57 protein-coding genes and 3 tRNA genes (2 of these 60 running past the window's edge) are annotated in these 56,565 nt (G+C 67.3%); 44 read left to right on the forward strand and 16 right to left on the reverse strand.

Annotated features, from left to right (window positions below; all coding sequences use genetic code 11):
• Positions 1–744: the 3' portion of a YibE/F family protein gene (locus tag LDO22_RS20815; protein ID WP_224027294.1), read on the forward strand. Its footprint begins 666 nt before the window's first position; 744 of the gene's 1,410 nt are visible here — the last part of the coding sequence; its start codon lies beyond the left edge, outside the window; its stop codon occupies positions 742–744.
• A 78-nt stretch (positions 745–822) separates the two neighbouring features.
• Here the strand turns inward: LDO22_RS20815 and LDO22_RS20820 are convergent, their stop codons facing one another.
• On the reverse strand, positions 823–2,034 hold the full coding sequence (locus LDO22_RS20820) for a globin domain-containing protein (protein ID WP_224025547.1): 1,212 nt from the start codon (positions 2,032–2,034) through the stop codon (positions 823–825).
• Positions 2,035–2,166: 132 nt separating this feature from the next.
• Here LDO22_RS20820 and dusB point away from each other — a divergent pair, with 132 nt between their 5' ends.
• From dusB to LDO22_RS20870, 10 genes are all read left to right on the forward strand, one after another.
• On the forward strand, positions 2,167–3,345 hold the full coding sequence (gene dusB / locus LDO22_RS20825) for a tRNA dihydrouridine synthase DusB (protein WP_224025548.1): 1,179 nt from the start codon (positions 2,167–2,169) through the stop codon (positions 3,343–3,345).
• 46 nt (positions 3,346–3,391) lie between these two features.
• Positions 3,392–4,657 (forward strand): deoxyguanosinetriphosphate triphosphohydrolase, encoded by a 1,266-nt coding sequence (locus LDO22_RS20830; protein ID WP_224027295.1) that lies wholly within the window; start codon positions 3,392–3,394, stop codon positions 4,655–4,657.
• A gap of 116 nt (positions 4,658–4,773) precedes the next feature.
• Complete coding sequence (locus tag LDO22_RS20835) at positions 4,774–5,097, forward strand: hypothetical protein (protein ID WP_224025549.1); 324 nt, start codon at positions 4,774–4,776, stop codon at positions 5,095–5,097.
• Position 5,098: 1 nt separating this feature from the next.
• Complete coding sequence (locus LDO22_RS20840; protein ID WP_224025550.1) at positions 5,099–6,199, forward strand: FAD:protein FMN transferase; 1,101 nt, start codon at positions 5,099–5,101, stop codon at positions 6,197–6,199.
• On the forward strand, positions 6,192–6,749 hold the full coding sequence (locus LDO22_RS20845; protein WP_224027296.1) for a ferric reductase-like transmembrane domain-containing protein: 558 nt from the start codon (positions 6,192–6,194) through the stop codon (positions 6,747–6,749). The genes LDO22_RS20840 and LDO22_RS20845 overlap by 8 nt, the downstream gene beginning before the upstream one ends.
• Positions 6,746–8,014: an NADH-ubiquinone oxidoreductase-F iron-sulfur binding region domain-containing protein gene (locus tag LDO22_RS20850; protein WP_224025551.1), complete on the forward strand. Its 1,269-nt coding sequence runs from the start codon at positions 6,746–6,748 to the stop codon at positions 8,012–8,014. Before LDO22_RS20845 ends, LDO22_RS20850 begins: the two co-directional genes overlap by 4 nt.
• A complete protein-coding gene (locus tag LDO22_RS20855) occupies positions 8,011–8,271 on the forward strand; it encodes a ferredoxin (protein ID WP_224025552.1) in 261 nt (86 codons plus the stop codon). The genes LDO22_RS20850 and LDO22_RS20855 overlap by 4 nt, the downstream gene beginning before the upstream one ends.
• 29 nt (positions 8,272–8,300) lie before the next feature.
• Positions 8,301–10,244, forward strand: coding sequence for a DNA primase (gene dnaG / locus LDO22_RS20860; RefSeq protein WP_159632400.1), 1,944 nt, complete (start codon positions 8,301–8,303; stop codon positions 10,242–10,244).
• 95 nt (positions 10,245–10,339) lie between these two features.
• Positions 10,340–10,412 (forward strand) — tRNA-Asn (locus LDO22_RS20865).
• Between the two features lie 122 nt (positions 10,413–10,534).
• Positions 10,535–10,607 (forward strand) — tRNA-Asn (locus tag LDO22_RS20870).
• Between the two features lie 70 nt (positions 10,608–10,677).
• On the opposite strand, the gene LDO22_RS20875 is transcribed toward LDO22_RS20870, so the two are convergent.
• The 3 genes from LDO22_RS20875 to LDO22_RS20885 form a co-directional block, all read right to left on the reverse strand.
• Complete coding sequence (locus tag LDO22_RS20875; protein WP_224025553.1) at positions 10,678–11,085, reverse strand: hypothetical protein; 408 nt, start codon at positions 11,083–11,085, stop codon at positions 10,678–10,680.
• 80 nt (positions 11,086–11,165) lie between these two features.
• On the reverse strand, positions 11,166–11,345 hold the full coding sequence (locus tag LDO22_RS20880; protein ID WP_224025554.1) for a glycine zipper 2TM domain-containing protein: 180 nt from the start codon (positions 11,343–11,345) through the stop codon (positions 11,166–11,168).
• A 72-nt stretch (positions 11,346–11,417) separates the two neighbouring features.
• The gene (locus LDO22_RS20885; RefSeq protein ID WP_159632397.1) at positions 11,418–12,641 is read right to left on the reverse strand and encodes a multidrug effflux MFS transporter; all 1,224 of its coding nucleotides are present in this window, start codon (positions 12,639–12,641) and stop codon (positions 11,418–11,420) included.
• Between the two features lie 179 nt (positions 12,642–12,820).
• Between LDO22_RS20885 and LDO22_RS20890 the strand changes: the two genes are divergently transcribed.
• The 6 genes from LDO22_RS20890 to LDO22_RS20915 all read left to right on the forward strand — a co-directional run bounded on the left by LDO22_RS20890 (position 12,821) and on the right by LDO22_RS20915 (position 18,092).
• A complete protein-coding gene (locus LDO22_RS20890) occupies positions 12,821–13,672 on the forward strand; it encodes a phage holin family protein (protein WP_224025555.1) in 852 nt (283 codons plus the stop codon).
• 102 nt (positions 13,673–13,774) lie between these two features.
• Entirely contained in the window at positions 13,775–14,398 is a 624-nt protein-coding gene (locus LDO22_RS20895) for a CDP-alcohol phosphatidyltransferase family protein (RefSeq protein ID WP_224025556.1), read from the forward strand.
• Complete coding sequence (locus LDO22_RS20900) at positions 14,398–15,306, forward strand: DMT family transporter (RefSeq protein WP_224025557.1); 909 nt, start codon at positions 14,398–14,400, stop codon at positions 15,304–15,306. The genes LDO22_RS20895 and LDO22_RS20900 overlap by 1 nt, the downstream gene beginning before the upstream one ends.
• A 111-nt stretch (positions 15,307–15,417) precedes the next feature.
• Complete coding sequence (locus LDO22_RS20905) at positions 15,418–16,614, forward strand: glycosyltransferase (protein ID WP_224025558.1); 1,197 nt, start codon at positions 15,418–15,420, stop codon at positions 16,612–16,614.
• Between the two features lie 75 nt (positions 16,615–16,689).
• Positions 16,690–16,763 (forward strand) — tRNA-Ile (locus LDO22_RS20910).
• Positions 16,764–16,901: 138 nt separating this feature from the next.
• Positions 16,902–18,092, forward strand: a complete 1,191-nt coding sequence (locus tag LDO22_RS20915; RefSeq protein ID WP_224025559.1) for an acyl-CoA dehydrogenase family protein — start codon at positions 16,902–16,904, stop codon at positions 18,090–18,092.
• 68 nt (positions 18,093–18,160) lie between these two features.
• On the opposite strand, the gene LDO22_RS20920 is transcribed toward LDO22_RS20915, so the two are convergent.
• Positions 18,161–18,838 (reverse strand): M23 family metallopeptidase, encoded by a 678-nt coding sequence (locus LDO22_RS20920; protein WP_224025560.1) that lies wholly within the window; start codon positions 18,836–18,838, stop codon positions 18,161–18,163.
• 446 nt (positions 18,839–19,284) lie between these two features.
• Here LDO22_RS20920 and rpsB point away from each other — a divergent pair, with 446 nt between their 5' ends.
• The 6 genes from rpsB to LDO22_RS20950 all read left to right on the forward strand — a co-directional run bounded on the left by rpsB (position 19,285) and on the right by LDO22_RS20950 (position 24,312).
• Positions 19,285–20,148 (forward strand): 30S ribosomal protein S2, encoded by an 864-nt coding sequence (gene rpsB, locus LDO22_RS20925; RefSeq protein ID WP_110544706.1) that lies wholly within the window; start codon positions 19,285–19,287, stop codon positions 20,146–20,148.
• 129 nt (positions 20,149–20,277) lie between these two features.
• Entirely contained in the window at positions 20,278–21,114 is an 837-nt protein-coding gene (gene tsf, locus LDO22_RS20930; RefSeq protein WP_141161028.1) for a translation elongation factor Ts, read from the forward strand.
• A gap of 150 nt (positions 21,115–21,264) precedes the next feature.
• Entirely contained in the window at positions 21,265–22,002 is a 738-nt protein-coding gene (pyrH, locus tag LDO22_RS20935) for a UMP kinase (RefSeq protein WP_159632390.1), read from the forward strand.
• A gap of 129 nt (positions 22,003–22,131) precedes the next feature.
• Positions 22,132–22,689: a ribosome recycling factor gene (gene frr / locus LDO22_RS20940; RefSeq protein WP_141161026.1), complete on the forward strand. Its 558-nt coding sequence runs from the start codon at positions 22,132–22,134 to the stop codon at positions 22,687–22,689.
• Positions 22,689–23,609: a phosphatidate cytidylyltransferase gene (locus tag LDO22_RS20945; protein ID WP_159632389.1), complete on the forward strand. Its 921-nt coding sequence runs from the start codon at positions 22,689–22,691 to the stop codon at positions 23,607–23,609. Before frr ends, LDO22_RS20945 begins: the two co-directional genes overlap by 1 nt.
• Positions 23,610–23,727: 118 nt before the next feature.
• Complete coding sequence (locus tag LDO22_RS20950) at positions 23,728–24,312, forward strand: DivIVA domain-containing protein (RefSeq protein WP_224025561.1); 585 nt, start codon at positions 23,728–23,730, stop codon at positions 24,310–24,312.
• A gap of 22 nt (positions 24,313–24,334) precedes the next feature.
• On the opposite strand, the gene LDO22_RS20955 is transcribed toward LDO22_RS20950, so the two are convergent.
• The 5 genes from LDO22_RS20955 to LDO22_RS20975 are packed head-to-tail and all read right to left on the reverse strand — an operon-like array spanning position 24,335 to position 28,817.
• Positions 24,335–25,024 (reverse strand): hypothetical protein, encoded by a 690-nt coding sequence (locus LDO22_RS20955; RefSeq protein ID WP_224025562.1) that lies wholly within the window; start codon positions 25,022–25,024, stop codon positions 24,335–24,337.
• A 19-nt stretch (positions 25,025–25,043) separates the two neighbouring features.
• Entirely contained in the window at positions 25,044–26,510 is a 1,467-nt protein-coding gene (locus LDO22_RS20960) for a cation acetate symporter (RefSeq protein ID WP_159635633.1), read from the reverse strand.
• Between the two features lie 7 nt (positions 26,511–26,517).
• Positions 26,518–26,889 (reverse strand): hypothetical protein, encoded by a 372-nt coding sequence (locus LDO22_RS20965; RefSeq protein ID WP_159632386.1) that lies wholly within the window; start codon positions 26,887–26,889, stop codon positions 26,518–26,520.
• Entirely contained in the window at positions 26,886–27,602 is a 717-nt protein-coding gene (locus LDO22_RS20970; protein WP_159632385.1) for a LytTR family DNA-binding domain-containing protein, read from the reverse strand. The genes LDO22_RS20965 and LDO22_RS20970 overlap by 4 nt, the downstream gene beginning before the upstream one ends.
• Before the next feature lie 33 nt (positions 27,603–27,635).
• Positions 27,636–28,817 (reverse strand): histidine kinase, encoded by a 1,182-nt coding sequence (locus tag LDO22_RS20975; RefSeq protein ID WP_224025563.1) that lies wholly within the window; start codon positions 28,815–28,817, stop codon positions 27,636–27,638.
• 214 nt (positions 28,818–29,031) lie between these two features.
• On the opposite strand from LDO22_RS20975, the gene LDO22_RS20980 reads away from it, so the two are divergent.
• Positions 29,032–29,412, forward strand: a complete 381-nt coding sequence (locus tag LDO22_RS20980) for a DUF485 domain-containing protein (RefSeq protein ID WP_159632383.1) — start codon at positions 29,032–29,034, stop codon at positions 29,410–29,412.
• A complete protein-coding gene (locus LDO22_RS20985) occupies positions 29,409–31,025 on the forward strand; it encodes a sodium/solute symporter (protein ID WP_159632382.1) in 1,617 nt (538 codons plus the stop codon). Before LDO22_RS20980 ends, LDO22_RS20985 begins: the two co-directional genes overlap by 4 nt.
• A 172-nt stretch (positions 31,026–31,197) precedes the next feature.
• Here the strand turns inward: LDO22_RS20985 and LDO22_RS20990 are convergent, their stop codons facing one another.
• The 4 genes from LDO22_RS20990 to LDO22_RS21005 all read right to left on the reverse strand — a co-directional run bounded on the left by LDO22_RS20990 (position 31,198) and on the right by LDO22_RS21005 (position 33,546).
• Positions 31,198–31,818, reverse strand: coding sequence for a hypothetical protein (locus tag LDO22_RS20990; RefSeq protein ID WP_224025564.1), 621 nt, complete (start codon positions 31,816–31,818; stop codon positions 31,198–31,200).
• 16 nt (positions 31,819–31,834) lie between these two features.
• The gene (locus tag LDO22_RS20995) at positions 31,835–32,239 is read right to left on the reverse strand and encodes a DUF4383 domain-containing protein (RefSeq protein WP_159632381.1); all 405 of its coding nucleotides are present in this window, start codon (positions 32,237–32,239) and stop codon (positions 31,835–31,837) included.
• 146 nt (positions 32,240–32,385) lie between these two features.
• Positions 32,386–32,931: a hypothetical protein gene (locus LDO22_RS21000; protein ID WP_224025565.1), complete on the reverse strand. Its 546-nt coding sequence runs from the start codon at positions 32,929–32,931 to the stop codon at positions 32,386–32,388.
• 141 nt (positions 32,932–33,072) lie between these two features.
• Positions 33,073–33,546, reverse strand: coding sequence for an Lrp/AsnC family transcriptional regulator (locus LDO22_RS21005; RefSeq protein WP_224025566.1), 474 nt, complete (start codon positions 33,544–33,546; stop codon positions 33,073–33,075).
• A 193-nt stretch (positions 33,547–33,739) separates the two neighbouring features.
• Here LDO22_RS21005 and pdhA point away from each other — a divergent pair, with 193 nt between their 5' ends.
• From pdhA to LDO22_RS21020, 3 genes are read left to right on the forward strand one after another with little or no spacing between them, the layout of a single operon-like run.
• Entirely contained in the window at positions 33,740–34,909 is a 1,170-nt protein-coding gene (pdhA, locus tag LDO22_RS21010; RefSeq protein WP_224025567.1) for a pyruvate dehydrogenase (acetyl-transferring) E1 component subunit alpha, read from the forward strand.
• Complete coding sequence (locus LDO22_RS21015) at positions 34,909–35,919, forward strand: alpha-ketoacid dehydrogenase subunit beta (RefSeq protein WP_224025568.1); 1,011 nt, start codon at positions 34,909–34,911, stop codon at positions 35,917–35,919. The genes pdhA and LDO22_RS21015 overlap by 1 nt, the downstream gene beginning before the upstream one ends.
• Positions 35,916–37,307: a dihydrolipoamide acetyltransferase family protein gene (locus LDO22_RS21020; protein WP_224025569.1), complete on the forward strand. Its 1,392-nt coding sequence runs from the start codon at positions 35,916–35,918 to the stop codon at positions 37,305–37,307. Before LDO22_RS21015 ends, LDO22_RS21020 begins: the two co-directional genes overlap by 4 nt.
• 105 nt (positions 37,308–37,412) lie before the next feature.
• Here the strand turns inward: LDO22_RS21020 and LDO22_RS21025 are convergent, their stop codons facing one another.
• Positions 37,413–38,096, reverse strand: coding sequence for a TetR/AcrR family transcriptional regulator (locus tag LDO22_RS21025; protein ID WP_275966929.1), 684 nt, complete (start codon positions 38,094–38,096; stop codon positions 37,413–37,415).
• Between the two features lie 146 nt (positions 38,097–38,242).
• Here LDO22_RS21025 and LDO22_RS21030 point away from each other — a divergent pair, with 146 nt between their 5' ends.
• Genes LDO22_RS21030 through LDO22_RS21060 form a run of 7 tightly spaced genes read left to right on the forward strand, consistent with a single transcriptional unit; the run spans position 38,243 to position 46,199 of the window.
• On the forward strand, positions 38,243–39,850 hold the full coding sequence (locus tag LDO22_RS21030) for a carboxyl transferase domain-containing protein (protein WP_224025570.1): 1,608 nt from the start codon (positions 38,243–38,245) through the stop codon (positions 39,848–39,850).
• Between the two features lie 31 nt (positions 39,851–39,881).
• On the forward strand, positions 39,882–42,065 hold the full coding sequence (locus LDO22_RS21035; protein WP_224027298.1) for a biotin carboxylase N-terminal domain-containing protein: 2,184 nt from the start codon (positions 39,882–39,884) through the stop codon (positions 42,063–42,065).
• A gap of 2 nt (positions 42,066–42,067) precedes the next feature.
• Entirely contained in the window at positions 42,068–43,231 is a 1,164-nt protein-coding gene (locus tag LDO22_RS21040; protein WP_224025571.1) for an acyl-CoA dehydrogenase family protein, read from the forward strand.
• A gap of 20 nt (positions 43,232–43,251) precedes the next feature.
• Complete coding sequence (locus tag LDO22_RS21045; RefSeq protein WP_224027299.1) at positions 43,252–44,016, forward strand: CoA transferase subunit A; 765 nt, start codon at positions 43,252–43,254, stop codon at positions 44,014–44,016.
• Between the two features lie 2 nt (positions 44,017–44,018).
• Positions 44,019–44,792 (forward strand): CoA transferase subunit B, encoded by a 774-nt coding sequence (locus LDO22_RS21050; protein WP_224025572.1) that lies wholly within the window; start codon positions 44,019–44,021, stop codon positions 44,790–44,792.
• Positions 44,789–45,355, forward strand: a complete 567-nt coding sequence (locus tag LDO22_RS21055) for a MaoC family dehydratase (RefSeq protein ID WP_224025573.1) — start codon at positions 44,789–44,791, stop codon at positions 45,353–45,355. Before LDO22_RS21050 ends, LDO22_RS21055 begins: the two co-directional genes overlap by 4 nt.
• A 4-nt stretch (positions 45,356–45,359) precedes the next feature.
• Positions 45,360–46,199, forward strand: coding sequence for a CoA ester lyase (locus LDO22_RS21060; protein WP_159632372.1), 840 nt, complete (start codon positions 45,360–45,362; stop codon positions 46,197–46,199).
• Here the strand turns inward: LDO22_RS21060 and LDO22_RS21065 are convergent, their stop codons facing one another.
• On the reverse strand, positions 46,200–47,669 hold the full coding sequence (locus tag LDO22_RS21065; RefSeq protein WP_224027300.1) for a lipase maturation factor family protein: 1,470 nt from the start codon (positions 47,667–47,669) through the stop codon (positions 46,200–46,202).
• A gap of 110 nt (positions 47,670–47,779) precedes the next feature.
• On the opposite strand from LDO22_RS21065, the gene dxr reads away from it, so the two are divergent.
• The 9 genes from dxr to LDO22_RS21110 form a co-directional block, all read left to right on the forward strand.
• The gene (gene dxr, locus LDO22_RS21070) at positions 47,780–48,964 is read left to right on the forward strand and encodes a 1-deoxy-D-xylulose-5-phosphate reductoisomerase (protein WP_224025574.1); all 1,185 of its coding nucleotides are present in this window, start codon (positions 47,780–47,782) and stop codon (positions 48,962–48,964) included.
• 17 nt (positions 48,965–48,981) lie between these two features.
• Positions 48,982–50,313 carry a site-2 protease family protein gene (locus LDO22_RS21075; protein ID WP_224025575.1) on the forward strand — a complete coding sequence of 444 codons (1,332 nt, stop codon included), beginning with the start codon at positions 48,982–48,984 and terminating at the stop codon, positions 50,311–50,313.
• 77 nt (positions 50,314–50,390) lie between these two features.
• Positions 50,391–51,173, forward strand: a complete 783-nt coding sequence (locus LDO22_RS21080; RefSeq protein WP_224025576.1) for a MarR family transcriptional regulator — start codon at positions 50,391–50,393, stop codon at positions 51,171–51,173.
• A complete protein-coding gene (locus tag LDO22_RS21085; protein ID WP_224025577.1) occupies positions 51,170–51,775 on the forward strand; it encodes a hypothetical protein in 606 nt (201 codons plus the stop codon). Before LDO22_RS21080 ends, LDO22_RS21085 begins: the two co-directional genes overlap by 4 nt.
• Before the next feature lie 98 nt (positions 51,776–51,873).
• Entirely contained in the window at positions 51,874–52,167 is a 294-nt protein-coding gene (locus LDO22_RS21090; protein ID WP_224025578.1) for a YciI family protein, read from the forward strand.
• A gap of 34 nt (positions 52,168–52,201) precedes the next feature.
• On the forward strand, positions 52,202–53,368 hold the full coding sequence (gene ispG / locus LDO22_RS21095; RefSeq protein WP_224025579.1) for a flavodoxin-dependent (E)-4-hydroxy-3-methylbut-2-enyl-diphosphate synthase: 1,167 nt from the start codon (positions 52,202–52,204) through the stop codon (positions 53,366–53,368).
• Positions 53,331–54,221 carry a GNAT family N-acetyltransferase gene (locus LDO22_RS21100; protein ID WP_224027301.1) on the forward strand — a complete coding sequence of 297 codons (891 nt, stop codon included), beginning with the start codon at positions 53,331–53,333 and terminating at the stop codon, positions 54,219–54,221. The genes ispG and LDO22_RS21100 overlap by 38 nt, the downstream gene beginning before the upstream one ends.
• 39 nt (positions 54,222–54,260) lie before the next feature.
• Positions 54,261–55,022: a hypothetical protein gene (locus LDO22_RS21105; protein WP_224025580.1), complete on the forward strand. Its 762-nt coding sequence runs from the start codon at positions 54,261–54,263 to the stop codon at positions 55,020–55,022.
• Between the two features lie 354 nt (positions 55,023–55,376).
• On the forward strand, positions 55,377–56,565 hold the 5' portion of the coding sequence (locus LDO22_RS21110) for a proline--tRNA ligase (RefSeq protein ID WP_224025581.1). Its footprint extends 623 nt past the window's final position; the window shows 1,189 of its 1,812 coding nt (coding positions 1–1,189); it begins with the start codon at positions 55,377–55,379; its stop codon lies beyond the right edge, outside the window.

The following is a 56,565-nucleotide window of genomic DNA, read 5'->3' on the forward strand; positions in this document are numbered from 1 at the left end:
TTCGCCCACGGATTCTCCGCCCGCACGTCCACGGCACTCCTGGGCACCATCTTCGGGCTGGCCATCACCGCCCTGCTGGCGGCCTGGGCCACCCACGCCGCCAACCTGGCCGGCGTGGGCAGCCACGACGCCGCCACCCTGGTGAACACGTCCTCCAACATCTCCATCTCCGGCGTGATCCTCTGCGGACTCATCATCTCCGGCCTGGGCGTCCTCAACGACGTCACCATCACCCAGTCCTCGGCCGTATGGGAGCTGTACGAACTGGCACCCGCCAGCAGCGCCCGGAAGCTGTTCACCTCCGCCATGCGGATCGGCCGCGACCACATCGCCTCCACGGTGTACACCATCGCCTTCGCCTACGCGGGCGCGGCGCTGCCGATCCTGATCATCGTCATGCTTTACGACCGGCCCCTGATGGACACCCTCACCAGCGCCGAACTGTCCGAGGAAGTCATCCGGACGCTCGTGGGTTCCATCGGGCTGGTCCTGGCCATCCCGGTCACCACCCTCATCGCCGTGCTTGTGGTCAAGGCGACAGGCATCAGCGCGGCACGAGCCGGCGCGTTGGGTCCCAGCGTGGCGGACGACGGCGGGCACAGCCACGCGGACGACGTCGCGGACAACGGGGCGCTCGCCGCAGCCGCCCTTGAAGAACGCAGCCGGCGCACCGCCGCCGAACCCGGAGTCCTGCCCACGGAAGAGGCCGCCACCCGCCGGGGCCGGCGGGCGGACCGCGGCTGAGCTGCTTCCAAACCCAAGGCTGGACGGTATAACCGGCGTCCAAACGAGGCTGGATCTGCGCTCACTGCCTCCGGTGGGTTACTGGTAATCGGCCAGCCAAAGGTCCGGGCCGAAGACTTCGTACTGGATGTCCTTCGCCCGCACTCCTGCGCCCACCAGGGCGGTCCGCACCGCCTGCATGAAGGGCATGGGGCCGCAGAGGTAATACTCGCCGTCGGACGGCAACTGGACGTCCTTGATGTTCATGAATCCGGAATGCACGCTGCCGTCGGCCGAAGAACCCCCGCCGTCCGGGTTGAGGAACCAGGTATGGAGGGAAGCATCAGGGAGCGCGGCGAGGTCGGCCGTCACCTGGTTCCGCAATGCAAAGGAGGCAGGGGAGTCGTCCGCGTGCAGGAACAGGACCTTCCGCTGCGAACCGGACTTGACCAGGTGGGACAGCATGCCGGCCATGGGCGTGACTCCGATGCCCGCGCTTGCCAGCACCACGGGCCGGTCAGTGTATTCCAGCACCACATCGCCAAAGGGCGCGGAGAGGGTGACCTCGTCGCCCACATTGACGTGGTCGTGCAGGAGGCTGGACATCTCACCGTCCGGCGCACCCTCGGTGCGCACGCGCTTGACGGCGAACCGCCGGTGCTGGCCGTCGTCGGCCTGGGTGAGGCTGTACTGGCGTGGCTGCAGGACGCCGTCGGGCATCTGCATGCGGATGGTGACGTACTGTCCCGGCAGCGACGGCTTGACCTCCCTCTCGTCGGTCCGCTCCACCACGAAACTGACAACGTCGTCGGTTTCCTGGATCTTTTCGGCCACCCGCCAGGTGCGCCAGACAGTTTCCGGGCTCAGCCGGACTGCGTCATAGAGCCCGCGTTCCTTGTTGATGAGCATGTTGGCCATGAGCCAGTAGACCTCGTCCCAGGCCGCGGCCACCTCAGGGGTCACGGCGTCGCCCAGGACATCCACAATGGCCCACATTAGGTTGTCGTGCACCACCTGGTACTGCTCAGGACTCAGGCCCAGGGAGACGTGCTTGTGCGAAATACGGGACAGCAGGTGGCCCGGCAGGTGGGTGGGGTCGTTGACCAGGAATCCGGCGAACGCGGCAACGGAACCGGCCAGCGCCTGCTGCTGCCGGCCATCGGCCTGGTTGCCGCGGTTGAACAGGCCGTTGAGCAGTTCGGGGTGTTCGCCGAACATGTGCTTGTAGAAACGGGAGGCGATCTCCTGGATATGTTCGCCGACGACGGGAAGGGTCGCCTGGATCACGGGGTATGCGGTGTCGGAAAGCATGGGCAAGTCTCCTTCAAACTTCCTGGCTGGTTGTCCGTCCCCGCGCCACGCTTACAGCCGTCCGAAACCGGGGACAGGTACTTTGGCACTGGACGGGATCACCGATTTGCCCGGCTTTGCAACAATGGACAGGTGACTGTTGCTGCAACTCCTCCCGCCCCCAAGCTGGAACTCCCGCCCCTGAAGCTGGGACCCATCACGGTGGACACCCCCGTGATCCTGGCTCCCATGGCCGGCATCACCAACTCCGCCTTCCGCAGGCTCTGCCGTGAGTACGGCGGCGGCATGTATGTGGCGGAGATGGTCACGTCCCGCGCGCTGGTGGAGCGGACCACCGAGTCCCTCCGCATCATTTCGCACGACGACGACGAAAAGGTCCGCTCCGTCCAGCTGTACGGCGTGGACCCCGGCACGGTCGGCGCTGCCGTGCGGATGCTCGTGGAGGAGGACAGGGCCGACCACATCGACCTCAACTTCGGCTGCCCCGTCCCCAAGGTGACCCGGCGCGGCGGCGGCTCGGCCCTGCCCTGGAAGATCGATCTCTTCACCTCGATCGTGCAGACCGCCGTCAAGGAAGCCTCCAAGGGCAACATTCCGCTGACCATCAAGATGCGCAAGGGGATCGACGACGACCACCTCACGTACCTCGACGCCGGCCGGATCGCCCGCGACGCCGGTGTCGCCGCCGTCGCGCTCCACGGCCGGACGGCCGCGCAGTTCTATTCGGGCAAGGCCGACTGGTCCGCCATCGCCCGCCTCCGCGAAGCCCTTCCGGACATTCCGGTGCTGGGCAATGGCGATATCTGGTCCGCTGAGGACGCCGTCCGGATGGTCCGCGAAACCGGCGTGGACGGCGTGGTGGTGGGCCGCGGCTGCCAGGGGAGGCCCTGGCTGTTCGGCGACCTGCAGGCCGCGTTCGAAGGCAGCGACGTCCGGCACCGCCCCAACCTCCGCCAGGTGGCTGAAGGCGTGTACCGCCACGCTGAACTGATGGTGGAAACCTTCGGCGACGAAGGCAAGGCACTGCGGGAGATCCGCAAGCACATCGCCTGGTACTTCAAGGGCTACGTGGTGGGAGGGGAACTGCGCACCCGGCTGGCGCTGGTGACCAGCCTGGAGGTGCTCCGGGACACGCTGGCCGAGCTGGACCTGGACTCGCCCTACCCCGGAGTGGACGCCGAGGGCCCCCGCGGCCGCGCCGGCTCGCCGAAAAGGCCCGCCCTGCCCAAGGACTGGCTGGACTCCCGGGCACTCAACGAGGACCAGTCCAAGGACATCGCGGCCGCAGAGCTGGACGTTTCCGGTGGCTGAGGCATCCCTGGCCGGACACCCGCCCGCGGGCACCCCCACCGCAGCCCTGGCGCTGCCGGGCTACGACACGCACGATTCCGCCCGCTGGGTGGAGGAACCGCCCAAGAGCACCTACCGCTCCGACTTCGAACGCGACCGCGCCCGCGTGCTGCACTCCTCTGCGCTGCGCCGGCTGGGCGCCAAAACCCAGGTGGTGGCACCGGACACCGACGACTTTGTCCGCACCCGCCTCACCCACAGCCTGGAAGTGGCACAGGTGGGCCGCGAGCTGGGCCGGGCCCTGGGCTGCGATCCGGATGTCGTGGACACCGCCTGCCTCAGCCACGACCTCGGCCACCCGCCCTTCGGCCACAACGGCGAATCGGCACTGAACGAGGTGGCCCACGCCATCGGCGGCTTCGAAGGCAACGCCCAGACCCTCCGGCTGCTCACCCGGCTCGAACCCAAGGTGCTCACCGCCGACGGACAGCCCGCCGGACTGAACCTCACCCGCGCAAGCCTTGACGCGGCGTCGAAATACCCATGGTCAGCGCTGGAAGCACCGGTGATCCACGGGCAGCGGACCAGCAAGTTCGGCGCCTACGAGGATGATCTCCCCATCTTCAACTGGCTCCGCGAAGGTGCTCCGGAACGCCGGACCTGCCTCGAAGCCCAGGTCATGGACCTGGCGGACGACATCTCCTACTCCGTCCATGACGTGGAGGACGCGATCGTCGCCGGCCACTTCCAGCTGCGTTGGATGGACAACCCGGACCACCGCGCACGCGTGGTGGGCTACGCCAAGCAGTGGTACCTGCCGCACAACGACCCCGCCGCCATTGACGCCGCCCTCGCCCGGCTGGAGGCCACCGACGTCTGGGTGCGCGAGGCCGACGGCAGCCGCAAATCCATGGCGGCGCTGAAGAACATGACCAGCCAGCTGATCGGCCGGTTCTGCCAGAGTGCCCTGGAAACCACCCGCGCCGTCTACGGGCCGGAAAACCTGACCCGCTACAGCGCCGAACTGATGGTTCCCGACGAAACCGTCATGGAGATCGCGGTGATGAAGGGCCTGGCCACCACCTTCGTGATGACCACGGAGCACCGGCAACCCATCTACGAGCGGCAGAGGGAAGTGCTCCATGCCCTGGTGACCGCCCTCAGCGCCACGGGTGACCGGCACCTGGAGCCGATGTTCGCGGCGGACTGGCGGACGGCGGACGACGACGGCGCGCGCCTTCGCGTGGTCATCGACCAGGTGGCCTCACTCACAGATGGATCGGCCTTGGCCATGTACGAGCGCCTGGTGGGGAGCCTGCCCTCGCTCTGGTGACCCGCCGTTGGCTCCCGCCCGGACGTCCGCCCGATCAACAGCTTCCTTAAAGCATCTACACAGGAACGAAGCGCACCATGGGAGGAAAGACAGGCCGCTAGGAACGGGAGCTGGTCATGAGTACTCGCAGCAGGGGCAAGCGCCTGGCCACCGGGATCACCGCGGCCGTGGGTGTGGGCAGCTTCGCCGCTGCCGGGGTCGCGGCAGCTGCCGTGTACGCCGCAACGCCGTCCGTCATCGCCAGGACCACTCCCGCCACGGACACCAGCACGCAGGGAAGCACCTCTAAAACCGGTCCTGCCCGCTCCGACGACGATGACTACGGGACCCGCCAGGACAGCAGCCCCCGCCGCTCCAAGAGCTACGGCAATTACGGCAGCACCACGCCGGTCCAGCCAGGCAACGGCGGTACCGTCCCCGGCCGGTCCTCGGGGTCTTGACGTGGCACGTTCCGCAATGGCAGGTCCCGGTGCCCCGGCTGCCAGGACCGCCGAACACACGGCACCCCCGCACGGCACAGCATCTCCGCACGGCACAGCGCAAACCAGTTGGACTGTCTGGGGGCTTGAGGCCTCGGTCACGGTCACGGAACCGGCACTGCTTGCCGCGGCCGGGGACATTGTCCGGGATGCCGTGGCGGAGGTTGACCTCGCCTGCAGCCGCTTCCGCGAAGATTCGGAACTGATGAGGCTCCAGCCCCGCATGGCGCGGGGTGTAAGCATCAGCCCCATGTTCCGGCTGCTCCTTGAACGTGCCCTGGACGCTGCCCGGATGACCGGCGGCGACGTTGACCCCACTCTCGGAGCCGACCTGGCCGCGTTGGGCCACGGCCCGGGAATGCAGGGCAGGCCGGGGCTTACCAGTGTGCCGGTACCGCAGCAGGCTGTGCCATCCCAGCCGGTACCGCAGCATCGATCGACGCCCCGGGCCCCCGGCTGGTCCCGCCTCCAGCTCGGGGCAGGGACCCTCACCGTGCCGGACGACCTCCGCCTGGACCTGGGGGCGTCAGCAAAGGCAGTCGCGGCCGATCTTGCGGCCGCAGCTGTCTGCCGGGAGCTGGGCTGCGGGGTGCTCGTGGGCCTGGGCGGTGACCTGGCCAGCGCCGGGCCCGGACCGCAGGAGGACGGCAAGCCCGGCCACTGGCAGATCATGGTGCAGGACCTTCCCGCCGACCCTGTCCAGTACATCTCCCTGGCCCCGGGGTTCGCCGTGGCCACGTCCAGTACGCAGAAACGCCGCTGGCAGCACCAGGGGATGCAGGTCCACCACATCCTTGACCCCCGCTTTGGCCTCCCCGCCGAGCCGGTCTGGCGCTCGGTGAGTGTCGCAGCGCCCACCTGCCTGGAAGCGAACGCCTTCAGTACCGCGGCCATTGTCCGCGGCTTCGCTGCCCTGGACTGGTTGCGGACCGAAGGCATTGCTGCCCGGCTGGTTGACAGCCGGGGCAGGGTCGCCACCACCGGCGGCTGGCCGGCGGAAACCTGCAACCCCGTGGGGAACACCGGAGAAAGCAATACTCCCGGGGGTGGCGGCCATGGATGAGGCCATGTGGGCGTTCGGCCGGGTCAGCGGGTTCGTGTCCCTGGCACTGTTCACCGCGTCGGTGCTGCTGGGCATCCTCAACCGGTCCGGCCGGCCCCTGTTGGTGCTGCCCCGGTTCTCCATCAGCCTCCTGCACCGGAACATCGCCCTGCTCGCCACAGTGTTCCTCGGACTGCATGTGGGGTCCCTGCTCCTTGACTCCTTTGCCAAGCTCAACCCGGTGGACATCGTGGTGCCGTTCCTGGGCTCCTTCCAGCCGTTCTGGCAGGGGCTGGGAACCGTGGCGCTGGACCTTGTCCTGGCCGTGGTGGCGACGGGCCTGCTGCGGCACCGGATCGGGCAGCGCAGCTTCAAGGCCGTGCACTGGCTCAGCTACGGCGTCTGGCCGGTGGCGATGGCCCACGCGTTGGGCAACGGCACCGACGTCTCCAGCGGCTGGTTCCTCCTGCTGGCCGCGGCGTCCGCGGTGGCCGTAGCTGCGGCCCTGCTGTGGCGGCTGAGCCCCTCCTTCCTCGAAACCTCCCACGCCCGGCAAGGAAACCTCCCGTGAGCCCCGCCAAGGACACCTACCCGACCGCGCCCCTCCACGCCATACAGGACAACAGAGGGCAGGAACCGCGGCTCCTGGCAGCAGGCCCTGACGCAGGCTTGGAACAGCACCTCGACACCTTCGGACCCTGGGAGCCGAACGCCGCCGGAGCCGGCCTGCTGGAGGCGCTCGGGGAGGCTGGACTGACCGGGCGGGGCGGAGCCGCGTTCGAAACCTGGCGCAAGGCCACTGCCGCTGCCGGGTCCGGCAGGAAGGGCCTGTTTGCGGCCCGGCCGGTGGTGATCGCCAACGGCGCCGAGGGCGAACCGCTCAGCTTCAAAGACCGCACCCTCCTTGCCCACGCGCCCCACCTCGTCATCGACGGGCTGGCCGCCCTGGCCGCGGCCCTTGGCGGCGCAAGCATGTACGTCTACGCACCGGCGGCCGGCCTGCCCCGCGTGCAGCAGGCCATCGGCGAACGCCCCCGGGGCAACCGGATCCGGGTAGTGCAGGCACCCGAAACCTTCATCTCCGGCGAGTCGAGCGCCGTCGTCAATATGATCGGCAACGGCAACGCTGTCCCCACCGACCAACGCCGGCGCCTCAGCGAATCCGGCCTCAACGGCCGGCCCACACTGGTGGTCAACGTCGAAACCCTCGCCCAGGTTGCCCTGATCGCCCGCTACGGGGCGCAATGGTTCCGCCAGGCGGGCACCGCGGCGGACCCGGGTACCCGGCTGGTGTCCGTTTCCGGGCCTGCCCCGGTACGGGATGTGGTGCTGGAGGTGCCCGGCGGTGCGCAGCTTTCGGCTGTCCTGCAGGAAGCGGGCATGGACCCTGCCGCCTTGTCCGCCGTCCTGGTGGGCGGCTACCACGGCCGCTGGGTGCGGCCCGCGGCGCACGCGCTCTCACCCGTGGGGCCGCCGGACCGGACCGCCCGGCCGGGCGCAGGAGTGATCCACGCCCTGGATCTGCAGACCTGCGGCATCCAGGCGACGGCGCGGATCGTCAGCTACCTTGCCGACCAGTCCGCCAGGCAGTGCGGGCCCTGCATGTTCGGGCTGCCGGCCATGGCGTCCGTCCTCAACCGGATCGCCGGAGGGGAAACAAATCCCCGCCTTGCCTCCGAACTGGACCGGCTGGGGCGGCTGGTCTCCGGGCGGGGCGCGTGCAGGCACCCGGAAGGGACCACCGGGCTGGTCAGCAGTGCCCTGGAGGTCTTTGCCGCAGACTTCCGCGCCCACCTTTCCGGATACTGCACGGGCCCGGGAGGCGCAGCGGCATGAAAACCCACCTGCATATCGACTGGACCAGCTGCGACGGCCGCGGCCTGTGCGCCGAACTGCTTCCCGGGGTGCTGGACCGGGACGACTGGGGGTACCCCGTGGCGCGCGGGAAGACAGGCCGCGACAGGACCGACGTTCCGCTGCGTGACGCCGACCGTGAAGCCGCACAGGAGGCCGTCTTCCTCTGCCCCAAGCTGGCCCTCAGCCTGCTCGACGGGAGGACACCGGAACCCGGGACGCGGGTGCCCGGGCGGTGACCCCGGGCCGGTGACACTAAGATTGCTGTGTGGCTGGGCTGATTAAACGTGAAGATATTGACGAAGTACGCCAGCGCACGGACATCAAGGAAGTGGTTGACGGCTACGTCACGCTCAAGGGCGCCGGGCTGGGAACCTTCAAGGGCCTGTGCCCCTTCCATGACGAGCGCTCGCCGTCCTTCACCGTCCGTCCCCAGGTAGGCCGTTACCACTGCTTCGGCTGCGGCGAGGACGGCGATGTCATTGCCTTTGTCCAAAAGCAGGACCACAGCTCCTTCCAGGAAGCCGTGGAGAAGCTCGCGTCCAGGATCGGCTACGAGCTCCGCTACGAAGACGGTGGAACCGGCCCCAACCGCGAGGAAGTGGGCCGCCGCCAGCGGCTGCTGGACGCACACAAGATCGCGGACGAATTCTTCCGTGCCCAGATGCTCACGCCCGGCGCCGCAACGGCCCGCAACTTCCTGTTTGGCCGCGGCTTCGACCGGGCCGCCGCGGAACACTTTGGCTGCGGCTACGCCCCCCAGGGGTGGGACGCCCTCCTGAAGCACCTGCGCGGCCGCGGCTTCACCGACGCCGAACTCAAGCTCACCGGAATGTTCAGCGAAGGAAACCGGGGCATCTACGACCGTTTCCGCGGCCGCCTCATCTGGCCCATCAAGGACATGGCCGGTGACACCATCGGCTTCGGCGCGCGCAAGCTGTATGAGGACGACCAAGGCCCCAAGTACCTCAACACCCCGGAGACCACCCTCTACAAGAAGTCCCAGGTCCTGTACGGCATCGACCTCGCCAAGAAGAGCATCGCCAAGGACAGGCAGCTGGTGGTGGTGGAGGGCTACACGGACGTCATGGCCTGCCACCTTGCAGGGATTACGACGGCGGTAGCCACCTGCGGCACCGCCTTCGGTACCGAGCACATCAAGATCGCCCGCCGGCTTTTGTCAGACGACGGCACCGGGGGAGAAGTGGTGTTCACCTTCGACGGCGACGCCGCCGGGCAGAAGGCAGCCCTGCGCGCCTTTGAAGAGGACCAGCGCTTCACCGCCCAGACGTATGTGGCCGTGGAACCCACAGGCGCGGACCCGTGCGATCTCCGCCTCAGCCGCGGGGACGAGGCGGTGCACGCCCTGATCCAGTCCCGGCGGCCGCTGTTCGAGTTCGCCATCCGCAGCACGCTCAAGCAGTTCAACCTGGACACCGTTGAAGGCCGCGTCCAGGGCCTCAAGGCATCCGTGCCCGTGGTGGCGGCCATCCGCGACGCCTCCACCCGGACGGGCTACTGCCAGGCCCTGACCGGCTGGCTGGGGATGCCGGACCCCAATGAGGTCTTGCGGATGGTCAACGCCGAAGTGAAGAACGCCGGAAAGCGCGGCGAGACCGGACGCCCCCCGGCCCCGGGCCAGCCGCAGCCAGGCGGCCCCTCCAGCCCGGCCCCTGCCCAAGCGGGGGCACCCGGCCTAGCTGCCGCGCCGTCGTCGGGCGTTGTCCCCTCCTTCCACCGCCCGGACCCGCGCGATCCCGTGGCTTCCATGGAGCGGCAGGCGCTCGAGGTGGCGCTGCAGCAGCCCTCCCTGCTGGCCGGCGGGGTGTGGGACCGCTTTGCCGCTGCCCGGTTCGCCATCCCTGCCTTCCAGGCCGTCCATGACGCCATGCGCGCTACTGGTCCCGGCCTGACCGTCGATCCGGTGCGGTGGGTGGAGCACGTCATGCACGAGGTGCCGGAACCCCTCCGGCCGCTGGTATCCGAGCTCGCCGTCGTGCCGCTGCCGGCCCACACCGAGGAAGCGGTGCTGAAGTACTGCCGCGACATCCTGTCCCGGCTTTTCGAACTCCAGATCACCCGGGTCAAAGCGGACAAGATGGGCCAGTTGCAGCGCCTTGACGCGGCGGCGGACCCGGAGACCTACCAGCGGCTCAACCGCGAGCTGATGATGCTGGAAATGGAACGCCGGGCCCTGCGCGCTGAGTCGTAGGGGTGGCCCGGTCTGCGGACGCGGAGGTGGGCCAGGTCACGGCCCTCCGATTTCGTTTCCGTGCCAAGAGTTTGCTAGGCTAATACCCGCTTCATTCCTCCTTAGCTCAATTGGCAGAGCATTCGACTGTTAATCGAAGGGTTGCTGGTTCAAGTCCAGCAGGAGGAGCTTCCATCCCCGTTCCGGCCTCCGGAACGGGGATTTTTGTTTCCCGGCGGGGCCGCCCGGACCCGGAAAACCGCCGATTTCCCTTCGGCCGGAATCCTTTGCTAATGTCATACCTGCTTCATTCCTCCTTAGCTCAATTGGCAGAGCATTCGACTGTTAATCGAAGGGTTGCTGGTTCAAGTCCAGCAGGAGGAGCGCAACGAAAAATCCCCGTTCCTCCACATGGAGGAACGGGGATTTTTCTTTCCGCGGGGTGGGAGTCTGTTCAGACGAAATCCATTTCCACCTGCAGGAACCTTTCCGCCTCGGCGATGGCCGCCTGGAAGGCTTCCTGCTCCGTGGGCGACTTCCGGGGTTCACGCGGGCTCCACTCGTGCGGCGCGGAGTGGATCCTCACAAAGCCTGAGTCCGGGGGAGCGTAGAAAATCCCGAAGCGCTGCACCGGCCATTCCGGCGAGGTTTCCGGGGCCACCAGCAGGGCCGCATTGAAGGCCGGATTGAACCATTGGGCGATGGGCCGGCGGCGGTCTTCCGTGAACAACCCCGCCGCGTACAGCGCCGCGGACTGCTGTCCGGCCTGCGCACACAGCCGATCCCACCACAGTGGCAGGATCCGGGCGTCGCACCGTTGCCATGTGGCCGGAAGTGGCGGTTGGTTCTGCCAGTTGGGCACGGCATCATTTTATCGCGGGAGCGGGCCTGGCGGCAGGGAATGCCGCACCGGCCTGCCACAACAAAATCGCGGCACGTCCTTCAGCGGCGGCCGCGGGACCCCGGATTCACCCGATACAGGATCGCCGCGCCTGCCAGCGTCCCCAGGATGATGCCCCAGGCGGGGTTGCCCAGGGCGCGGCCGGCGAAATAACCCACGACGGCGCCAAGCACCGCCCCGAGGAAAAGTCCCCGGCCATTCCGGTGCGGTGTGCGGCTCACAGGCTGCCTTTCGAGGGGGAGTGGGGACAGGGCCACGCAGGCCGAAATCACGGACCACAGTGGAGGTGGGTCTCAGTGGATCGAGGGTACCGTGCGCGGCCGCACCACAAGCCACAGTGCTGCGATCGCCAGCAGGATGCAGGCCGCCTGCACGGCTCCCATGGGAGCGGCGCTGGTGATGCCGAGCCAGCCCACCACGGGCGAGATGAGCCCGGCCATGAGGAACGTGGCCGCGCCCAGCAGCGAGGCTGCCGTTCCCGCCTGGGCCGCGTGCCCGGCCAGGGCCAGCACCTGGACGCAGGGGAACATGAAGCCGGTGCCCATGATGTAGAACCAGAGCGGGACCATCACGCCCCACAGCCCCAGGCCTGCCCGGTCGAAGACCACGATCAGCATGGCCATCAGGAACATCCAGGCCGTGGCGCCCGCCAGGATCCACTGCGGAGGCACAATCCTGATAAGCCGCGAACTGGTCTGCACGCCGGCCACGATGCCCAGGGAGTTGATGCCAAAGAGAAGTCCGTACTGCTGGGCGGAGAACCCGAACACATCCTGGAACAGGAACGGCGAGGCCGACAGGTAGGTGAAGAGGCCACCGAAGTTGAAGCCCGCCACCATCAGCAGCCCCACGAAGATCCGGTCCGTAAACAGCGCCCGGTAGCGTTGCCGGGCGGTCATTCCGCTCCGGCCCCGCTTTTCCGGCGGAAGCGTCTCGCGGACCAGGAGCAGGGCGGCCACGATGACCAAAGTCCCGTAGGCAGCCAGGAACACGAAGATGCCCGGCCACGGCATCACCAGGAGCAGCTGTGAACCGATGACGGGGGCAAGGATGGGCGCAAGCCCGTTGACCAGTGACATCCGGGAGAACATCCGCACCATGGCGTAGCCGGAAAACAGGTCCCGCACCATGGCCATGGCCACCACGCCGCCGCCGGCCGCGCCCACCCCCATCAGTACACGGAAGATCCCCAATGTGGTGATGTCCGTGGACAAGGCCGCGCCCAGGGATGCTGCGATGTGCAGCGCCGTGGCCAGGATCAGCGGAGTCCGGCGGCCGAACTTGTCGCTGAACGGACCCACCACCAGCTGCCCGAACGCGAAACCGACCGTGGTGCCCGCCAGGGTGAGCTGGACCTGGGCCTCGGTCACCCCCAGGCTTGCCTCCAGCGCCGGGAAGGCGGGCAGGTACAGGTCGATGGTGAACGGACCGAGGGCCGTCAAAGCGCCCAGGAGGAGGATGTACAGAAGCTTTCGGCGGCGGGTCAGCAGGTCGCCCGGATTGGGGGGATTGGTCACGGAGAACAATCCTAGGCCCGGCCATGGCGGTTTTTGCAGCGTTGTAGGCCGCGCCGTCCGGCAAGCCCCCAAGTCCGCCCTGAACCTGAATGGTAGTTTTGGTGGCGTGGACTGTGCGGCTGCACATTTCCGCACTAAACGGATGCAGTATGGACCCATGAACCAGTAAGGCGGAACCGATGAGCGGACGTCACAGCGGGCGTACCAGCCCGGGATTGCGTATCACTGCGCTGCCCGGGACGGCAAGACTCCTTTTCCGGTTGGCCCCCCGCCAGCTCAACGACGAGATCGCCTTCGCCAAGATTGAACTCAAGCGCAAGGGCGTCCAGGTGGGGGTGGCCGCGGCCTTCTTCGCCGTGGCGCTCCTCTTCCTGGCGCTGCTGGTGGTCGGCCTGATCGTCGCTGCCATCATGGGGCTGGCCACCATCATGCCCGCGTGGCTGGCAGCCCTGCTGGTTTCCGCCGCTTTCCTGCTGATAGCCCTCGTCGGAGGCCTGGTGGGCCTGGCCCGGTTCAAGAAGGCCATGCCGCTGATGCCGGAGGAAACCATCCGTGGCATCAGGCACGATATCGGGGTCGCCCGCGAAGGCTCGGCCTTCAACCCGGCCATCCTGGATCCGGAGAGCCCGGAAGCCAAGGCTGCGAAGGCGGCCAAGGCCGAGGCAGCCGCCAAGGCAAAAGCCGAGAAGGAAGCCAAGGCCGCCCGGCACGACCAGGAGTTCCCGCACGCATCCGAACCCGAGCTGGTGCGCCGCCTGAGCCAGCGCCGCCACCACCTCACCGAGGTCCGCGACGAACTCGGAACGGAACTGGACGTCAAGACCCAGGCGCGCTACGTGCTTGCCGCGGCCCAGGTCAAGGCACGCGAAGGCCAGGTGCTGGCGCAGCGCGGTATGGACGAGGCGGGGCAGCGGTTTGCGGCCCTGTCCGCCTCCGCTGACCTGCCCAGGCGCTGGAAGCCGCTGACGGCCTTCGTTGCCGCCGGTACGGTCCTGGTGGTCCTCCTGCGCAGGCTCCTGCGCGCCAGCTAGGTCCCTGTTTCCGCCACGCAACACCAGGCGGACGCTGTTTCCGCCTGTGAAGGCACAACCGAAAGACCGCGCCGCGGCGCAGCAGGAAGGAGAGGGGGACGGGTGAAGTTCATAGGTGCAGGCGCCCGCCCCGGCCGTCCCCAGGTGGACCATGACCGCGTGGCCACCATTCCCAACCTGCTCACCGTGGTGCGGTTCATGGGTGTTCCGCTCTTCATCTGGCTGGTCCTGGCCCAAAAGGAATACGGCGCCGGCGTGATCGTCCTGGCTGTCATGGCTGGGACGGACTGGATTGATGGCTACATCGCCCGCCGGTTCGACCAGGCCTCCAAGCTGGGCAGGGTCCTTGACCCCATCGCCGACCGCCTTGCCCTGCTGGCGGTGGCCTTCACCCTGGTGATTGCCGGCGTCGTGCATTGGCTGTACCTGGCCGCGCTGGTGGTTCCCGATGCCGTCCTGCTGGTACTGACTCTCTCCCTCTTCCGCGGCCACCCGGACCTCCCGGTCAGCGTGGTCGGCAAGGTGCGGACCGGGCTGCTGCTTTTGGGCACGCCGCTGCTGGTCCTTTCCCGGCTGGACACCGGGTTCTCCGACCAGCTCTTCGCCACCGCCTGGGTGGTGCTGGGCCTGGGCCTGGTGGGTCACTGGATTGCCGCGTACAACTATTTCCGGGCCATGCTGCGCAAGGGCCGGGCATTGAAACAGCACGACGGCGGGAACGGCTGATGGTGTGGTTTGCCGTCGGCCTGGCGGTGCTTGGCGCCTTCTGCCTTGCGTTGGGTGCGCAGCGCCAGGGCAGTGCCGTCAAAGCCGATACCGGCGGCCTGGCCCTGAGCTCCAATGGCTTCCTGCGCCTCCTGCGCAATCCGCGGTGGATGCTTGGACTCCTGCTGCTGTGCACCGGCATGGCGATGAATGCCGTCGCCCTGGTCTCCGCACCGCTCACGGTCATCCAGCCCATCGGCGCAATTGCCCTGGTGATCACCACTGTGGTCAATGCCCGGGACCAGGACCTGACCATCAACCGCGCCACGGCGGTGTCCATTGCCGCGTGCGTCACCGGATCGGCGCTCTTCGTCCTCCTGGCGGTCAACGTCACCCAGGAGAACCACCATGTCAGCCCGGAGGATGAGCTCACCATCGTCCTGCTGCTGGCCCTGGCGGTGGGACTGTTCGGCACGCTGGCCGTGACGTTCAAGCACCGGATGAATGCGTTCATCTATATCCTCGGCGCCGGCATCCTGTTCGGCTTTGTGGCAGTCCTCACCCGGATCATCGGCAAGCACCTCCTGGATCCGAATGGCCTCTTCCTGCTGAATGTCCAGTGGTATTCGGTGGTGGCCATCATCGCGGCCGGCGGCCTGGGGTCCTGGTTCGTGCAGAGTGCGTACTCCACCGGTCCGCCGGACCTGGTGATCGCCGGACTCACGGTGGTGGACCCCATGGTGGGCATTGCCATTGGCGTCATCATCCTGGGCGAACTGCGCCCCGACGTCCATGCCGTCATGGCCATTGCGATGGGAACGGCTGCCGCCCTTGCTATCGTTGGGGTTATCGCCCTTTCCCGGCACCACCCGGAGGTCACCAAGCGCAAGAAGGACGCGCGGAAGGCCGCCGGCAGGCCGTCCCACTAGTCCATTCCCGTCCGTAACCAGCAATCCCACGAAGCCCGGCGCCTTGCGCCAGTGGCCAACCGTGCTGTCAGTTCCACGCTGTCCGCACCGTGACCATCAGGAGTACTCCCCATGACCACGCCCGCCGACCAGCGCCCCCTGACCATCCTCATCGCCGCAGACACCTATCCGCCGGACGTCAACGGCGCGGCCCAGTTTGGCTACCGGCTGGCCAAGGGAATGACTGCCCGGGGCCACAACGTCCATGTCCTGGCGTCCCGCGACAGCAAGGGAAAGAGCTTCACCGAGTTCCGCGAGGAAGCAACCGTGCACCGGCTCCGCTCGCACAAGGCGTTCACCCACGAGAGCTTCCGCCTCTGCTTCCCCTGGGAAATCAAGAAGGAAATCAGCCTCCTCTTCGACCGGGTGAAGCCCGACGTCGTGCATATCCAAAGCCACTACATGATCGGCGAGCACGTTCTCTATGAGGCTGTGAAGCGCGGCGTCCGCATCATTGCCACCAACCACTTCATGCCCGAAAACCTCAACCCCTTCCTGCCGTTCCCGCAGTGGTTCAAGGACATCATTGGGCGGGTTTCCTGGAAGGACATGGGCAAGGTCATGGGCCAGGCGGACGTGGTGACAACGCCCACGCCGCTTGCCGCCCGCGCCATGCACGAGCACGCCTTCCTCCGCAAGGTTTTGCCGCTGTCCAACGGCATCGACTCCGCCGCCTATGAACTGCAGCCCGGTGAGCACATCGAGCCGCACGCCCACCCCACTGTCCTGTTCGCCGGCCGCCTCGCCGAGGAAAAGCACGTGGACGTGCTGATCGAGGCCATCGGCAAAACGCCGCCGGAGCTGAACGTACACCTGGAGATCGTGGGCGGCGGCGAAGTGCGCTCCGCCCTGGAGGATTTGGTGCGGCGGCTCGGCCTCACCAGCCGGGTCAAATTCCTGGGCCTGGCCAGCGACGAGGAACTGCGTACCGCCTACATCCGGGCCGACCTGTTCTGCATGCCCGGAACGGCGGAACTGCAGTCGCTGGTGACACTGGAAGCGATGTCCGCCTCCACCCCCGTGGTCCTGGCGGACGCCATGGCGCTGCCGCACCTGGTCCGCGACGGCGAGAACGGGTACCTCTTCACTCCCAACGACAGTGATGACCTGGCCAAGAAGATCACCCAGGTGCTGGAACTGCCCAAGGACGAACAGCAGGCCATGGGCCGCGCCAGCCGGCAGCTGGTGGAGCCGCACAGCATCCAGGGGACGCTGCAGACCTTCGAGGACCTGTACCGCGGCGCCTCCTACGAGGACAAAGTGGTCTGAACCCTTTCCCGGGTTTGCTAGAGTGTTTTTGCCCTGCCGGAGCATGGCGTCCGAACACCTGCTCCCGGGGCTTGGGGGGCTATAGCTCAGCTGGTTAGAGCGCGGGACTCATAATCCTAAGGTCCTCGGTTCAAGTCCGAGTAGCCCTACCTCAACCGCGGCCAACGAGTTTTTCGTTGGCCGCGGTTTTCTTGGTTAACCCAGCACCCTGCGGTATGTTACTCACCAGTAACATACCGTGCTCCGCTCCGCGGCATGGTCAGCGCTGATCATCAAAGAAGGTAACCATGGCCACCTCCGCAGCCGATTTCCCAGAGCTTCCCTACGCCGACGGCGACTTCTTCGCCTTCGAGCAGCTTCTCTCCGGCAAGGAGCAGGACCGGCTGGCCGAAGTCCGCGACTTCCTGGCGCGTGAGGTCAAGCCCATTGCGGTGGACTGCTGGAACCGCGGAGAGTTCCCCATGGACCTGGTACCGAAGCTTGCCGGGCTGGACCTGGTCAGTCCGGTGCGGAGGCAGGGGTATTCCAACCTCTTCGCCGGCATGCTGCACGCCGAAGCCACCCGCGCGGACGCCTCCATCGCCACCTTCCTGGGCGTGCACGACGGACTGTTCACCGGCTCCATTGAGTTGCTGGCGTCCAAGGAGCAGCAGGACGAATGGCTTCCTGATATCTACGCGCTGAAGAAGATCGGGGCCTTTGGCCTGACCGAGCCGCTGGGCGGCAGCGACGTGGCCGGCGGAACGCGCACCACGGCGCGCAGGGACGGGGACAACTGGATCCTCAACGGCGCAAAGCGCTGGATCGGCAATGCCACGTTCTCCGACTGGGTGGTGGTGTACGCCCGCGACGTGGCGGACAACCAGGTCAAGGGCTTCCTGGTGGACACCACGCTGCCTGGATACAGCGCAACAAAGATCGAGAACAAAATCTCCTTGCGGACTGTCCAGAATGCCGACATCGTCCTGACGGACGTCGTGGTGCCGGACCACTTCAAGCTCGCCAACGCCAACAGCTTCCGCGACGTCAACAAGGTGCTCAAAGTCACCCGCCTGTCAGTTGCCTGGCAGGCCGTGGGCCTCCAGATGGCCGCCTTCGATGTTGCCCGCCGCTATGCCGTGGAGCGCCGGCAGTTCGGCCGTCCCCTGGCCTCCTTCCAGCTCATCCAGGACCAGCTGGTCCGGATCCTGGGCAACACGGTCAGCTCCATGGGCATGATGGTCCGGCTCTCCCAGCTGGAGGACGCCGGGGAGGCGAAGGACGAACAATCCGCACTGGCCAAGGCCTTCGCCACCGACCGCATGAGGGAGAGTGTGGCGCTGGGCCGCAGCATCCTGGGCGGCAACGGCATCGTGACCGACTACGGGATGGCCAAAATCTTCGCCGACGCGGAGGCCATCTACTCCTACGAGGGCACGGCTGAAATCAACACCCTGGTGACAGGGCGCGCCATCACCGGGATCTCGGCCATCGTCTAGGCGGGACGCCCGCACGGGCAGTTGTCTGGCTGACTGATGCTCCGGGGCCATGCCTGCGTTCTCCGTGGCTATGGGCCACCGGCCAGCGGCAGCAGGATGGACGGGCGGAGGTCCAGGACGAACTGCAGGGGATTGACGTAGTCCTCTCCTTCCCGCACGCCCCAGTGCAGGCACTGCGCCGCCGGACAGTGCCCCGGCAGCACAGTGCCGATGACCTCGCCCCGGGCCACGGCGGCGCCCACGGCCAACGTGCTTTCCACGGGTTCGAAACTGCTCCGCAGGCCGCCGCCATGGTCGATGGTGATCACGGGACGGTCCACCACCACGCCCGCGAAACTCACCGTTCCGGCTGCGGGTGACAAGACCTGCGTGCCTGCGGCGAAGTCAAGGTCTACGCCCCGGTGCCCGCTCAGCCATGGCTTGGGCGGGGGATCGAAAGGGCGCAGCACCGGCGGGCGCGGTGCCAGGGGCCACTGCCAGGAAGGGGCGGCACCCGCCCGGGCGGCCGTCGTCGTACTTCCCTGCCGGGCGGCGGCCGCGTGGCTGAAGCCGGCTGCGCTGTTGGGAATGGGCGCGCTGTTCGGGATGGCGGCACTGTTCGGGATGGCGGCACTGTTCGGGAGGGCTGCGCTGTTCGGAATGGCTGCGCTGTAGGGGAGGGCCGCGCTGTTCGGAAGGCCCGCGCCCGGGGTGGCAATCGAGGCCGGCAGCAGCAGGAAGGCGGCCAGCAGGACTGATGTCTTCATGCGACCAGCCTGCCCGCCTGCACCGCGCGCCGGCAGGGCCGGTTCCGGCTATGTGGACAACGGCCGGGCAGGCACGGACTGTCCGGCGGGCGGGGGTGCCTGTAGTACACTTGATGGAGCAGTTTGCTGCGCCCTCAACGCGTTACGTCCCAGTGGTCCACCCCCGCGGTGCATCCCCCTGTCCGGATCGCGTCGGCACATCTCATTCAGGAGTGTGGGGGAGCAGCGGCTGACTACGCGCATCCAGCCCTCCGGCAGCCAACGCCCCGGCGTCGTCCATGGAGGATCGCGCTTCCTGCGGTCAGGCTTTCGTCCTGATGGGAAGGGCGGGGGATGCCAGGAGCACGGCCCGTCCGGGCCACGCTGATCAACCGTCAACTATTGGCAGGGTAAGAAGCCTCCGGGTTTTCTCATGAATGACCTGCCGGAAAATAAGGAGCGCCGGAATGCCCGTCGTAACCATGCGCCAGCTGCTTGACAGCGGCGTCCACTTTGGACACCAGACCCGCCGTTGGAACCCGAAGATGAAGCGCTTCATCTTCACCGAGCGCAACGGCATCTACATCATCGACCTGCAGCAGTCGCTGTCCTACATCGACCGCGCCTACGAGTTCGTCAAGGCCACTGTTGCCCACGGCGGCACCGTGCTCTTCGTCGGCACCAAGAAGCAGGCCCAGGAAGCAATTGCCGAGCAGGCAACCCGCGTGGGCCAGCCCTACGTCAACCAGCGTTGGCTCGGCGGTATGCTGACCAACTTCCAGACGGTTGCCAAGCGTATCCAGCGCATGAAGGAACTCGAAGAGATCGACTTCGACGACGTCGCCGGTTCCGCTTACACCAAGAAGGAACTTCTGCTCCTCAAGCGTGAGCTCACCAAGCTGGAGTCCAACCTGGGCGGTATCCGCAACCTGACCAAGGCTCCGTCCCTGCTGTGGGTTGTTGACACCAAGAAGGAACACCTCGCCGTTGACGAGGCCAAGAAGCTGAACATCCCGGTTGTGGCCATCCTGGACACCAACTGCGATCCGGACGAAGTCGACTTCCCGATCCCGGGCAACGACGACGCCATCCGCTCCGTGAACCTCCTGACCCGCGTTGTTGCCGACGCTGTTGCAGAGGGCCTGATCGCCCGCAACAACCGCGGCACGGGCGCCACCGAAGCTCCGGAAGAGCCGCTGGCCGAGTGGGAGCGCGAGCTCCTCGAAGGCAGCAAGGCAGAAGCTGCTGCCGCTCCGGCTGAGAACGCTGAAGCCCCGGCCGCCGAGGAAGCTCCGGCTGCCGCCGAGGCTCCCGCCGAAGACGCCAAGTAACACACGCAAAAATCCGGATTCTCCGCGCTGTCAGCAGCCGGAGCTGCTGACAGGATGGCAGCCCACCTCCGTGGGCTGCCGTCCTGTCGGTCCGTACACCACCACACATTTCTAGACAGAGGGGTTCACATGGCGAACTACACTGCCGCGGACATCAAGGCCCTGCGCGAGCGCACCGGCGCCGGCATGATGGACGTCAAGAAGGCTCTTGACGAAGCCAACGGTGACGCCGAGAAGGCCATCGAGATCATCCGCATCAAGGGCCTCAAGGGCGCTACCAAGCGCGAAGGCCGCTCCACCGCTGAAGGCCTCGTGGCCGCCAAGGTCAGCAACGGGGTCGGCGTCATGATCGAGGTCAACTGCGAGACCGACTTCGTCGCCAAGGCTGACAAGTTCATCCAGCTGGCCGACAAGGTCCTGGCCGTGGCCGTCGAGTCCGGCGCTGCCGACCTCGAGACCCTGCTGGCCACCGACGTTGACGGCAAGCCGCTCTCCGAGGTTGTCGTCGAAGAAGGCGCCATCCTGGGCGAGAAGGTTGTTGTCCGCCGTATCTCCCGCGTTGAGGGTGCAACGGTTGACGCCTACCTGCACAAGACGTCCAAGGACCTCCCGGCCCAGGTCGGCGTTCTGTTCGCTGTCGACGGTGAAGGCGAAGCCGCCACCGCCGCTGCCCACGACGTCGCCGTGCACATCGCCGCCATGGCCCCGAACTACCTCACCCGTGAGGACGTTCCGGCCGAGCTCGTCGAGTCCGAGCGCCGCATCGCCGAAGAGACCGCCAAGGCCGAGGGCAAGCCTGAAGCTGCCCTCACCAAGATTGTGGAAGGCCGCGTGACGGGCTTCTACAAGGGCGAGGTCCTGGTTGACCAGGCATTCGCCAAGGACGCCAAGAAGTCCGTGGCACAGGTCCTCGAAGAGGCCGGTGTCAAGGGAACCGCCTTCACGCGTTTCCGCGTCGGCTCCTAGCCGAAACTGCAAGGGGGTGGCCACTTCGGTGGCCGCCCCTTTTGCATGCGCCCAAACGGCTGGCAGTCCAGTCCATTTGGACCGCGGCCGGTTCCGGGCACCGGATCCGGCAGGATACCCTTTTTTCAGAGTCACCAACGGGAAGGCATCATGGAAGCCGTCAACACTGTCACGCATTCGGAAAAGAGCCGGCGGCGGGTCCTCCTGAAGCTCTCCGGCGAGGTCTTCGGCGGTGGGAAGCTCGGTGTCGACCCCGAGACCGTCCGCAACGTCGCCAAGCAGATCGCAGCAGCCGTCCCCGAGGTGGAGGTGGCCATTGTGGTGGGCGGCGGAAACTTCTTCCGCGGCGCCGAACTGTCCCAGAGCGGCATGGACCGCTCCCGCGCCGACTACATGGGCATGCTGGGAACGGTCATGAACTGCCTGGCGCTGCAGGATTTCCTGGAGCAGGCGGGCGTGGAAACCCGCGTCCAGAGCGCCATCACCATGGGCCAGGTGGCCGAGGCCTACATTCCCCGCCGCGCCATCCGCCACATGGAAAAGGGCCGAGTGGTCATCTTCGGCGCCGGCGCAGGCCTGCCCTACTTCTCCACCGACACCGTGGCCGCCCAGCGCGCGCTGGAAGTCCACGCCGACGTGGTCCTCATGGCCAAGAGCGGGGTGGATGCCGTGTACACCGCGGACCCCAAGAAGGACCCCACCGCGGAGCGGCTGGAGACCCTCAGCTACGACGATGCCCTGCGCCGCGACATCCGCGTCATGGACCAGACGGCCATGACCATGTGCAAGGACAACGACCTCTCCATGGTGGTTTTCGGCATGGAGGGTGAAGGCAACGTCACCCGCGCCATCCTTGGCGAAAAGCTGGGCACGCTGGTCACCGCCTAGCTGCGGCTAGGATGATTTCAGGACAGTTCCGTCCCCGCCCTTCCGGGCGGGGACGGAACCAGCAACAAAGAACCACGTGAGTGCATGGATCCGGCGCCCCGGACTGCACCAGAACCGTCAGGAGAGACCGTGATCGAAGAAACCTTGCTCGAAGCCGAAGAAAAGATGGACAAGGCGGTAGAGGTAGCCAAGGAAGACTTCGCCGCCGTCCGCACCGGCCGCGCCAACCCGGGCCTCTACAACAAGGTCCTGGTGGACTACTACGGCTCGCCCACGCCGCTGCAGCAGCTGGCCTCCTTCGCCATCCCGGACGCCCGCACCATCCTGATCACCCCGTTCGACAAGACCGCCATGCGGGACATCGAACGCGCCCTGAGCGATTCCGAGGTCGGAGCCAACCCGTCCAACGACGGCAACGTCATCAGGATCACTATTCCTGAACTGACCAAGGAACGCCGCAAGGAATACGTGAAGATCGTCAAGACCAAGGGCGAGGACGCCAAGATCTCCATCCGCAACATCCGCCGCAAGGCCAAGGAAACCCTGGACCGCCTGGTCAAGGACGGCGAGGCGGGCGAAGACGAAGGCAACCGCGCCGAAAAGGAACTGGACAGCCTCACAAAGGCACACGTGGACGGCATCGACGAACTGCTCAAGCGCAAGGAAGCAGAGCTGCTCGAAGTCTGATGGGCCAGGCAGATCAGGCCCCCGCACCACGGGCGCGCACACGGGGGAAGCAGCCCAGGAGCAACCCGACGCCGAAGGCCGGAAGGAACCTGCCCGCCGCCGTCGTGGTGGGCCTGGCCATGCTTATCGCCGTACTCGGAGGGCTGCTGTTTCTCCCGCTGGCGTTCGTAGCCATCGTCACGGCCTTCGCCGTCTTTGGCGTGTGGGAGATCTACCGGGCGCTGGAAGCCAACGGCACCAGGATGCCCATCGTGCCGGTCATGACCGGCACGCTGGCCATGCCTTTCGCCGCCTACTTTGGCGGCATCGAAAGCCAGCTGTTCGCGCTCCTGCTCAGTGCGGTGGCCGTCCTGCTGTGGCGCTCGATCGAAAGCGCAGCGGGATCGGCCAACAGCATCTTCGCCGGTGTCTTCACCCTGGGGTGGGTTCCCTTCTTCATCAGCTTCGCCGCGCTGCCGCTGCACGCCGCAGGCACCACCCCGCTGGGGCTTTGGCCCGGCGGCATGGCCCCCATCGGCGCGTGGGAGATCGCCGTCATGCTCCTGCTGGTGGTCTCCAATGACACCTTCGGCTACCTGGTGGGCGCGTCGCTGGGAAAGCACCCCATGGCACCGAAGATCAGCCCCAAGAAGTCCTGGGAAGGCTTCGCCGGGTCGGTGGCAGGCGCCATGCTGATCGGCGTGCTGGCAGCCCTCTTCGTGCTGGACAAACCGTGGTGGGTGGGCGCCGTGCTCGCTGTCGGAACCGTGGCCGCGTCCACCGCCGGCGACCTCGCCGAGTCCATGGTCAAGCGTGAACTGGGCGTCAAGGACATGAGCAGCATCCTGCCCGGGCACGGGGGAGTGATGGACCGGCTGGACTCCATCGTCTTCGCCTCGCCGGTGGCGTTCATCCTGTACGGCCTGGTGGCCGGCGCCTGACCCTCCAGCCCGGCGCGCCGGGCCCCCGACACAAACATGGTCCCGGGCGGCCGCACCAATCGCGGCCCCCTAAACTGGTGCGGAAGCACTACCGCTGAAGAGCATTGAAGGAAACGAAGTGGCATTGGACATTCATCGGCAGATCCCTGCGTCCTTTGAGCGCGTGCAGCGCAGCGAGTACGGGTACAACGCCAGGCAGGTTGACCAGTTCCTGCAGCGGGCACGGATCTCCCTGGAAACACCCCAGGCCGCAACCGACCCCGTCAACAGCGCCGACGTGAGGGCCGTGTCCTTCGATCCCGTCAAAGGCGGCTACTCCGCCACGGTCGTGGACGCCGCCTTGGACCGGCTTGAGGACGCCTTCGCCCGCCGGGAGCGGGATGAACTGATCGCGGCCCGGGGCGAGGAAGCCTGGCTGCGCGAAATCGGGAGCCTCTCCGGAATCCTCCGGGGCCGCCTGCACCGGCCCGACGGAGACCGCTTCCGGCGGCCCACCAAGAAGAAGGCTCGCAGCTACAACACCGACGACGTCGACCGGCTGTGCCGCGAGCTCGTCGCCTACCTCGAACAGGACAAGCCGTTGAGCGTGGACAGCGTGCGCCGCGCTGTCTTCCGTCCCACAGTGGGCCGCGACGGCTACGAGGAATCACAGGTGGATGCCTTCCTGGACCGCGTTGTCGAGCTGATGGCGGCCATCGACTGACACGTCTCTGCTGCCGGGGCTTTCAGTCCCCGGCCGGCGGGGTGGGGGAAAGCGGCGTGAAGCGGCGCCACACGTCCCGGTAGCTCCGGTACCCGCGCGCCGCGGACACCGCCAGGAACGCCACGCCGCAGAGGGCCCCCAGGATAAGGCCGCCCGCTGTCCCTGCCCCGGCGAGGGTTACCAGCAGCCCGGCAACAATGGCAATCAAGGCAGCGTTCGCCGTCGTCATGAAGATCATGCTGCTGCCCGCCACATGGCTGAAAGAACCGCGGTTGCCGAAGAAATAGTAGGTCTGCACCGAACCGGCCTCATCGTCGTGGTGCGCGGCCATCAGGTACGGCGCCACGCCCGGATCGAGGTCCACGTACGCGGCCCGCAGCCTGTTCATGGCCGTGACGTACATCAGGTCCTCATGGGCCACGTTCATCACCCGGAGCTGGGTCAGCAGCCCGATCGCGGTATCGATGAACAGGACAACCACTGCCAGCAGGACGAAGGCATCCGAAAAGCCGGTGGCCTGGCCCACCAGTGCCACGCTGACAATGCTGGCCGAAGTGAACGTCAGGAACATGCTGATGCGGGTCAGGACCTCGCCCTGGGCGGTACTGCGTGATGCCAGCAGGCCCCAGTGCTCCGTGGCGAGCAGCTGGGCCCGCACGGAGGCAGGGACCCCGCCGTGCTGGTGGGACGTGCCGCCGTCCTCGATGGACATGGCGTTATTGTCCTCCCGATCACCGTTCCGTTGCCAGCGGCCGTTCCGGGGTGTGCAGGCGGGTCATGATCCGCGGCATGGTGCCCGGGATCCGGTGGGAAGTGGCCCGGGACACGATGACCATCACCGCGAACGCGGCAGGCACGCTCCACGCCGCCGGCTGCGCGAGCCAGGGCGGCGTCAGGCCCGAACCCGATACTGCGCCTGCAATCATTGCCCCGCCGCACAGCACCCCGCCGGTTACCATGCCGGCGATGGCCCCGGCATCGGTCAGGCCGCGCCACCAGATGCCCAGCAGCAGGACCGGGCAGACCGTGGAAGCGGTGAACGCGAAAACCAGGCCAACGCTGCCGGCAAGTGCCAGGGAACCGGTCATGAACGCAAAGCCGAGCGGGACCAGGGCGGAGACGACGGCGGCGAGCCGGAACCCGCGGACGCTTCCGCCCAGGACGTCCTGGCTGATCACGCCGGCCAGGGAGACCACCAGGCCGGAGGTGGTGGACAGGAACGCCGCGAACGCCCCGGCCACCACCAGGGCGCTGAGCAGGTCGCCCGGTACCCCGCCCACGAGTTCGCCGGGCAGCCGCAGGACCATGGCGTCCGGCTGCCCCGAGCGGGCCAGGTCGGGGGCAAACATCCGGGCCACCAGCCCGTACGCCGTGGGGAAGAGGTAGAACACGGAGAGCAGGCCCAGGACGATCAGCGTGGTCCGCCGGGCCGAGTGCCCGTCCGGGTTGGTGTAGAAACGCACCAGCACGTGCGGCAGTCCCAAGGTGCCGAACAGCAGCGCCACGAGCAGGGACACGTTCTGATACAGCCCGGCAGGTGCCACGCCCGTGGGGTTGACCGCGGGCAGGGACTGGGGCTCCGCCCCCTGGCCGGCCAGCACGAAGACGATGAACAGGATGGGCACGGCCAGGGCCGTCAGCTTCAGCCAGTACTGGAACGCCTGGACAAAGGTGATGGACCGCATCCCGCCTGCCACCACCGTGAGGCACACCACCACCACGACGGCAACGGAACCCACCCAGGACGGCAGGCCCGTGGCGATATGGATGGTCAGTGCCGCCCCGTGCAGCTGCGGCACGATGTACAGCCACCCCACCATCACCACCACCAGGCTGGTGACGCGCCGGACCGTCCGGGAGGCGAGCCGGGACTCGGTGAAGTCCGGAATCGTGTAGGCGCCGGACCGGCGCAGCGGGGCGGCAACGAAGAGCAGCAGCATCAGGTAGCCGGCGGTGTACCCCACCGGGAACCAGAGTGCATCCGTCCCGGACAGCAGGATGAGGCCTGCCACACCCAGGAAACTGGCTGCGGACAGGTATTCCCCGCCGATCGCCGACGCGTTCCACCAGGGGCGCACGGTCCGGGATGCAACGTAGAAGTCGCCGGTGGTGCGTGAGATCCGGAGCCCGTAAAACCCGATGATGGCCGTGGCGAGGGACACCACCGCGACCGCTGTGATGGCGACGCCGGCATTCACCTGCGCATCACTGTTCCCCTGCCAGGTCCCGGTACCGCGCCTCATTGCGTGCCGCCGTCCTGACGTACAGCCATGCGCTCAAGCCGATCACCGGGTAAATTCCCGCGCCCAGCAGCAGCCAGCCGAACGGGATGCCGGCGATCCGGGTATCGGCCAGGCCCGGAACCACCACCAGGGTCAGCGGGAATGCGGCCAGGATCAGCAGGAAGCCGCCCGCCACCACCAGGGCCAGCCGCAGCTGGGACCTGATCAGCGACCGGACAAACACCTGCCCCACCTCGGAGTCCTGCGCCGCTTCCCGCGACTCGAGCGCGCGGGGTGTGCCCCGCACCGCCGTGCGCGCAGACGCGCGCGGGGCCGTAACCCGGACCCGCGTCATGCGTGCGGCCTGATCCTGGTTGCCTCCAGCTTCTCCCGCACGATGGGCAGGTGCCGGCGGCTGATGGGCAGGCCGGCACCGGCCACCGTCACGCGCGGCCCGTCGGCCGCCAGCTTCATCGAGGACACATGCTTCAGCGCCACCAGGTAGGAGCGGTGCGTACGGATGAACCCGGCATCCGCCCACTGCTGTTCAAGGTCCGCCAGGGGCACCCGGATGAGGTAACTGGCGTCGGCGGTATGCAGCCGCGCGTAGTCGCCCTGTGCCTGGACGTACGTGACGTCGTCGCGCCGGATCATCCTGGTGGTCCCGCCCTGGTCCACCGTGATCATCTCCGGTGCCGCCCCGCCGTCGCGCAATTCGCTGATCCGCCCCACGGAACGTGCCAGGCGCTCGGCGCGCACCGGCTTGAGCAGGTAGTCCACGGCGGCGAGTTCGAACGCAGCCAGGGCATGGTCCTCATCGGCAGTGACAAAAACAACGGCCGGCGGATTGCTGCTGCGGGCGATGGCCCCGGCGATGTCCAGGCCTGACACCGCAGGCATATGGATGTCCAGGAAAACGGCGTCGATGCCGCCGGCGGACAGGGCCGCAAGCGCTTCAGCGCCGGACGTGGCACGCAGCACCTTCCCAATGCGCTCGTCCCTGCCCAGCAGGAAAGCCAGCTCCTCAACGGCGGGCAGCTCATCATCAACGACGAGGACGTTAATCATTCTCCTAGGGTACTTCCAGCGGAACAGCGCTCCTCACGCATCATGCCCGGGCTGGGACTTCGGCACCCGCATGGTGATCAGCGTTCCCTCGCCCGGCGCCGTTTCCACCACCAGTCCGTGATCGTTGCCGTACACCTGGCGGAGGCGCGCATCCACATTCCGCAGCCCCACATGGTCCCCGTCCGTATGGCCCGCCAGCACGGACCGGAGATGCTCCGGATCCATCCCCACGCCGTCGTCCTCGATGGTGACCTCGGCGAAGGCCCCGGCGTCCTCCGCCGTGATGCTGATGTGCCCGGGACCCGCCTTGGCCTCGAGCCCGTGCCGGACGGCATTCTCCACCAGCGGCTGCAGGCTGAGGAAGGGGATGACGGTGCCCAGCACCTCCGGGGCGATCCGCAGGCTAACCTGGACGCGCTCGCCGAACCGGGCACGCTCCAGGAGCAGGTAGCGGTCAATGCAGCGGAGCTCCTCGGCAAGGGTGGTGAAGTCCCCGTGCCGCCGGAATGAGTAGCGGGTGAAGTCCGCGAACTCGACCACCAGCTCCCTGGCCCGCTCCGGATCGGTGTTGATGAAGGATGCGATGGCGTTGAGCGAGTTGTAGATGAAATGCGGGCTGATCTGGGCGCGCAGCGCCCGGACTTCCGCTTCCATCAGCAGCGTGCGGGAGGCGTCCAGCTCGGCAAGTTCCACCTGGACCGCGACCCAGTCGGCCACTTCCCCCGTTGCCCTGACCAGGCCTGCCCCCGCGGAAGGGGCGAAAGCTGCCACCGCGCCCACCACCCGGGTGCCCGAGCGCACCGGGGCGATGACCCCGGCAAGGTGGCCGCCGGTTCCGTCTGCACCGGCGGAGAGAACTGCTGTCCGGCCGGACGCCAGGACATCCGCTGCGAGTTCCATCAGGCGTGGCCTGATGTCCTCGGCACCGCCGTCCCAGGCCAGGACACCGTTGGTATCCGTGATGGCCAGGGCATCGCAGGCCAGCAGGGCCCGCAGCTGGCGGCTGGCTTTCGCGGCGCCCGCCGGGTTCAGCCCGCGGCGCAGGTGCTGCCCGGCCTGGGAGGCAGCGTGGAGCGTGTGGTACGTGGCGCGTTCTGCGTCAGTGCCCAGCTCACGGAAGGAGCGGAGCACCTTCAGGCCCACGCCGACGACGACGGTAATGGCCATGGCGATCACCGCAACGGCCGCGGCGGTGAGGAGGGGGGAGTCCGGCATGGTGCCCAGCGTAGCGGCGGGTGCCGCTTGCCGCAGCATCGCAACCGTTGAGCGACAGTGGGCGGTGAAGTGCTGGAACACAGCGGCGCGCGGGCGGCAAAGTGATTGGTGTCACATCTGCGGTGCCCCTGCGTGGTGCTGTCGGCCAGGCCCCCTGTCCAGCAGTCCGGGGCCCTCCGCCCGGTGTGTTCCGGCAACTCAATGAGGAGGAACGATGGGTAATGATGCCCATACTCCGGACGCAGCGGCGTCCGTGGACTTTGAACAAGTCCAGTCGACCGGGCAGTTCCAGGAATTGCGCAAGCGTCACCGCAGCTTTGTCTTCCCCATGGCAGTGGCCTTCCTGCTGTGGTACTTCGCCTATGTGCTGCTCGCCGACTACGCGGTGGGATTCATGTCCACCAAAGTCTGGGGCAACATCAACATCGGCCTGATCCTGGGCCTGCTCCAGTTCGTCTCGACCTTCGCCATCACCGGCTGGTACGTGCACTACTCCAACAAGCGGCTGGACCCCATCGCCACCGAGATCAGGCACGAAATCGAGGGGCACGAATTCGATAAGAACGGAAACCGAGTGGGCGGAGCCAACAAATGATCGCAATTCCCGCCGCGGTGGATGTCGCCGCCCTCAAGGACACCACCCTTCTGAACATGGGCATCTTCGGCCTGTTCGTGGCCGTGACCATGGTGATCGTGTTCCGCGCCAGCCGCAACAACAAGACCGCCGCCGACTACTACGCCGCCGGACGCTCCTTCACGGGCTCGCAGAACGGCACCGCCATCGCCGGCGACTACCTGTCCGCCGCCTCCTTCCTGGGAATTACCGGGGCCATCGCCATCAACGGCTACGACGGATTCATGTACTCCATCGGCTTCCTGGTGGCCTGGCTCGTGGCGCTGCTGCTGGTGGCTGAACTGCTGCGCAACACCGGCAAGTTCACCATGGCGGACGTGCTGTCCTTCCGGCTGAAGCAGCGGCCGGTCCGGATCGCCGCCGCCATCTCCACCCTCGCGGTCTGCTTCTTCTACCTGCTGGCCCAGATGGCTGGGGCGGGAAGCCTGATCTCCCTCCTGCTGGGCATCAGCGACTGGGGCGGACAGGCCCTGGTGATCATCGTCGTCGGCGCCCTCATGATCATGTACGTCCTGATCGGCGGCATGAAGGGCACCACCTGGGTCCAGATCATCAAGGCCATGCTGCTGATCGCCGGCGCCGCCGTAATGACCCTCTGGGTCCTGGCCATCTACGGCTTCAACCTCTCGGCCCTGCTGGGCGGCGCCGTGGAGACCGCCAAGAACCCGGCCGTCCTCAATCCGGGCCTGCAGTACGGCAAGTCGGACACCTCCAAGCTGGACTTCATGTCCCTCGGCCTGGCGCTGGTGCTGGGCACCGCCGCCCTGCCACACGTGCTGATGCGCTTCTACACGGTCCCGACCGCCAAGGAAGCCCGCAAATCGGTCGTCTGGTCCATCTGGCTGATCGGTATCTTCTACCTGTTCACCCTGGTGCTGGGCTACGGCGCCGCAGCGCTGGTCGGAGCGGACACGATCAAGGGCGCCCCCGGCGGCGTCAACTCGGCAGCTCCGCTGCTGGCATTCCACCTGGGCGGGCCACTGCTGCTCGGCTTCATCTCCGCGGTGGCGTTCGCCACCATCCTGGCGGTGGTGGCCGGCCTCACCATCACGGCCGCAGCATCGTTCGCGCATGACATCTACGCCAATGTCATCGCCAAGGGCAAGGCCGACGCCGCCACAGAAGTCCGGGTTGCCCGGCGAACCGTGGTGGTCATCGGCATCCTGGCCATCCTGGGCGGCATCTTCGCCAACGGCCAGAACGTGGCCTTCCTGGTGGCACTGGCCTTCGCCGTCGCCGCATCGGCGAACCTGCCCACCATCATCTACTCCCTGTTCTGGCGGAAGTTCACCACGCAGGGCGCGCTGTGGAGCATGTACGGCGGCCTCGCTTCGGCGATCCTGCTCATCATCTTCTCCCCGGTGGTCTCGGGACTGAAGACCTCCATGATCCCCGGGGCAAACTTCGCCCTCTTCCCGCTCAGCAACCCGGGCATCGTCTCGATCCCGCTGGCCTTCTTCCTGGGCTGGCTGGGCACCACCCTGGACAAGAGGCGGGAGGACGTGACGAAGCAGGCCGAGATGGAAGTCCGCTCGCTGACCGGCATCGGTGCCGAAAAGGCGGTGGACCACTAAAACCGGGAAACTCCACGAACCGGGACACGCCGGAACGGGGAGGGCCTGAAACAGGGACCACACCCACCAGCGCCGAACCTGTTCCGGCGCAACGTGAAGAGCCTCCTGCCGCGGACTGCGGCACGGAGGCTCTTTCGTTGGGGACGGACCCGGTGGGTTTTCCTGCGGGCGGTCAGCGCTGGTGGTGGCCGCCCGGTGCCAGGTTCCCGTGTTCACCATGCGGCACGGCGTACTGGCCGGCCGTCGAGGCGGCGAGGCCCGGCGTCGTAATTCCGGCCACCAGCACCGCGCCGGCGAACGCTGCCAGCAACAGCCTCCCCGGGCGCATGCCGGCCCCTGCCGGCTGCCGCGCGCTGTCCTGCTGGCCACTGTGCCGCTGGAGCCACCCGAGCGAGGCGATGATCATCAGCGTCAGCAGGAGCGCCGAAAGCTGCGTCAGGCTGAGCCCGGAGGTGGTGGACGTGGGGAACGCGATGGCGGCCAGGTGGGCCGCCGCCGCGCCTGCGAGGGCGTACCGCGCCCACCGGTTGCCGGCCAGCCGGTCCTTGGCCAGGAAGGCCACGGCTCCGGCCAGCAGAGCGGCTCCCCACAGGCCAGCCGCCACACCCGCAAGAAGCCCTGCCGGTCCAGGGGAGCCCGCTGCAAGGAAGCTGGAGGAGATGGCCAGGTTGACCGAGCCCGCACCGAAGCCGGCGAACCCGGTGACCAGGCGAACCGAAGAGTCCGCCTGGGGCGCCGTGGACTGTACCGTCACCGGGTGGGCCGGCGGTGCCGTGGGCCGGAGCGAAACCATGCCGGACCTTGGCATGCTAGGCGCGGGCAGCGGCCGGGGACTTGTCCAGGGACAGGCCCACGCCGAGGAGGAGCACGGCGCTGGCGAGGTGGAGGACGTTGTCGGCACCGTTCAGGGCGATGATGTTCAGCGGCGAATTCAGCAGGAACAGCCCCACGATGCCCACCAGGAGGTAGACGGCGCCGACGGAGGAGTTCACGGTGCGTGCGCTGTCAGTCCCGCGGAGGCCGGCGAAGAGCAGCGCGGCGCCGATGGCCAGGTGGATGACGTTGTGCAGCGGGTTGACCTCGAAGATGATGAGGTTCGCGCCTTCCGTGGCGACGAAACCGACGCCTGACGTTACGGCGAAGCCCAGGAGGCCGACCAGCAGGTAGACGGCTCCGAAAATGGTGGCGACGAGGCGGTTGGGTGAGTTGCGCATGGTCCGAATCCTTCCTTCAGGGCGGGTGGGTTGTCCCGCCGGATGTGGGCCCCGGACGGGGCCCTCGGAAGCGATTCGGATCATTGCCGGGGTCGGATGGGTGAAAAGGTCAGTACCCTTTGCATTTTCCGTCCGGCTGGTCCCGGCTAGGCCGCGGGGCGCAGCTTGATGTTGGTCATCAGCAGCTTGTCGGTGCCCTGGAAGCGGTAGGCCAGGTCAACCTTCTTTCCGGTGCAGCTGATCTGGCCCACCACCTCGGCGGACTTCACGCTGTTATCGGTGGCAACCTTGAGGTTGTTGTATGCCGGCTGGCAGGAACTGTCCATTTCCAGGCTCTTAACGCCGGAGATGAAGGCCTCCTTGGAAAGCTGCTTCTTCAAGTCCGGGTCAAGGTATTCGTCGTAGGCGCCGGACGAATCCCCGGCAATCACCTTCTTGGTGAAATCATCCGCAAGGCCACGTGCCTGGTTGGTGGCGCTTCCCACCACGTTCACCAGGATCACGATGCCGAGGATCACCAGGAGCAGCACCCCGCCAATGCTGCCAAGGATGATCCACAGCTTCCGACGGCTCCGCTGGCGTGGCGGCTCCCCGGGAAGGCCGAACGGCGCGGGCTGCTCCGGCAGCCGGCCAAACTGCTGTGGCGTGAAGCCCGCCTGGCCCTGCCGGTACGGATCCTGGGGACTGCTCAAGGGTGGGCCTTTCGTGGAACAGGCGCTCTGGCGCCGGCGGACTGCCCCGGACCGTCCCGGCCCGGCAGATGACTGGAACAAGCCTATAACCCAGGCCGCCGCCGTCGTGCCTGAAGTGCCGCACCGGGGGTTCCGCTGCTGCTAGCTGCCTTCGGAGCCGCGGTCCAGCAGGGGCTGCAACCGGAAGGGGATCAGCTCGCCCATTGCCAGGGCCGTGTCTGCCCGCTCCACGCCGTCGCACGCCAGGATCTTGCCGTTGATGCGGAAAAGGTCCTCGGCGTCCCTGGCCACCACGCGCAGCAGCAGGTCTGCCGACCCCGTCAGCCCGTAACCCTCCAGGACCTCGGGGATGGCGGCGATTTCCCCGGCAAGCCGCCCGAGTTTCTGCTGCTGGACGTGGACGGAGATGAACGCCATCAGCGGATAGCCCAGTGCCACCGGGTTGAGGCGCCGCTCGAAGGACAGGAAGACGTGCTTCTTTTCCAGTTGGGCCATGCGCGCCTGGACGGTATTGCGGGACAGGCCAAGCTTCTGCGCGAGGGCCACCACGGTACGGCGCGGATCCTGCGCCAACGCCGACAGCAGGCGGGTGTCAGTGCCATCCAAAGCTCGCATAATGCGCAACGCTAGCACGGTGCCGGGGCGCGGGACAGGGCACTTTGCTCAGAAACAGCGGTGGTGGTTGTACCCTCTGGGCATTGTGAGTAGGGTCACAGTATCTGGGGCAATGACGCCCGGAAGGCCGGTGGCGGCAGGGGCCAAAAGCCCGCAAACCACGGGTCAACGACGTTCGAAGGTTGCGGCAATCGTGTCTACAGACCAAACGGGCCATGACGGCGCTAACACCCCCCAAAGCGCAGGGAATCCAGGAGAAACCGGGCCGGAATTCCTTCAGCTGATTACCCCGGCCGGTGAACGGATCAGCCACCCAGAGTTCGATTTCTGGGTCCGGGACATCACCGATGACCAGTTGTGCTCCCTCTTTGAGGACATGACCGTCATCCGGCGGATTGATGTTGAGGCCACAGCCCTGCAGCGGCAGGGGGAGCTGGCCCTCTGGCCCCCGCTCCTGGGCCAGGAGGCGGCCCAGATCGGGTCCGGACGGTCACTGCGCGCAGACGACTTTGTGTTCTCCAGCTACCGCGAGAACGGCGTGGCCTACTGCCGCGGCGTGGACCTGACGGACCTCCTGCGGGTCTGGCGCGGAAACGCCTCCGGCGGCTGGGACCCGTACAGCATCAACATGGCCACCCCGCAGATCATCATTGGCGCCCAGACCCTGCATGCCACCGGCTACGCCATGGGCATCCAGAACGATGGTGCCGATGCCGTGGCCGTCACCTACTTTGGCGACGGTGCCACCAGTGAGGGCGACGTGAACGAGGCCATGGTGTTCGCGGCCAGCTTCCAGGTCCCGGTGGTGTTCTTCTGCACCAACAACCACTGGGCCATCTCCGAGCCCGTGCGCCTGCAGTCCCACATCCAGCTCGCGGACCGCGCCACCGGTTTCGGAATCCCCAGCCTGCGGGTGGACGGCAACGATGTCCTGGCGGTCATGGCCGCCACCAGGCTGGCCCTTGACCGCGCACGGCGCGGCGGCGGCCCCACCTTCATCGAAGCCGTCAGCTACCGCATGGGGCCGCACACCACCGCCGACGACCCCACCCGGTACCGGGACGCCAATGAGCTGGAGGACTGGGCCGCCAAGGACCCCATCAGCAGGCTGGCCGGCCTCCTGGAGCGCAAGGGACTGCTGACCGGGGAGCTGCAGCAGCACGTCAAGGACAAGGCCGACACCGTGGCCGCGCAGATGCGCCGCGGCTGCACCACCATGCCGGAGCCTCAGCCCATGGACATCTTCAAGCATGTCTACAGCACGCCCAATTCCTGGCTGGAACGCCAGCAGGACCACTATGCACGGTATTTGGCCTCCTTCGGCGATCCCGCAGGTGCCGTTTCAGAGGAAGGTGCACGCTGATGACCCAGTTGACCTTTGCCCGCGCCATCAACGCCGGGCTCCGGAAGTCGCTGGAAAACGACTCCAAGGTGGTTCTCCTCGGCGAGGACATCGGCGCCCTGGGCGGTGTGTTCCGCGTGACGGACGGCCTGCAAAAGGACTTCGGAACCCACCGCGTGGTGGATACCCCGCTGGCGGAGTCCGCCATCGTGGGAACCGCCGTCGGCCTGGCTTACCGCGGCTACCGGCCCGTCGTGGAAATACAGTTCGACGGGTTCATCTATCCGGCCTTCGACCAGATCGTCAGCCAGGTTGCCAAGCTGCACTACCGCACCCGTGGGGCCGTCAAAATGCCCATCACCATCAGGGTCCCGTTCGGCGGCGGCATTGGCTCACCGGAGCACCATTCCGAATCCCCGGAAGCCTACTTCACCCATACCTCGGGGCTGCGGGTGGTCACCGTGGCCAACCCCCAGGACGCCTATACGGTCATCCAGCAGGCCATCGCCTGTGACGATCCCGTTCTGTACTTCGAGCCCAAGCGCCGCTACCACGACAAAGGCGAGGTGGACGAGAACGCAGATCCTGCCTCGGCCCTCCCCATGGACAAGGCCCGGGTGCTGACCACCGGCAACGACGTCACGCTCGTTGCCTACGGGCCACTGGTCAAGACCGCCCTGGACGCAGCCTCCGCCGCCGCGGACGAGGGCATCTCCATTGAAGTCATCGACCTGCGCTCGCTGGCCCCCGTGGACTACGAACCGGTGGTGGCCTCGGTGCGCAAGACCGGGCGCCTGGTGGTCACGCACGAGGCTGCCCAGTCCGGCGGGCTGGGAGCGGAAGTGGCGGCCAGCATCACCGAACGGTGCTTCTACCACCTCGAGGCCGCTCCGGTCCGGGTGACGGGGTTCGACATTCCCTACCCCTACTCCAAGCTGGAAATGCACCACCTCCCGGGCCTGGACCGCATCCTGGACGGCGTGGACCGTGCCCTTGGCCGCCCCAATTCCCTGAGTGGACTGGAAGGATGAGCGCCACCATGATCAAGGAATTCCGTCTCCCGGACCTGGGGGAGGGACTTACCGAGTCAGAAATCCTCAGCTGGAAGGTGGACGTTGGCGACACCGTCAGCCTGAACCAGGTCATCGCCGAAGTTGAAACCGCCAAGGCCGTGGTGGAACTGCCGTCACCGTTCGCCGGGGTCATCAAGGAACTTCACGAACAGCCCGGTTCCGTAGTGGAGGTGGGCAAGCCGATCGTCTCCTTCGAAGTTCCGGACGACGCCGGGTCCGCACCTTTGGCGCCGTCGGGCGCCGCGGGCGCGGGGTCCGGGGAGGCTGCGGTGGAAACCCCGAAAAGGGAACCGAACCTTGTGGGGTACGGCGCCGTCGTCGAAGGTTCCGGGCGCCCCACGCGCCGGGCGCGGAACTTTGCCCCGGTGATTGAGGCGGGGGGAACCATGGCCCCGGAGGCCGGCCTGGTCGCGCCTGCAGCTGTCCAACCAGCACCTGTGGAGGGCAAGGCCGCCGAACGTCCCCGGTCCACGCCCCCGGTCCGCAAGCTGGCCAAGGACCTTGGCCTGGACCTCGCCCAGGTTCCCGGGACCGGTCCCGGTGGCCTGATCACGCGGGAGGACGTGCAGGAGTTTTCCGGGCACGCCGCGGAACCTGCCCTGCAGGCGCAGGGGGCCGCGTCCCCAGGTGGAGCCAGGTCGGGGGAGCGGGAGACCCGGACCCCTATTAAGGGGGTACGCAAGCACACCGCTGCCGCGATGGTGCAGAGCGCCTTCACCGCGCCGCATGCCACCGAATTCCTGACCGTGGATGTCACGCCGAGCCTGGAGCTGCTGGCCAAACTCAAGACCAGCAGGGAATTCGCGGGTATCAAGCTCACCCCATTGACGCTCGCCGCCAAAGCCCTCCTGATCGCCCTGCGCCGCAACCCGGCACTGAACTCCCGCTGGGACGAAGAAAACCAGGAGATCGTCACCTTCAATTACGTGAACCTGGGCATCGCCGCCGCTACGCCGCGCGGACTCACGGTTCCGAACATCAAGGACGCCGAGGCCCTCCCGCTCCCGCAGCTGGCCCAGGCGCTCACGGCGCTCGCCGAAACCGCGCGGGCGGGCAAGACCACGCCGGCGGACCTCTCCGGCGGCACCATCTCCATTACCAACATCGGCGTCTTCGGCATCGACGCAGGCACCCCAATCCTCAATCCGGGGGAGGCGGCGATCCTCGGACTGGGGGCGGTCCGGACCATGCCATGGGAATACCGGGGCGAGGTGGCGCTGCGCCAGGTGCTGACGCTGAGCCTGTCCTTCGACCACCGCCTGGTGGACGGGGAGCAAGGCTCCCGGTTCCTGGCGGACGTGGGGGCCATCCTGGCCGAGCCGGGCATGGTGCTCACCATGGTGTAGCGGCTCCTGGCCTGCACATCACCGGCCCCGGCCCGCATAAGCGGTGCTGCCAGGGGCCGGTTGTGCGGGCCGGGGCCGTTCGTGTGGTGACCGGTGCCGGGCGGGTCAGGCCGAGGGTACGGTCAGGGCGGCGAGCGCCATCCGTTCCAGCAAGGGACGCGCGACGCCGGCAGCCATGCGCCTGCCATGGCTGCGGACCGAGTGCGGGGTGGAGTTGATCAGGCCGAATGTGGCATGGGCGCGCATCCGCAGCTCAGCGTGGTCGGTCGCGGGATGGACCTTGGCCAGGACGTCCACCCACACCTCCACGTAGCTGCGCTGCAGTGTGCGTACGGCCAGCTGGTCCTGCTCGGACAGGTTGGTGAAGTCCCGGTCCTGCACCCGGATCACGTCCGGTTTGCCGAGGGCGAAATCCACCTGGAACTCCACCAGCTGACGGAGTGCGGCCTGGGGGTCGGCAGTACGCTCCACCACCTGGCGGCCGCCGTCAAGCAGTTCCTGGCTCACCGTGACCAGCAAGTCAGCCAGGACTGCCTGCTTGCCCGGAAAGTGGCGGTACACCGCAGGTCCGCTGACGCCTGCCGCCGCGCCCAGGTCCTCCAGCGAGACCCGGTTGAAGCCGTTGGCCGCGAACAGCGAGGCAGCAGCGGACAGCAAAGCCTGCCGCCGGTTCTCCTTGGCCCTCCCGCGCTGGGTTGTTGGCGTGGGGGGAGTGGCGGCCTGGGCTGTGGTGGCTTGGACTGCAGGGGCTTGGGCGGCAGGGGCCGGCTGCGCTGTATTGCTGGACACTTTTCCTCCTTGAGCCAGCCCAGAGTCTAGCAACGCGGCGATGTGTTGGACATCACAGTTAATCGAGACTAACCTGAATTTCAGTTATTAGTCACTAACCGAGTTGGCCTGGCGGCCGCCCGGACCCACACAAGGACGGAACGTCGATGGAGACCCTGGCCACCCGGCTCGACCCGGCAAGCGAGTCCTTCCGCACCAACCGGGAAGAGCAGCTCTCGCTCGCCGGGGAGCTGCGGAAGAAGCTGGCGGATGCGGCGCTGGGCGGGCCCCAAAAGTCGCGGGACCGCCACGTGGCCCGGGGCAAGCTCCTGCCGCGGGACCGGATCGACCAACTGCTGGATGACGGCAGCCCCTTCCTGGAAATTGCGCCCCTTGCGGCCAACGGGATGTACGGTGACGACGCACCCGGCGCAGGAGTGATCGCCGGAATCGGCCTGGTGCATGGCCGCCACGTCCTGGTGATCTCCAACGACGCAACCGTCAAGGGCGGAACCTATTACCCCATGACGGTGAAGAAGCACCTCCGCGCCCAGGAGATCGCGTTGGAAAACCGGCTGCCCTGCATCTACCTGGTGGACTCGGGAGGCGCCTTCCTGCCCAAGCAGGACGAGGTGTTCCCGGACAAGGAGCACTTCGGCCGGATCTTCTACAACCAGGCGCGACTCTCGGCGGCCAAGATCCCGCAGCTCGCCGCCGTCATGGGCTCCTGCACGGCGGGCGGAGCCTACGTCCCCGCGATGAGTGACGAGACCGTCATTGTCCGGAACCAGGGCACCATCTTCCTGGGCGGCCCGCCGCTGGTAAAGGCAGCCATCGGGGAAATCGTCACCGCCGAGGAACTGGGCGGCGGAGAGGTGCACTCCCGGGTCTCCGGAGTGACGGACCACCTGGCCGAAAACGACGAACATGCCCTCCAGATCATCAGGGACATCGTTGCCACGCTGCCGCCTCCCGCCGCGCCGGCCTGGCAGGTGGAACCCGCCGTCGAACCGGCAGCGGACCCGGAAGGGCTCTACGGCGCCGTGCCCACGGACGTCAACGCACCTTACGACGTCCACGAAGTCATCGCCCGCCTGGTGGACGGCAGTAAATTCCACGAGTTCAAAAAGGACTACGGCACCACCCTGGTCACGGGATTCGCCCGGATCGATGGACACCCCGTGGGCATCGTGGCCAACAACGGCGTGCTGTTCAGCGAGTCCTCCCTCAAGGGCGCGCACTTCATTGAGCTGTGCGACCAGCGCGGCATCCCGCTGCTGTTCCTGCAGAACATCTCCGGCTTCATGGTGGGCCGGGACGCCGAGCAGGGCGGCATCGCCAAAAACGGGGCCAAGATGGTGACCGCCGTTGCCACAGCCCGCGTCCCCAAGCTGACAGTGGTCATCGGCGGCTCCTTCGGCGCCGGCAACTACTCCATGTGCGGCCGTGCCTACTCGCCGCGGTTCCTGTGGATGTGGCCCGCTGCCCGGATCTCGGTCATGGGCGGCAACCAGGCGGCCGGCGTACTGGCCACCGTGAAGCGGGACCAGTACGAAGCGGCGGGGGAGGAGTGGGCGGCAGAGGACGAGGAAGCCTTCAAAGCGCCCATCCGCCGGCAGTACGAGGACCAGGGCAGTCCCTACTACTCCACCGCCCGGCTGTGGGACGACGGTGTCATCGACCCCGCCGATACGCGCACCGTCCTGGGCCTGGCGCTTGACGTCGTCTCCCGCACCCCCTTGCCGGAGACCTCCTTCGGCCTCTTCCGGATGTGAGCCAGCAATGACCATGCAGACCAATACCGCCATGCACCAAGGCACCACCGGCGCCCAGGCCGGAGAAGCCGGCACCAGGCCCCTCTTCAGCGCCGTCCTGGTGGCCAACCGTGGTGAAATTGCGTGCCGCGTCATCCGCACGCTGCGGCTCCTGGGAATCCGGTCGGTCGCCGTCTACAGCGATGCCGACGCCGGCGCCCGCCACGTGCGCGAGGCTGACACTGCCGTGCGCATTGGCCCCGCCGCGGCAACCGAAAGCTACCTCAGCATCGACGCCATCCTGGCGGCGTGCCGGCAGTCAGGCGCTGACGCGGTCCACCCCGGTTACGGCTTCCTGAGCGAAAATGCGGACTTCGCCCGTGCCCTCGAAAAAGCCGGCATTGCCTTCATCGGTCCCGGCGTGGAAGCCCTGAACGTCATGGGCGACAAGATCCGCGCCAAGAACCACGTGGCAGGGTATGGCGTGCCGGTGGTCCCCGGCGTTGCCAGGCCCGGCATGACGGACAGCGAACTGGTGGACGCTGCTGCCGCCGTCGGCTATCCCCTCCTGATCAAGCCCTCTGCCGGCGGGGGCGGCAAAGGCATGCACGTCGTCGAAAAGCAGGCGGACCTGCCCGCCGCCCTGGCCACCGCACGGCGTGTTGCCGCAGCCGCTTTCGGGGACGACACCCTGTTCCTGGAGCGACTGGTGACCACACCGCGGCATATCGAGGTGCAGGTGCTGGCGGACGGCCACGGCAACGTCATCCACCTCGGCGAACGCGAATGTTCCCTGCAGCGGCGGCACCAGAAAGTCATCGAGGAAGCCCCTTCGCCCCTGCTGGAAAGCCTCCCCAACGGCGCGGACGTCCGTGCGCGGATCGGCGAGGCCGCCTGCAACGCCGCCCGCAGCGTGAACTACACCGGGGCCGGAACCGTGGAGTTCCTGGTCTCGGACAATGCGCCGGATGAGTTCTTCTTCATGGAGATGAACACCCGGCTGCAGGTGGAGCACCCGGTCACGGAGATGGTCACCGGAATCGACCTGGTGGAATGGCAGGTACGGATCGCCTCCGGTGAACCGCTGACCGTCCGGCAGGGTGACGTCAGCCTTTCCGGCCATGCGGTGGAGGCGCGGGTCTACGCCGAGGTGCCGGAGAAGAACTTCCTCCCGTCCACCGGGACGGTCCTCCAGCTGGACGAACTGCCGGACGCAACGGACAGCCGCGTCCGGGTGGATTCATCCCTGGTGGAGGGCCTGGAGCTCTCCGCGAATTACGACCCCATGATCTCGAAGGTGATCGCCTGGGGCACGGACCGCACTGAGGCCCTGGAATCCCTCGACGCGGCGCTGGCCGGCTACACGGCGCTGGGCATTGAGACCAACGTCGAGTACCTGCGGCTCCTGGTCAACGATTCCGACGTCCGCGCCGGGCACCTGGACACCGGGCTGATCGAACGGAAGCAGCCGGCGCTGGAATTCCGGCGCGTCGGCACCCCCGAACTGGTGGCCGCCGCCCTGTACGCCCTCACCCGGGAGGCGCAGGACCACCCCGCGCCGGCCGGCGGACCGTGGCAGGCCCGCAGCGGGTGGCGCCTTGGTGCGCCCGCGCCGCGCCGGATCAGCCTGGGAACGCCCGACGGCGGTGTGGCAACAGTGCAGGTCAGCGGAAGCCCCACCGGCACGGACGCTGCCGTGGTTGCTGTCGACGGCGGCGCCCGGCAGGCCGCGGCGCTGAGCCTGGCGGAGGACGGCAGCGCAGTCCTGACCCTCGGCGGGGAGGCACGGGAGTACCAGGTGGCCGTACCGCCCGGGCAGCCGCTCCAGCTCTTCCTCGGCAACGGCGGCTGGTCCTGCCGGCTGGAACTCCTGACCCGTGAAGCACGGCTGGAACGGGTACTGGCAGCCGTGCAGCGCCAGGAAGGTGCGGCCGACCCCGAGGTGCGCTCGCCGATGCCGGGAACCGTGGTGGCCGTCCCGGTCAGCGACGGGGATGCGGTGGAGGCCGGGGAGGTCCTGGTATCCGTGGAGGCCATGAAGATGGAGCACCACCTGGTGGCCCCCCTTGCAGGAACGGTCCACCTGACCGCCCGCACCGGTGACCTTGTGAAGGCGGATCAGATCCTGGCCACCATCCACCCGCATCCCACCGGCGCGGAACCCGCTTCCAAGGACACCGGCACAGACGCAGACACAGACACAGACACAGACACCCAGCAAGGCGAAGGAGCCTGACCATGACCGGTTTTGAACTTACCGAGGAATACCAGGACCTCAGCGACACCGTTCGCGACTTCGCGGACAACGTGGTGGCCCCGGTCTCCGCCAAGCACGACGAAGAGCACAGCTTCCCCTATGAAGTGGTGAAGCAGATGGCGGAGATGGGCCTGTTCGGGCTGCCGTTCCCGGAGGAGTATGGCGGCATGGGCGGGGACTACTTTGCCCTGGCGCTCGCGCTGGAGCAGCTGGGCCGTGTGGACCAGTCCGTCGCCATCACCCTGGAGGCCGGCGTGTCCCTCGGTGCCATGCCGGTGTACCGGTTCGGCACGGACGCACAGAAACAGGAATGGCTGCCCATGCTGGCGTCCGGCCAGGCGCTCGCCGGGTTCGGGCTCACCGAACCCGAAGCAGGCTCCGACGCCGGCGGCACCAAGACCCACGCCCGGCGGGAGGGCGGCCACTGGGTCATCAACGGCAACAAGGAGTTCATCACCAACTCCGGAACCGACATCACCCGGTTGGTCACCGTCACGGCGGTTACCGGGCAAAAGGAGCGCGAAGACGGGTCCATCCAAAAAGAGATTTCCACCATCCTGGTACCCACCGACACACCCGGCTTCAAGGCCGAAAAGCCCTACAACAAGGTGGGCTGGAACGCCTCGGACACCCACCCCCTCACCCTGAAGGACGTCCGGGTGCCGGAGGAAAACCTGCTGGGCGCCGAGGGGCGCGGCTACGCCAACTTCCTGTCCATCCTGGACGAGGGCCGGATCGCCATCGCCGCACTGGCCACCGGTGCCGCCCAGGGCTGCGTCGACCTGTCCGTCAAATACGCCCGCGAGCGCCGGGCGTTCGGCCACGAAATCGGCAAGTACCAGGCCATTTCGTTCAAGATCGCCCGGATGGAAGCGCGGGCGCACACGGCCCGCCTGGCCTACTACGACGCGGCCGCAAGGATGCTGGCCGGCAAGCCGTTCAAGACCCAGGCGGCCATCGCTAAGATGGTCGCAGGCGAGGCGGCCATGGACAATGCGCGGGATGCCACCCAGGTGTTCGGCGGCTATGGCTTCATCAACGAGTTCACCGTGGCACGCCACTACCGCGACTCCAAGATCCTTGAAGTGGGGGAGGGCACCACGGAGGTCCAGCTGATGCTGATCGCCCGCGAACTGGGACTCTAGCCGGCCCGAAAGGATCAATGATGATTGACAAGGTTGTTGCCAGTGCAGACCAAGCCGTTGCGGACATCCCCGACGGCGCGTCGCTGGCCGTGGGCGGGTTCGGGCTCTGCGGAATTCCGGTGGCCCTGATCGACGCCCTCCACCGGGCCGGCACCTCGGGGCTGGAAACCGTCAGCAACAACTGCGGCGTGGATGACTGGGGGCTCGGCATCCTGCTCCGTGACGGCCGCATCCGCCGCACCATCAGCTCCTACGTTGGCGAGAACAAGGAGTTCGCCCGCCAGTACCTGGCCGGCGAGCTCGAGGTGGTGCTCACCCCGCAGGGCACGCTGGCGGAAAAACTGCGGGCCGGTGGGGCCGGGATTCCGGCGTTCTACACCAAGGCAGGGGTCGGCACGCAGGTGTCCGACGGCGGCCTGCCGCAGAAGTACGACGCCAACGGCGGGATCGCGGTTGCTTCCGCCCCGAAGGAAGTGCGCTCCTTCGGGGGAGTGGACTACGTCCTGGAAGAGTCACTCACACCTGACTTCGGGTTGGTGCACGCGTGGAAGGGCGACCGGCACGGCAACCTGGTCTTCCACGCCACCGCCATGAACTTCAACCCGCTGTGCGCCATGGCAGGGCGCATCACCATCGCCGAGGTGGAGGAACTTGTGGAGCCCGGCGAACTGGACCCCGAACATATCCACACCCCCGGGATTTTCGTCCAGCGGGTGGTCCTGGCCCAGGACGGGGAAAAACGGATCGAAAAGCGGACGGTGGCACTCAACCAGGCAGGAGCATGACCATGGATCCCAACAGCCCCGAAGCGCCCCGGCCCGAAGCCGTACGCCCGGAATACCGGCGGGCCGGTTCCCGGCAGTATTCCGGCCCCGGTGACTCCACATCGGCGGAAACCAAAGGCTGGACCCGCAACGAACTCGCGGCACGCGTAGCCAGGGAACTCCGCAACGGCCAGTACGTGAATTTGGGCATCGGGATGCCCACCCTGATCCCCAACTACATCCCGGCGGGCGTGGAAGTGGTGCTGCACTCCGAGAACGGGATCCTCGGCGTCGGGCCCTACCCCACAGAGGATGCCATCGATCCCGACCTGATCAACGCCGGCAAGGAGACCGTCACCGTCAACAGGGGAGCGGCGTTCTTCGACTCGGCCACGTCCTTCGGCATGATCCGCGGCGGCCACGTTGACGTGGCCGTGCTCGGCGCCATGGAGGTGGCCGCCAACGGTGACCTGGCCAACTGGATGATCCCGGGAAAGATGGTCAAGGGCATGGGCGGGGCCATGGACCTGGTGTTCGGGGCCAAGCGCGTGATCGTGATGATGGAACACGTCGACCGCAACGGCAACCCCAAGATCGTCCAGGAATGCTCGCTCCCGCTGACCGGGAAGGGCTGCGTGGACCGGATCATCACGGACCTGGCCGTCATCGACGTCGTCCGGGACGGCAGCGGATCGCGGCTGGTCCTGAGCGAACTGGCCCCCAACGTCTCCGTGGAGGATGTAGTGGCCGCCACCGGTGCGGACCTGTTTGAGGAAGACCGGGAACTCACCGTATGACCGGCAGCAACCCCACGGACGGCAACCCCGCGGACCGTAAACCCACGGAAGACGGCGGCCGGCGGGTCATCGAGCAGCGCGGGCTGTACTTCGACGAACTTGAGGACGGCCTGGTGTATGCGCACCGTCCGGGCCGGACGGTGACGGAGACGGACAACGTCCTCTTCAGCACCCTGACCATGAACACCCAGGCGCTGCACCTGGACGCCGCCTGGAGCGCCGGCCAGCCCTTTGGGCAGCGGCTCATGAACTCCATGTTCACCCTGGCCACCATGGTGGGCCAGTCCGTCACCCAGCTGACCCAGGGGACCATCATCGCCCAGCTGGGCCTGACGGACGTTTCCTTCCCGCACCCGCTGTATCACGGGGACACGCTGTATACGGAGACAGTCGTCACCGGCAGGAGGCTTTCGGCCTCACGCCCGGGCCAGGGCATCGTTACCATGGAGCACACCGGCCGCAACCAGGACGGCGCCGTGGTGGCACGTGCCACCCGCAGTTGCCTGATGTGGACCCGGGAGGCACATCAGAACGCGCAGAGCAGCCAAAACGTCGGAGAATAGCCTTATGACCTTTGTGATGGGCCCCGCCCTGCTCTTCTGCCCCGCCGACCGTCCCGAGCGCTACCAAAAGGCCGCCGCCCGCGCGGACGCCGTCATACTGGACCTCGAAGACGCGGTGGCGCCGGCAGACAAGCAGCGGGCCCGCGGCGCCATCCTGGCCCAGCTGGGCACCACCGGCGTGGAGCCCGAGCTTGAGCCCAGCTGCACCATTGTCAGGGTCAACCCCGTGGGCACCGAGGACTTCGAAAAAGACCTGCACTGCCTGGCGCACACGCCCTACCGCACCGTGATGCTGGCCAAGGCAGAATCGGCCGACCAGCTCAAGGCGCTGGAGGGATACCAGGTCATTGCGCTGTGCGAAACGGCGGTGGGCGTCCTCAACGCCCCGGCGATCGCCGCGGCGCCGAATGTGGTGGGCCTGATGTGGGGGGCTGAGGACCTGCTGGCTTCCCTGGGCGGCACGTCCAGCCGGACGGACGACGGCGGCTACCGGGCAGTGGCCCTGCACGCCCGCTCGTCAGTGCTCCTGGCAGCGCGGGCGCACGGCAAGGAAGCAGTGGACGCCGTGTACACCACCATCCCGGACCTCGACGGGCTGGCTGCTGAAGCGGCCGACGCCGTGGCCTCCGGCTTCAGCTCCAAGGCCTGCATCCATCCCAGCCAGGCAGCCGTGGTCCGCAAGGCCTATGCGCCCTCGGACGATGAGGTGGCCGCAGCCACCGCCCTGCTGGACGCTGCCGCGTCGGCGGGCTCCGGGGTCTTCAAGTACCAGGGCAAAATGATCGACGGCCCCATCCTCAAGCACGCCCAGGAGATCGTCCGGCGCGCTGCCGTGGAGGCATAACTACCGTTGCCATCCCTCCGGCCGCCGGAGGGACGTGGCCGGGATCGGCTCATACAGCAGCGTCCGCACCCAGCGGTTCCCTGTTTCCCGGAACTCCTTCCGGCTGGCGAAGCGGTAATGGAAACTGCGCACGCGCACCCAGCGTGGCGCGGCGCCGTCGAACGGGTCCTTCCGCAGCAGCCGCAGCATCTGCCGGTCCGCCGCCAGCAGCTTGCCCAGGAAGGCGTAGAACCATTCCTCGTGCACGGTCCGCAGCGGCAGGAACCACATCAGCCAGTCCAGCCGCAGGTGGTACGGGGCCCACTGCCGCGGAATCCGGCGCACGTCCCCCGGCTTGCCCTTGAAGCCGTACTCGCGCCAGTCCGAACTGTCACCGGGGTCCTCGTCCAGCGTGCCCTCCACCACGATCTCGATGCGCTGCTTGGTCACCGTGCCAAACGCGCCGTAGGCGTTGACCAGCTGCCACCGGTTGAAGCTGGCGTTCATCAGCTGCCGGCGGGAGAAGAGGTTCCGCAGCGGCCAGTAGCTCAGCACCAGCAGCAGGACCGACGCCGCCAAGGTCACGGCCAGCCACCACAGCGGGGTTTCCGGCCGGGCACCCGCGGCGGCATTCCAGTCCGCGGGGATGGCGGGGATCACGGCGTGCGCCACGGGGTCGCTGACCGCCGCGAACGCCAGCACGATCGCCATCCAGTTCAGCCAGGCGAAGTTGCCGCTGGCCACCAGCCACAGCTGGGTCACCACCACCACTCCCGCCGCGACGCTTGCCACGGGCTGGGGTGCGAACAGCAGGAACGGCACCACCAGCTGGGCGATGTGGTTGCCCACCACCTCGATCCGGTGCAGCGGCCTGGGCAGCAGGTGGGCCTGCCGGCTCAACGGCCCGGGCATGGGCTGGGTTTCGTGGTGGTAGTACAGGGCGGTCAGGTCGCGCCACTCCCTGCCGCCGCGGATCTTGATCATTCCCGCGCCGAACTCCAGCCGGAACACCAGCCACACGGTCAGGATCAGGATGGTCCGGGGCGGCTCCGTCTGGTTGGAACCCAGGAAGCCCACCGTGAAACCCGCCTCCAGGAGCAGCATTTCCCAGCCGAACCCGTAGAAGGTCTGGCCCACGTTCACGATGGACATGTACAGCAGCCACAGGGCCAGGAACGCAAGCAGCGGCACCCAGGGCGGGCCCAGCTGCGGGATTCCGGCCACCAGCAGCGCCGACACCACCAGCCCTGCGGCGCAGACTCCGCGCAGCAGCCCGTCCGAGTACCGCCAGCGGAACAGCGTAGGCCGGCGAAAGCGGGGGAACGCGGACAGGAACCCGGGCACCGGGAGGAGGCCGCGCTCGCCGAGCAGGGCGGGGAACTGGTTCATCGTTGACAGGAACGCAACAAAATACAGCGCCGCCACACCCCGTTGCAGCACCTGCCGGGCGAACCCGTATTCCGGCGCGTCAAACCACCACAGCCAGTCCACGGATTCCACGTTACGCCCGGTCACGCGGGGGTCAAGGTGCACCATCGGGCCCGGGCGGAGCAGGGCCAGGGGCGTCAAAGGGGCCCGGACGGGTGCGGGATACTTAACCCATGCAGCCACGCAGAATCGTCCTCCTCGGATCCACCGGTTCCATCGGCACCCAGGCGATTGACGTCGTCGACGGCGCCCCGCACCTGTTCGAGGTGGTGGCGCTCAGTGCCGGGGGCGGCAACCTGGAACTCCTGGCGCAGCAGGCGGTCCACACCGGCGCCGCGGCGGTGGGGATTGCCGGCGGAGATCCTGCCCGGCTGGCGGCGCTGATCAGCGACGCCGCCGCTGCGGCAGGCCGCCAGGGGTACCGGCCGGAGATCGTGGCGGGCCCGGACGCGTCCGCCCGCATCGCCGCGATTGAGGCGGACGTGGTGCTCAACGGCATCACCGGATCCATCGGCCTGGCACCCACGCTCGCGGCCCTCAAGTCCGGGGCCACCCTTGCCCTTGCCAACAAGGAGTCCCTGATCGTAGGCGGCAGCCTGGTCAAGGCCGCAGCCCGCGAAGGCCAGATCGTCCCCGTCGATTCGGAGCACTCCGCCATCGCCCAATGCCTGCGCTCCGGCACTGCCGATGAGGTGGACAAGCTCATCCTCACAGCTTCAGGAGGACCGTTCCGGGGCAGGAGCCGGGAAGAGCTCCACGCCGTCACCCCCCGGGAAGCCCTGGCCCACCCCACCTGGGACATGGGCGTCATGGTCACCACCAACTCGGCCACCCTGGTGAACAAAGGCCTGGAAGTCATCGAGGCCCACCTGCTGTTCGACATTCCCCTGGACCGGATCGACGTCGTCGTGCACCCCCAGTCCGTGGTCCATTCCATGGTCCAGTTCGTGGACGGCTCCACCATCGCCCAGGCGTCCCCGCCCGACATGCGCCTGCCCATTGCCCTGGGGCTCGGCTGGCCGGCGCGCGTGCCCAACGCCGCCGTCCCGTGCGACTGGACCCAGGCCGCCACCTGGACCTTCGAACCGCTGGACACGGATGCCTTTCCCGCCGTCGGGCTGGCCAAGGACGCCGCCAAGCAGGGGAGCACCTACCCTGCTGTCTTCAATGCGGCCAACGAGGAAGCGGTCACGGCGTTCCATGCCGGCCGGATCCGTTTCACCGACATCGTCGACACCGTGGACAGTGTGCTCAGCGAACACTCAGGTTCCTCCGGGCTGACGGTGGAATCCGTGCTGGATGCTGAAAGCTGGGCACGCGCCCGGGCCCACGAACGTTTAGCAGTCAGCAGTCTCTAGGAAGCAGCAGCACCTCCATGACCCCTGTCCTACTTTTCATCCTCGGCGTTGTCTTCGTCGCCCTTGGCATCGCCGTGTCCATTGCGCTCCACGAAGTGGGCCACCTGGTCCCCGCCAAGCTCTTCAAGGTCCGCGTCACCAAGTACATGATCGGGTTCGGCCCCACACTGTGGTCGCGCCGAAAGGGCGAAACCGAATACGGCGTGAAGGCCGTGCCGCTGGGCGGCTACGTCTCCATGATCGGCATGTATCCGCCGAACAAGGAGGACGGCTCGGTCCGGCCTTCGAGCACCGGCATGTTCCAGACGCTGGCCACCGAGGCCCGTTCCATGGCCCACGAGGAAGTGGGGCCCGGCGACGAAAACCGGGTCTTCTACCGCCTGCCGGTCTGGAAGAAGGTCATCGTGATGCTGGGCGGCCCGGCCATGAACATGATCCTTGGCGTGCTGCTCACCGCCGTTCTGCTGATGGGCTTCGGCGTGGCGACGGCCACCACCACCATTTCCGACGTCTCCAAGTGCCAGGTAGCCGCAGGGCAGACCGTCGACCCCGATTCCACCGACTGCCAGCCGACGCCCGCCGCCGCGGCCGGCCTGAAGCCCAATGACACCATCACCTCCTTCGACGGCAAACCTGTCACCAGGTGGGACCAGCTGACGGAATGGATCCGCGCTTCCGCCGGCAAGGAAGTCTCCATTACGGTGCAGCGGGACGGCAACCCGGTATCCACCACCGTGACCCCCGTCCTGTCGGCCCGGCCGGTCATGGGAACCGACGGTCGCCAGGCCACCGACGCCGCCGGCAACCTCCAGTACCAGGACGTCGGATTCCTTGGCATCGGCGCGCAGACGGCGCTGGTGCCCCAGCCGGCGTCGTCCGTCCTGCCCATGGCGGGGGAGAACATCCGCCAGGTGGCCGGTGTTGTCTTCAACCTGCCTGCCCGCGTGGTGGGCGTGGCCAAGGCTGCGTTCAGCGAAGAGCCGCGCGACCCCAACGGGCCCATCAGCGTGGTTGGCGTGGGCAGGGTTGCAGGCGAGGTGGCAGCCATGGAGGCCGTGCCGATGCAGTCCCGGGTGGCAACCCTCGTCGGACTGCTGGCCGGCCTGAACTTCGCACTTGCGGTGTTCAACCTGGTCCCGCTCCTCCCACTTGACGGCGGCCACGTTGCGGGCGCCCTGTACGAGGGCGTCCGGCGCCGGGTGGCAAAGCTGCGCGGGCGGCCGGATCCCGGGGCCTTCGACATCGCCAAACTGCTTCCCGTCACGTACGTGGTCGCGGCGCTGTTGATGGGCATGAGCGCGTTGTTGATCTACGCGGACATCGTCAAGCCGGTCAACCTGTTCGGATAATCGCCCCATATCGGTTGACTTTCAAAAATCAGCCAAATCTGATTGATTGATCACTCTCAACCGCCTATGGTTGAGAGATGTTCGTCATGACCATCGACCAGCGCGGAAGTACCGGTGACCAGGACCGTGTACCGGCCCTGCTGGACCAGCTTGCCGGCCTTGAGCTGCCCAACCCGGAACAGCCGGTCTTCGAGCGCTCCGTAGGGGATGAAGTCCAGGGAGTGGTCCGGGACGCCTCCGCCGTGGTGGAGATAGCCCTGCACGCGCTCCGCGGCGGCCACTGGTACATAGGCATTGGCGTTGGGACCGTGGTCCTGCCGCCCCACGCCAGTCCCCGGGAAGGAACCGGAACGGCCTTTGTTGCCGCGCGGAAGGCTGTTGAGCTTGCCAAGGGCGCCGGTTCCCAGGTGCCGTTGTCGGTGGTGCCCGGCATCATGGCAGGGGAAGCGGCCAAAGGTGTCGCTGCAGCGGAGGGGGTGCAGGCTTGTGCCAATGCGGAGGCGGTGCTCCGGCTGCTGGGCCGGCTTGTCCAGGACCGCACGGAAGCGCAGTGGCGGGTGGTGGACGCCCTGCGCCGCCTGGGCGCGCGGGGCCAGGGCCAGGGCCGGCACGGAAGCCAGAAGCACGTGGCGCTTGAACTCGGAATTTCGGAGCAGTCGGTGAGCCGTACCGTGCTTCGCTCCGGGTGGCAGGAAGAATGGGCAGCCAGGCCGGCCGCGTCCATGCTCCTTGGTTTTGCCGACTCCCGGGTTGGCCAGGCCGAAAAGGATGTCCCTGCGCAGCAACAGCAGCAGGCGCCTGCGCAGCGGCAGGGGCCTGGGCAGCGAAAGCCGGCGGACCGGATTGAAGGAGACACGTGACCGCACTGTGGGTGGCAGTGGCCTTGCTGGTGGCGGGCTTTGCCGGCTGGCCGGTCACTGCGCTGGTGTTCAAGCTCGCCCGGACCATCGACGACAAGGCAGATGCCGCCAAGGCCGCGGAGGAAGCCCGGGCGGCGGAAGAGGACCCGTCGGCTGACGTCACCGTCGATGACCCTTCCCCTGCATCCCCGGGGCCGCGCGGAGGCACCGTGCCGGCGGTGGGCGCAGACCCGGTTCCTGACCCAGACCCGGCTCGTGACGCTGCCGGCGGCGCAGGCAACCAGGCGGTGGACCGTGAGCTGACCGCTACTCCCGGCCGGCCGGCGTCGAACGGTCCCGCAGCCGAACCCGCCGCACCCAGCCAGCGCATCCTGCGCGGCGGGGCCATCATCGGCGTGCTGGAGCGGCTGGGGGTGTGCCTTGCCATCCTTACCGGCCAGCCCGTGGCCATCGCCTACATCGTTGCCATCAAGGGCCTGGGTAGGTTCGCGGAGCTGAAGGAGACGCCGGTGGCGGCTGAGCGTTTCATCATCGGGACCCTCACCTCCATGCTCTGGGCCGCCGGCACCGCGGCCGCGGTCAAAGTCCTCTTCCTGCACTGACCGCAGCCCCCTGGGTGCCGTCCGCTCCGCCCCGGCGCATCCTCCCGCATTGGGGGCTTGGGACGGTACCAGGGCGGCCATGGCGATAGGGTAGCGGTATGACAGTTTTTGCCGTTGAGTACGTTTATGCCGCCAACTCCACCGAAACCCGCAATGAGGTCCGCCCCGCGCACCGGGAGTGGACAGGCGGCCTGGCACAGGACAGCGTCATCGTGGCCAGCGGCCCCTACGGCGACGGCGCGGGTGCCCTGCTGATCTTCAAGGCGTCAGATGAAGGCGCCCTCAACTCGATCCTCAAGCAGGACCCTTTCGCCGAAGCCGGTGTGATCGCCGGAACCCGCATCACCGAATGGTCTCCGGTAACCGGCATGCTGGCCGGGATTGCCGCGTAGCCGCCTTTTTACCCTTTCAACTCAAGGAGTCCACGTGACCTCGGTCAGCCTGGGAATGCCGTCAGCACCACCGCCCGTCCTTGCCCCCCGCCGCAAGACGCGCCAAATCAAGGTCGGCTCGGTAGGCGTCGGATCTGATTTCCCCATCAGCGTGCAGTCCATGACCACCACGCCCACCACGGATATCAACGCCACCCTGCAGCAAATCGCCGAGCTCACGGCGTCCGGCTGCGACATCGTCCGCGTGGCCTGCCCGTCCGCCGACGATGCCGAGGCGCTGCCCATCATCGCCCGGAAATCGCAGATCCCGGTCATCGCGGACATCCACTTCCAGCCCAAGTACGTCTTCGCGGCCATCGAGGCCGGCTGTGCGGCAGTGCGCGTGAACCCCGGAAACATCCGCAAGTTCGATGACCAGGTCAAGGAGATCGCCGCCGCCGCCAAGGACCACGGCACCTCCATCCGCATCGGGGTCAACGCGGGCTCCCTGGAGCCGGGCATCCTCAAGAAGTACGGCAAGGCCACCCCCGAAGCGCTGGTTGAGTCAGCGGTCTGGGAAGCCTCGCTCTTCGAGGAACACGGCTTCCACGACTTCAAGATCTCCGTAAAGCACAACGACCCCGTGATCATGGTGGCCGCCTACGAGATGCTCGCGGAAAAAGGCGACTGGCCCCTGCACCTGGGCGTCACCGAAGCCGGCCCCGCCTTCCAGGGCACCATCAAGTCCGCCACGGCCTTCGGGGCGCTTCTCTCGCGCGGCATCGGCGACACCATCCGGGTGTCCCTCTCCGCGCCGCCGGTGGAAGAGATCAAGGTGGGCAACCAGATCCTCCAGTCGCTGAACCTGCGCCCGCGCAAGCTTGAAATCGTGTCCTGCCCTTCCTGCGGCCGTGCCCAGGTTGACGTGTACACTCTGGCAGAACAGGTCACCGCCGGGCTGGAAGGGATGGAGATCCCGCTGCGCGTGGCAGTCATGGGTTGCGTCGTCAACGGCCCCGGTGAGGCCCGCGAAGCTGATCTTGGTGTTGCCTCCGGCAACGGCAAGGGCCAGATCTTCGTGAAGGGCGAGGTCATCAAGACTGTTCCCGAGAGCGCAATTGTTGAGACACTGATCGAAGAGGCTATGCGTATCGCGGAAGAGATGGGGGAGGCCGATGGCGAAGATGCTATCAAGGGTAGCCCCGTGGTTAGCGTCTCGTAAGGACGCGGCAGACCCCGCGGGGCTTTCTGTCCGTACCCTCGACGGCCAGGACACCCCCGCGCTGACATCGCTCGCCGGGCAGGACCCGGTAACCAACGTATTCATCCTGGCGCACCTTCGTGCCACGGGAACGGCGGCACCCACCAGCGGCGGCGCCGGGGTCATCGGCGTTTTCGACGACGGCATCCTTGCCGGTGCGTGCTGGGCCGGATCCAACCTGGTTCCGGTCCAGCTCGATCCCGCCCTGGCCCCCCTGGTGGCCGATGCCGCCAACAGCTCCGGGCGCCGGTACGCGTCCGCCTTCGGTCCGGCGGATGCGGTGCTGGCGCTCCATGCCGAACTGGCGGAGCTCGGCCACCGTGCCCACGAGGTCCGGGCGGACCAGCCACTGATGGTCATTGAGGGACCGCCCCTGGTGCAGCCCGATCCCGGCCTGGCCCTGGGGAACCTGGCCGACTTCGACCGCATCCTCCCGGCCTGCGCCGCCATGTTCGAGGAGGAGGTGGGCTACTCGCCGTACCTTGGCGGCAGGGAGTTCTACAGCCGCCGCGTCGAGGGCCTCATCCGGCAGGGTCATTCCATGGTCCACCTCAATGACGCGGGGGAGGTGGTGTTCAAAGCCGAGCTGGGGGCCGTCACGGACGATGTCACCCAGGTCCAGGGGGTCTGGATGAATCCGGTCTTCCGCGGCCAGGGGTTGAGTGCCGGCTACATGTCGGCAGTCGTGGAAAAGGCCCAGCAGATAGCACCCGTGACCAGCCTTTATGTCAACGGCTTCAACATCAGGGCACGATCCACGTACGAACGCGTCGGCTTCCGCCAGGTGGGCACCTTCGCTACAGTTCTCTTCTAGCCGGCGGTCGCCGGTTCCAAGCAGAATATTGGGGGAAAAGTGAAGACATCGGTGCTGGGAACTTTCGGGGCGTCAGTCCTTTTGGCCGTAGCAGTTTCTGCGTGTGGGGGACCCGGGCCGCAGGCCGCAGAGTCCTCACCGGCACCGTCCGCGGGCTCCGGCACCACAGCCGCCGACCCCACCGCCACGGCAACTCCTACGCCAACCTCGACGGCGAAGGCATACACGGCCGAAGAGCTGGCTGCCATAGTGGGCCAGGTGCGGGACGCGGCCGACCGGAGGCTGACCGTCCTGCCCAGTGCCGATATCAACACCACGCTGGAGCAGACGAAGTCGATGCTTGCCTCCATCGACGTCAAGCCGGAGGAGTGCAAGGCGCTGGCGGCCGCAAGCACCGTGCCTTCGGTCGACGGAGCAGCCATGGCGGTGGGCATGAGCAATGATGCGTCCACAGGCGCTGTCACTGCCCTGTCTTTGGTTGCCGGCCTGGACCAAAGCTTCCTCAGCAAGGTTGCCGACCCATCGGAACAGCTGGCGAAATGCTCTTCAATGACCATGACTGCCTCGGGTATGGACGTCTCTGTCACCATCACGCCGGTGGACGCCGGCACACAGCCCGGTGCGGTCGCCTACCGCACGGACAGTGCCCTGCCGGACGGCCGTACCCAGTCCACCATCACGGCGCAACTGGTCCGCCAGGGCGTGGTGCTCACCTCGGTTGCGTCCGGCGGCGCAAGCGAGGCCGACGCCGTCCGTCGGGCAGGTGCGCTCCTTGACTCCGCGGCTGCCCTGGTGAAGTAACAAGCGGCGGCAAACACGGGGCAAACGGATTCCCAAAATAAAAACACTTGTCAAACGTGTGCACGATCACATAAGTTCGATCTAGCTGCGCTGGAAGTGGGGTGGGCGGTCTCACCAGTCCTCACCAGTACTCAGGCGATAACGGCGTTGAGCCACGCCCGGATGCGATGACCAGCCCTATTGGGGGGCCAGGGGCTTTGTATTCCCGGGCGTGGCTCTACTGTGTCCGGGGGTGGTCCCTGGTGCTCCCGCCACCGCCAGTAAGTCCCGCCGGTTGAGTGCCGGTAGATTAGTACCCAGACGAATTTGTCCGGCCCTGCTGACCCAGCACTTCCCCAGAAACGGATACCACCCGTGCTCCTACGACTGTCCCAGCTTTTCCTGCGCACGCTGCGCGAAGACCCCGTCGACGCCGAGGTTGCCAGCCACAAACTCCTGGTCCGCGCCGGCTACATCCGCCGCGCCGCCCCCGGCATCTACACCTGGCTGCCGCTGGGGCTGAGCGTCCTGCGCAAGGTCGAGGAAATCATCCGCGAGGAAATGACGGCCATCGGCGCCCAGGAAGTCCACTTCCCGGCCCTGCTGCCCCGGGAACCGTATGAGGCCACCAACCGCTGGACCGAATACGGCGAGGGCCTGTTCCGGCTGCAGGACCGCAAGGGCGCCGACTACCTGCTGGCCCCCACGCACGAGGAAATGTTCACGCTCCTGGTCAAGGACCTGTACTCGTCCTACAAGGACCTGCCGCTAAGCCTGTACCAAATCCAGAACAAGTACCGCGACGAGGCACGTCCCCGGGCAGGGCTCCTCCGCGGCCGTGAGTTCATCATGAAGGATTCCTACTCCTTCGACGTCGACGACGCCGGCCTGGATGCCAGCTACGCAGCGCACCGCGCCGCCTACCTGAAGATCTTCGAGCGCCTCGGACTCGAGGTTGTGCCGGTAGCGGCCACTGCCGGCGCCATGGGCGGATCCAGGAGCGAGGAATTCCTGTTCCCCACCGAGATTGGCGAGGACACCTTCGTCCGCTCCGCAGGCGGCTACGCGGCCAACGTGGAGGCTGTCACCACGGTGGTCCCCGACCCGATCGACTTCACCAATGCTCCGGCAGCGGAAGTCCTGGACACCCCGGACACGCCCACCATCGAGACCCTGGTTGCCGCGTCCAACCAGATTGCCCCGCGGGCAGAGGCCGACGGCGGCGCCTGGGCTGCCGCCGACACGCTCAAGAACGTGGTCCTCGCCGTCACCCTGCCCACCGGTGAGCGTCAGCTGGTGGTCATCGGCGTTCCCGGCGACCGCGCAGTGGACCTCAAGCGCGTCGAAGCCAACATCGGCGCCTTCCTGCCCATCGCAGGCGAGATCGGACTCGAGCAGGCCGGCGAGGAGGACCTGAAGAAGCAGCCGCTGATCGTCAAGGGCTACCTGGGCCCGGGCCTTTCCCCGGACCAGGCCCTCCTCGGCGCCGAGAGCGCCACAAAGCTCCTCTACCTGGTGGACCCGCGCGTGGTCAGCGGCACCGCCTGGATCACCGGCGCCAACG

Source organism: Arthrobacter sp. NicSoilC5 (assembly GCF_019977395.1).
GTDB lineage: Bacteria > Actinomycetota > Actinomycetes > Actinomycetales > Micrococcaceae > Arthrobacter.

Bases quoted from the DNA above. Each gene is read 5' to 3' on its own strand.
- LDO22_RS20820 (WP_224025547.1), bottom strand. From the start codon at position 2,034: ATGCTTTCCGACACCGCATACCCCGTGATCCAGGCGACCCTTCCCGTC.
- LDO22_RS20835 (WP_224025549.1), top strand. From the start codon at position 4,774: ATGAGTACTCGCAGCAGGGGCAAGCGCCTGGCCACCGGGATCACCGCG.
- LDO22_RS20845 (WP_224027296.1), top strand. From the start codon at position 6,192: ATGGATGAGGCCATGTGGGCGTTCGGCCGGGTCAGCGGGTTCGTGTCC.
- LDO22_RS20855 (WP_224025552.1), top strand. From the start codon at position 8,011: ATGAAAACCCACCTGCATATCGACTGGACCAGCTGCGACGGCCGCGGC.
- LDO22_RS20890 (WP_224025555.1), top strand. From the start codon at position 12,821: ATGAGCGGACGTCACAGCGGGCGTACCAGCCCGGGATTGCGTATCACT.
- LDO22_RS20900 (WP_224025557.1), top strand. From the start codon at position 14,398: ATGGTGTGGTTTGCCGTCGGCCTGGCGGTGCTTGGCGCCTTCTGCCTT.
- LDO22_RS20905 (WP_224025558.1), top strand. From the start codon at position 15,418: ATGACCACGCCCGCCGACCAGCGCCCCCTGACCATCCTCATCGCCGCA.
- LDO22_RS20915 (WP_224025559.1), top strand. From the start codon at position 16,902: ATGGCCACCTCCGCAGCCGATTTCCCAGAGCTTCCCTACGCCGACGGC.
- LDO22_RS20920 (WP_224025560.1), bottom strand. From the start codon at position 18,838: ATGAAGACATCAGTCCTGCTGGCCGCCTTCCTGCTGCTGCCGGCCTCG.
- rpsB (WP_110544706.1), top strand. From the start codon at position 19,285: ATGCCCGTCGTAACCATGCGCCAGCTGCTTGACAGCGGCGTCCACTTT.
- tsf (WP_141161028.1), top strand. From the start codon at position 20,278: ATGGCGAACTACACTGCCGCGGACATCAAGGCCCTGCGCGAGCGCACC.
- pyrH (WP_159632390.1), top strand. From the start codon at position 21,265: ATGGAAGCCGTCAACACTGTCACGCATTCGGAAAAGAGCCGGCGGCGG.
- LDO22_RS20945 (WP_159632389.1), top strand. From the start codon at position 22,689: ATGGGCCAGGCAGATCAGGCCCCCGCACCACGGGCGCGCACACGGGGG.
- LDO22_RS20955 (WP_224025562.1), bottom strand. From the start codon at position 25,024: ATGTCCATCGAGGACGGCGGCACGTCCCACCAGCACGGCGGGGTCCCT.
- LDO22_RS20965 (WP_159632386.1), bottom strand. From the start codon at position 26,889: ATGACGCGGGTCCGGGTTACGGCCCCGCGCGCGTCTGCGCGCACGGCG.
- LDO22_RS20970 (WP_159632385.1), bottom strand. From the start codon at position 27,602: ATGATTAACGTCCTCGTCGTTGATGATGAGCTGCCCGCCGTTGAGGAG.
- LDO22_RS20975 (WP_224025563.1), bottom strand. From the start codon at position 28,817: ATGCCGGACTCCCCCCTCCTCACCGCCGCGGCCGTTGCGGTGATCGCC.
- LDO22_RS20980 (WP_159632383.1), top strand. From the start codon at position 29,032: ATGGGTAATGATGCCCATACTCCGGACGCAGCGGCGTCCGTGGACTTT.
- LDO22_RS20985 (WP_159632382.1), top strand. From the start codon at position 29,409: ATGATCGCAATTCCCGCCGCGGTGGATGTCGCCGCCCTCAAGGACACC.
- LDO22_RS20990 (WP_224025564.1), bottom strand. From the start codon at position 31,818: ATGGTTTCGCTCCGGCCCACGGCACCGCCGGCCCACCCGGTGACGGTA.
- LDO22_RS20995 (WP_159632381.1), bottom strand. From the start codon at position 32,239: ATGCGCAACTCACCCAACCGCCTCGTCGCCACCATTTTCGGAGCCGTC.
- LDO22_RS21005 (WP_224025566.1), bottom strand. From the start codon at position 33,546: ATGCGAGCTTTGGATGGCACTGACACCCGCCTGCTGTCGGCGTTGGCG.
- LDO22_RS21015 (WP_224025568.1), top strand. From the start codon at position 34,909: ATGACCCAGTTGACCTTTGCCCGCGCCATCAACGCCGGGCTCCGGAAG.
- LDO22_RS21020 (WP_224025569.1), top strand. From the start codon at position 35,916: ATGAGCGCCACCATGATCAAGGAATTCCGTCTCCCGGACCTGGGGGAG.
- LDO22_RS21030 (WP_224025570.1), top strand. From the start codon at position 38,243: ATGGAGACCCTGGCCACCCGGCTCGACCCGGCAAGCGAGTCCTTCCGC.
- LDO22_RS21035 (WP_224027298.1), top strand. From the start codon at position 39,882: ATGCACCAAGGCACCACCGGCGCCCAGGCCGGAGAAGCCGGCACCAGG.
- LDO22_RS21040 (WP_224025571.1), top strand. From the start codon at position 42,068: ATGACCGGTTTTGAACTTACCGAGGAATACCAGGACCTCAGCGACACC.
- LDO22_RS21045 (WP_224027299.1), top strand. From the start codon at position 43,252: ATGATTGACAAGGTTGTTGCCAGTGCAGACCAAGCCGTTGCGGACATC.
- LDO22_RS21050 (WP_224025572.1), top strand. From the start codon at position 44,019: ATGGATCCCAACAGCCCCGAAGCGCCCCGGCCCGAAGCCGTACGCCCG.
- LDO22_RS21055 (WP_224025573.1), top strand. From the start codon at position 44,789: ATGACCGGCAGCAACCCCACGGACGGCAACCCCGCGGACCGTAAACCC.
- LDO22_RS21060 (WP_159632372.1), top strand. From the start codon at position 45,360: ATGACCTTTGTGATGGGCCCCGCCCTGCTCTTCTGCCCCGCCGACCGT.
- dxr (WP_224025574.1), top strand. From the start codon at position 47,780: ATGCAGCCACGCAGAATCGTCCTCCTCGGATCCACCGGTTCCATCGGC.
- LDO22_RS21075 (WP_224025575.1), top strand. From the start codon at position 48,982: ATGACCCCTGTCCTACTTTTCATCCTCGGCGTTGTCTTCGTCGCCCTT.
- LDO22_RS21080 (WP_224025576.1), top strand. From the start codon at position 50,391: ATGTTCGTCATGACCATCGACCAGCGCGGAAGTACCGGTGACCAGGAC.
- LDO22_RS21090 (WP_224025578.1), top strand. From the start codon at position 51,874: ATGACAGTTTTTGCCGTTGAGTACGTTTATGCCGCCAACTCCACCGAA.
- LDO22_RS21100 (WP_224027301.1), top strand. From the start codon at position 53,331: ATGCTATCAAGGGTAGCCCCGTGGTTAGCGTCTCGTAAGGACGCGGCA.